Annotated in this window: 53 protein-coding genes (1 of these 53 running past the window's edge); 34 read left to right on the forward strand and 19 right to left on the reverse strand. The window is 72.9% G+C overall.

Features of this window, described 5'->3' with window-relative positions; translation table 11 throughout:
- Positions 1-305 precede the first annotated feature (305 nt).
- The 5 genes from ACIQG9_RS03560 to ACIQG9_RS03580 all read right to left on the reverse strand — a co-directional run bounded on the left by ACIQG9_RS03560 (position 306) and on the right by ACIQG9_RS03580 (position 5067).
- Positions 306-959, reverse strand: a complete 654-nt coding sequence (locus ACIQG9_RS03560; RefSeq protein ID WP_400398058.1) for an O-methyltransferase — start codon at positions 957-959, stop codon at positions 306-308.
- A 9-nt stretch (positions 960-968) separates the two neighbouring features.
- Positions 969-1625: a Maf family protein gene (locus tag ACIQG9_RS03565; protein ID WP_400398059.1), complete on the reverse strand. Its 657-nt coding sequence runs from the start codon at positions 1623-1625 to the stop codon at positions 969-971.
- Positions 1626-1635: 10 nt separating this feature from the next.
- The gene (gene mycP, locus ACIQG9_RS03570; protein ID WP_400398781.1) at positions 1636-2775 is read right to left on the reverse strand and encodes a type VII secretion-associated serine protease mycosin; all 1140 of its coding nucleotides are present in this window, start codon (positions 2773-2775) and stop codon (positions 1636-1638) included.
- Positions 2776-4147: 1372 nt separating this feature from the next.
- On the reverse strand, positions 4148-4615 hold the full coding sequence (locus tag ACIQG9_RS03575) for a hypothetical protein (protein ID WP_400398061.1): 468 nt from the start codon (positions 4613-4615) through the stop codon (positions 4148-4150).
- Positions 4616-4854: 239 nt separating this feature from the next.
- On the reverse strand, positions 4855-5067 hold the full coding sequence (locus ACIQG9_RS03580) for an acyl-CoA carboxylase subunit epsilon (protein ID WP_400398063.1): 213 nt from the start codon (positions 5065-5067) through the stop codon (positions 4855-4857).
- A gap of 91 nt (positions 5068-5158) precedes the next feature.
- Between ACIQG9_RS03580 and ACIQG9_RS03585 the strand changes: the two genes are divergently transcribed.
- From ACIQG9_RS03585 to ACIQG9_RS03605, 5 genes are all read left to right on the forward strand, one after another.
- Complete coding sequence (locus ACIQG9_RS03585) at positions 5159-7135, forward strand: protein kinase (RefSeq protein WP_400398065.1); 1977 nt, start codon at positions 5159-5161, stop codon at positions 7133-7135.
- Between the two features lie 87 nt (positions 7136-7222).
- Complete coding sequence (locus ACIQG9_RS03590) at positions 7223-7438, forward strand: hypothetical protein (protein WP_400398067.1); 216 nt, start codon at positions 7223-7225, stop codon at positions 7436-7438.
- Entirely contained in the window at positions 7413-8156 is a 744-nt protein-coding gene (locus ACIQG9_RS03595; protein ID WP_400398069.1) for a M50 family metallopeptidase, read from the forward strand. The genes ACIQG9_RS03590 and ACIQG9_RS03595 overlap by 26 nt, the downstream gene beginning before the upstream one ends.
- 216 nt (positions 8157-8372) lie before the next feature.
- Entirely contained in the window at positions 8373-8864 is a 492-nt protein-coding gene (locus ACIQG9_RS03600; RefSeq protein WP_400398071.1) for an RNA polymerase sigma factor, read from the forward strand.
- Positions 8864-9751: a hypothetical protein gene (locus tag ACIQG9_RS03605; RefSeq protein WP_400398073.1), complete on the forward strand. Its 888-nt coding sequence runs from the start codon at positions 8864-8866 to the stop codon at positions 9749-9751. Before ACIQG9_RS03600 ends, ACIQG9_RS03605 begins: the two co-directional genes overlap by 1 nt.
- 59 nt (positions 9752-9810) lie before the next feature.
- Here ACIQG9_RS03605 and ACIQG9_RS03610 read toward each other — a convergent pair whose 3' ends face one another.
- The gene (locus tag ACIQG9_RS03610) at positions 9811-11394 is read right to left on the reverse strand and encodes an acyl-CoA carboxylase subunit beta (protein ID WP_400398075.1); all 1584 of its coding nucleotides are present in this window, start codon (positions 11392-11394) and stop codon (positions 9811-9813) included.
- Positions 11395-11506: 112 nt separating this feature from the next.
- Between ACIQG9_RS03610 and ACIQG9_RS03615 the strand changes: the two genes are divergently transcribed.
- Both ACIQG9_RS03615 and ACIQG9_RS03620 read left to right on the forward strand, forming a co-directional pair.
- Positions 11507-12382: a biotin--[acetyl-CoA-carboxylase] ligase gene (locus ACIQG9_RS03615; protein WP_400398077.1), complete on the forward strand. Its 876-nt coding sequence runs from the start codon at positions 11507-11509 to the stop codon at positions 12380-12382.
- 128 nt (positions 12383-12510) lie between these two features.
- Positions 12511-13083: a PH domain-containing protein gene (locus ACIQG9_RS03620; protein ID WP_400398078.1), complete on the forward strand. Its 573-nt coding sequence runs from the start codon at positions 12511-12513 to the stop codon at positions 13081-13083.
- Positions 13084-13165: 82 nt separating this feature from the next.
- Here the strand turns inward: ACIQG9_RS03620 and ACIQG9_RS03625 are convergent, their stop codons facing one another.
- Both ACIQG9_RS03625 and ACIQG9_RS03630 read right to left on the reverse strand, forming a co-directional pair.
- Positions 13166-13891, reverse strand: a complete 726-nt coding sequence (locus ACIQG9_RS03625; protein WP_400398080.1) for a GtrA family protein — start codon at positions 13889-13891, stop codon at positions 13166-13168.
- 62 nt (positions 13892-13953) lie between these two features.
- Positions 13954-14490, reverse strand: coding sequence for a GtrA family protein (locus ACIQG9_RS03630; protein WP_400398782.1), 537 nt, complete (start codon positions 14488-14490; stop codon positions 13954-13956).
- 461 nt (positions 14491-14951) lie between these two features.
- On the opposite strand from ACIQG9_RS03630, the gene ACIQG9_RS03635 reads away from it, so the two are divergent.
- The 4 genes from ACIQG9_RS03635 (at position 14952) to ACIQG9_RS03650 (ending at position 19816) form a co-directional block, all read left to right on the forward strand.
- On the forward strand, positions 14952-16796 hold the full coding sequence (locus ACIQG9_RS03635; protein ID WP_400398081.1) for a phosphoenolpyruvate carboxykinase (GTP): 1845 nt from the start codon (positions 14952-14954) through the stop codon (positions 16794-16796).
- A 37-nt stretch (positions 16797-16833) separates the two neighbouring features.
- The gene (locus ACIQG9_RS03640) at positions 16834-17688 is read left to right on the forward strand and encodes a hypothetical protein (protein WP_400398083.1); all 855 of its coding nucleotides are present in this window, start codon (positions 16834-16836) and stop codon (positions 17686-17688) included.
- Positions 17689-17832: 144 nt separating this feature from the next.
- On the forward strand, positions 17833-19014 hold the full coding sequence (locus ACIQG9_RS03645; protein ID WP_400398085.1) for a geranylgeranyl reductase family protein: 1182 nt from the start codon (positions 17833-17835) through the stop codon (positions 19012-19014).
- 31 nt (positions 19015-19045) lie between these two features.
- Positions 19046-19816: an isoprenyl transferase gene (locus tag ACIQG9_RS03650; RefSeq protein ID WP_400398087.1), complete on the forward strand. Its 771-nt coding sequence runs from the start codon at positions 19046-19048 to the stop codon at positions 19814-19816.
- Between the two features lie 92 nt (positions 19817-19908).
- On the opposite strand, the gene otsB is transcribed toward ACIQG9_RS03650, so the two are convergent.
- From otsB to ACIQG9_RS03665, 3 genes are all read right to left on the reverse strand, one after another.
- On the reverse strand, positions 19909-20733 hold the full coding sequence (gene otsB / locus ACIQG9_RS03655; RefSeq protein ID WP_400398089.1) for a trehalose-phosphatase: 825 nt from the start codon (positions 20731-20733) through the stop codon (positions 19909-19911).
- A 90-nt stretch (positions 20734-20823) separates the two neighbouring features.
- Positions 20824-21177 (reverse strand): hypothetical protein, encoded by a 354-nt coding sequence (locus tag ACIQG9_RS03660; RefSeq protein WP_400398091.1) that lies wholly within the window; start codon positions 21175-21177, stop codon positions 20824-20826.
- Between the two features lie 161 nt (positions 21178-21338).
- Positions 21339-21779, reverse strand: coding sequence for an XRE family transcriptional regulator (locus ACIQG9_RS03665; RefSeq protein ID WP_400398093.1), 441 nt, complete (start codon positions 21777-21779; stop codon positions 21339-21341).
- A gap of 265 nt (positions 21780-22044) precedes the next feature.
- Here ACIQG9_RS03665 and ACIQG9_RS03670 point away from each other — a divergent pair, with 265 nt between their 5' ends.
- The 6 genes from ACIQG9_RS03670 (at position 22045) to ACIQG9_RS03695 (ending at position 27421) form a co-directional block, all read left to right on the forward strand.
- Positions 22045-22389, forward strand: a complete 345-nt coding sequence (locus tag ACIQG9_RS03670) for a hypothetical protein (RefSeq protein WP_400398095.1) — start codon at positions 22045-22047, stop codon at positions 22387-22389.
- Positions 22390-22420: 31 nt separating this feature from the next.
- Positions 22421-22816 (forward strand): hypothetical protein, encoded by a 396-nt coding sequence (locus tag ACIQG9_RS03675; protein ID WP_400398097.1) that lies wholly within the window; start codon positions 22421-22423, stop codon positions 22814-22816.
- A gap of 356 nt (positions 22817-23172) precedes the next feature.
- Positions 23173-24588 carry a PhoH family protein gene (locus ACIQG9_RS03680; protein ID WP_400398099.1) on the forward strand — a complete coding sequence of 472 codons (1416 nt, stop codon included), beginning with the start codon at positions 23173-23175 and terminating at the stop codon, positions 24586-24588.
- A gap of 284 nt (positions 24589-24872) precedes the next feature.
- Positions 24873-25562 (forward strand): lytic transglycosylase domain-containing protein, encoded by a 690-nt coding sequence (locus ACIQG9_RS03685; RefSeq protein WP_400398101.1) that lies wholly within the window; start codon positions 24873-24875, stop codon positions 25560-25562.
- Positions 25563-25682: 120 nt separating this feature from the next.
- Positions 25683-26336 carry a rhomboid family intramembrane serine protease gene (locus ACIQG9_RS03690; RefSeq protein WP_400398103.1) on the forward strand — a complete coding sequence of 218 codons (654 nt, stop codon included), beginning with the start codon at positions 25683-25685 and terminating at the stop codon, positions 26334-26336.
- 116 nt (positions 26337-26452) lie between these two features.
- Entirely contained in the window at positions 26453-27421 is a 969-nt protein-coding gene (locus ACIQG9_RS03695) for an NAD(P)/FAD-dependent oxidoreductase (protein WP_400398104.1), read from the forward strand.
- A 30-nt stretch (positions 27422-27451) separates the two neighbouring features.
- Here ACIQG9_RS03695 and ACIQG9_RS03700 read toward each other — a convergent pair whose 3' ends face one another.
- Positions 27452-28429, reverse strand: a complete 978-nt coding sequence (locus ACIQG9_RS03700; protein WP_400398106.1) for a DMT family transporter — start codon at positions 28427-28429, stop codon at positions 27452-27454.
- On the reverse strand, positions 28426-29457 hold the full coding sequence (glpX, locus tag ACIQG9_RS03705) for a class II fructose-bisphosphatase (RefSeq protein ID WP_400398107.1): 1032 nt from the start codon (positions 29455-29457) through the stop codon (positions 28426-28428). The genes ACIQG9_RS03700 and glpX overlap by 4 nt, the downstream gene beginning before the upstream one ends.
- A 157-nt stretch (positions 29458-29614) precedes the next feature.
- On the opposite strand from glpX, the gene ACIQG9_RS03710 reads away from it, so the two are divergent.
- From ACIQG9_RS03710 to ACIQG9_RS03720, 3 genes are all read left to right on the forward strand, one after another.
- Positions 29615-30298, forward strand: a complete 684-nt coding sequence (locus ACIQG9_RS03710; protein ID WP_400398109.1) for a DUF4245 family protein — start codon at positions 29615-29617, stop codon at positions 30296-30298.
- Positions 30299-30489: 191 nt separating this feature from the next.
- Positions 30490-31305: a hypothetical protein gene (locus ACIQG9_RS03715; RefSeq protein WP_400398111.1), complete on the forward strand. Its 816-nt coding sequence runs from the start codon at positions 30490-30492 to the stop codon at positions 31303-31305.
- 212 nt (positions 31306-31517) lie between these two features.
- Entirely contained in the window at positions 31518-32363 is an 846-nt protein-coding gene (locus ACIQG9_RS03720) for a hypothetical protein (RefSeq protein ID WP_400398112.1), read from the forward strand.
- A 122-nt stretch (positions 32364-32485) separates the two neighbouring features.
- Here ACIQG9_RS03720 and ACIQG9_RS03725 read toward each other — a convergent pair whose 3' ends face one another.
- Together ACIQG9_RS03725 and xseA are read right to left on the reverse strand one after the other, a co-directional pair.
- Positions 32486-32698 carry an exodeoxyribonuclease VII small subunit gene (locus ACIQG9_RS03725; RefSeq protein WP_400398114.1) on the reverse strand — a complete coding sequence of 71 codons (213 nt, stop codon included), beginning with the start codon at positions 32696-32698 and terminating at the stop codon, positions 32486-32488.
- Between the two features lie 24 nt (positions 32699-32722).
- Positions 32723-33937: an exodeoxyribonuclease VII large subunit gene (xseA, locus tag ACIQG9_RS03730; RefSeq protein WP_400398115.1), complete on the reverse strand. Its 1215-nt coding sequence runs from the start codon at positions 33935-33937 to the stop codon at positions 32723-32725.
- A 212-nt stretch (positions 33938-34149) separates the two neighbouring features.
- On the opposite strand from xseA, the gene ACIQG9_RS03735 reads away from it, so the two are divergent.
- Together ACIQG9_RS03735 and ACIQG9_RS03740 are read left to right on the forward strand one after the other, a co-directional pair.
- On the forward strand, positions 34150-35136 hold the full coding sequence (locus ACIQG9_RS03735) for a 4-hydroxy-3-methylbut-2-enyl diphosphate reductase (protein WP_400398117.1): 987 nt from the start codon (positions 34150-34152) through the stop codon (positions 35134-35136).
- Between the two features lie 118 nt (positions 35137-35254).
- Entirely contained in the window at positions 35255-35710 is a 456-nt protein-coding gene (locus ACIQG9_RS03740) for a hypothetical protein (RefSeq protein WP_400398119.1), read from the forward strand.
- A 125-nt stretch (positions 35711-35835) separates the two neighbouring features.
- On the opposite strand, the gene ACIQG9_RS03745 is transcribed toward ACIQG9_RS03740, so the two are convergent.
- Positions 35836-36987, reverse strand: a complete 1152-nt coding sequence (locus tag ACIQG9_RS03745) for a DNA recombination protein RmuC (protein ID WP_400398121.1) — start codon at positions 36985-36987, stop codon at positions 35836-35838.
- 54 nt (positions 36988-37041) lie between these two features.
- Here ACIQG9_RS03745 and ACIQG9_RS03750 point away from each other — a divergent pair, with 54 nt between their 5' ends.
- Positions 37042-37833: a hypothetical protein gene (locus ACIQG9_RS03750; protein WP_400398123.1), complete on the forward strand. Its 792-nt coding sequence runs from the start codon at positions 37042-37044 to the stop codon at positions 37831-37833.
- Between the two features lie 122 nt (positions 37834-37955).
- Here ACIQG9_RS03750 and ppc read toward each other — a convergent pair whose 3' ends face one another.
- Positions 37956-40742, reverse strand: coding sequence for a phosphoenolpyruvate carboxylase (gene ppc / locus ACIQG9_RS03755; RefSeq protein ID WP_400398124.1), 2787 nt, complete (start codon positions 40740-40742; stop codon positions 37956-37958).
- A 259-nt stretch (positions 40743-41001) separates the two neighbouring features.
- Between ppc and ACIQG9_RS03760 the strand changes: the two genes are divergently transcribed.
- The 5 genes from ACIQG9_RS03760 (at position 41002) to ACIQG9_RS03780 (ending at position 50051) form a co-directional block, all read left to right on the forward strand.
- A complete protein-coding gene (locus ACIQG9_RS03760) occupies positions 41002-42042 on the forward strand; it encodes a S66 peptidase family protein (protein ID WP_400398126.1) in 1041 nt (346 codons plus the stop codon).
- A gap of 137 nt (positions 42043-42179) precedes the next feature.
- Positions 42180-45815, forward strand: coding sequence for a transcription-repair coupling factor (mfd, locus tag ACIQG9_RS03765; RefSeq protein WP_400398783.1), 3636 nt, complete (start codon positions 42180-42182; stop codon positions 45813-45815).
- A gap of 343 nt (positions 45816-46158) precedes the next feature.
- Positions 46159-46944, forward strand: coding sequence for a hypothetical protein (locus tag ACIQG9_RS03770; RefSeq protein ID WP_400398128.1), 786 nt, complete (start codon positions 46159-46161; stop codon positions 46942-46944).
- Complete coding sequence (locus ACIQG9_RS03775; RefSeq protein WP_400398784.1) at positions 46941-47930, forward strand: nucleoside triphosphate pyrophosphohydrolase; 990 nt, start codon at positions 46941-46943, stop codon at positions 47928-47930. Before ACIQG9_RS03770 ends, ACIQG9_RS03775 begins: the two co-directional genes overlap by 4 nt.
- Before the next feature lie 501 nt (positions 47931-48431).
- The gene (locus ACIQG9_RS03780; RefSeq protein WP_400398130.1) at positions 48432-50051 is read left to right on the forward strand and encodes a DUF885 domain-containing protein; all 1620 of its coding nucleotides are present in this window, start codon (positions 48432-48434) and stop codon (positions 50049-50051) included.
- Between the two features lie 6 nt (positions 50052-50057).
- Here ACIQG9_RS03780 and ACIQG9_RS03785 read toward each other — a convergent pair whose 3' ends face one another.
- Together ACIQG9_RS03785 and ACIQG9_RS03790 are read right to left on the reverse strand one after the other, a co-directional pair.
- The gene (locus ACIQG9_RS03785) at positions 50058-50966 is read right to left on the reverse strand and encodes an NAD(+) diphosphatase (RefSeq protein ID WP_400398131.1); all 909 of its coding nucleotides are present in this window, start codon (positions 50964-50966) and stop codon (positions 50058-50060) included.
- A complete protein-coding gene (locus tag ACIQG9_RS03790) occupies positions 50963-51655 on the reverse strand; it encodes a hypothetical protein (protein ID WP_400398133.1) in 693 nt (230 codons plus the stop codon). The genes ACIQG9_RS03785 and ACIQG9_RS03790 overlap by 4 nt, the downstream gene beginning before the upstream one ends.
- Positions 51656-51877: 222 nt before the next feature.
- Here ACIQG9_RS03790 and eno point away from each other — a divergent pair, with 222 nt between their 5' ends.
- The 6 genes in view from eno to ACIQG9_RS03820 are tightly spaced (at most 57 nt apart) and all read left to right on the forward strand, a layout consistent with a single transcriptional unit that may run on beyond the window.
- The gene (gene eno / locus ACIQG9_RS03795; protein WP_400398134.1) at positions 51878-53161 is read left to right on the forward strand and encodes a phosphopyruvate hydratase; all 1284 of its coding nucleotides are present in this window, start codon (positions 51878-51880) and stop codon (positions 53159-53161) included.
- A gap of 30 nt (positions 53162-53191) precedes the next feature.
- Positions 53192-53815 (forward strand): septum formation initiator family protein, encoded by a 624-nt coding sequence (locus tag ACIQG9_RS03800; protein WP_400398136.1) that lies wholly within the window; start codon positions 53192-53194, stop codon positions 53813-53815.
- Between the two features lie 34 nt (positions 53816-53849).
- Positions 53850-54407 (forward strand): DUF501 domain-containing protein, encoded by a 558-nt coding sequence (locus ACIQG9_RS03805; RefSeq protein ID WP_400398785.1) that lies wholly within the window; start codon positions 53850-53852, stop codon positions 54405-54407.
- A 1-nt stretch (position 54408) separates the two neighbouring features.
- Positions 54409-54921 (forward strand): amino-acid N-acetyltransferase, encoded by a 513-nt coding sequence (locus ACIQG9_RS03810; RefSeq protein ID WP_400398138.1) that lies wholly within the window; start codon positions 54409-54411, stop codon positions 54919-54921.
- Between the two features lie 57 nt (positions 54922-54978).
- On the forward strand, positions 54979-56379 hold the full coding sequence (locus ACIQG9_RS03815; RefSeq protein ID WP_400398139.1) for a hypothetical protein: 1401 nt from the start codon (positions 54979-54981) through the stop codon (positions 56377-56379).
- 8 nt (positions 56380-56387) lie between these two features.
- A protein-coding gene (locus ACIQG9_RS03820; RefSeq protein WP_400398786.1) for an exopolyphosphatase crosses the window boundary here: on the forward strand, positions 56388-57155 show its 5' portion. It continues 174 nt past the right edge of the window; 768 of the gene's 942 nt are visible here — the first part of the coding sequence; the start codon lies at positions 56388-56390; its stop codon lies off the right edge, out of view.

The raw sequence follows: 57155 nt of genomic DNA on the forward strand, positions 1-57155 counted from the left end.
TCCGGGCCGACTGGACCGCGAGGTGCCGCGTTGCGTCGGGTGTCCGTTGATCCACTCCGGGCCGACTGGACCGCGAGGTGCCGCGTTGCGTCGGGTGTCCGTTGATCCACTTCGGGCCGACTGGACCGCGAGGTGCCGCGTTGCGTCGGGTGTCCGTTGATCCACTTCGGGCCGACTGGACCGCGAGGTGCCGCGTTGCGTCGGGTGCCCGTTGATCCACTTCGTTTCGCCGATCTGGCGGGGTCCTGCCGGCTCCGATACCGCCATCCCGGCGAAACGAAGTGGATCTCAGGTGGCGTGGGGCTTCAGCGCACTCGGGCGAGGGTGACGCCGTCGGCGAGGGGGAGCATCACCGTGTCGACGCGGACGTCGGCCAGCACCTCGTCGTTGAACGCGGCGACCGCCCGGTCGTCGGCGTTCTGCGGGGCGAGCACCCGGCCGCCACGCAGGGTGTTGTCCACGGCGATGACCGCGCCGGGCCGCATCCGGGACACCAGCTCCGCCCAGTACACCGGGTAGCCGGTCTTGTCGGCGTCGATGAAGGCGAAGTCCAGGTGACGCTCCTGGGGCAGCTCCCGCAGCGTGTCACCGGCCGGGCCGATGCGCAGCTCGATCCGGTCGGCCACCTCGGCGCGCCGCCAGTACGACCGGGCGATCCCGGTGAACTCCTCGGAGATGTCGAAGCAGGTGAGCCGGCCGTCCTCGGGCAGGCCCCGGGCGATCGCCAGCGACGACAGCCCGGTGAACGTGCCCACCTCGACGGCCTGCCGCACTCCCAGCAGCCGGACCAGGAAGGTGAGGAAGGCGGCCTGCTCCGGGGCAATCTGCATCTGGGCGTGCCCCGGCAGGACGGCCAGCGTCTCCTCGGCCAGGTCACGCACGATCTCGTCCGGCGGGGAGCCGTGGGCGACCAGATAGGCGTGCAGTTCCGGCGTCAGCGGCAACGACTTGTTACTCATGATCGGACGCTAGCCGAGATGCTCGATCTCCTGGGCGCCCGGCGCGATCTTCGTCCACAATTCGGTGATGCTCAACCCGCGTTCCCGCAGGAGTTGGCGCAGCAGTGGCAGCGACAGACCGACCACCGTCCCCGGGTCGCCCTCGATGCCGGTGAGGAACGCCCCGCCGAGCCCGTCGATCGTGAACGCCCCGGCCACCGCCAACGGCTCGCCCGTCGCCACGTACGCGGCGATCTCCTCGTCGCGAATGTCGGCGAAGTGCACAACGGTCGAGGCCACCGCCTCCGCCCGGGATCCGTGGCTGAGGTCCACCAGGCAGTGCCCGGTGTGCAGCACCCCGCTACGCCCGCGCATCCGCCCCCACCGCCGGGTGGCGTCCGCCGCGTCCGCCGGCTTGCCCAGGATCTCGCCGTCGAACGCGAGCACCGAGTCGCAGCCCAGCACCAGCATCCGCTCGTCCGGAGTGGCGCGCAGCCGGTCGGACACCGCCTGGGCCTTCAAGCGGGCCAGTTCCAGACACAGGTCCTCGGCCCGGTCCGCGATCACCTGGGACTCGTCCACCCCGCTCACCAGCACGTCGGGTTCGATCCCGGCGGCTTGGAGGAGCTTGCGACGGGCAGGACTCTGCGAGGCGAGCACGAGCCGGAGTGGCATGGAATTCGACACGTCGCCGACGCTACCGGCTGATCCGGGGCGGTGGGTCGTCGGCACGTCGACGTCGACGCCACAACAGATATCCACCCCCGGCCGCCACGATCACGCCCAACGTGGCGAGACCCCGGACGGTGGCGTTGCGGTCGCCGTCACCGCCGGCCGGCTGCGCGGCGACACCGGTGGCCCCGGGGCTCGACGGGGCGGTGGCGGTGGCCGACTCGAAACCGATGGGTGGGACGTCGGCGGTGAGCGCGGCTACCAGGTCGATGACGCCATAGCCGTACTCGTCGTCCCGGCCGGGCGGCCCCTTGTCGACTGCGGTGGCCGTGAGCCGGTGGACGACCTCGGAGGCGGGGAGATCGGGGTACTTGGAGCGGATCAGCGCGACCGCACCGGCGACGATCGCGGTAGCGTCGGAGGTGCCGGTACCCTTGCGGTATTTGCCGTTGATGCTGGTGCTGTAAATGTCGACGGCGGGAGCGACTACATCAATCTCTGGGCCCGAAACTGAAATTGATGCATGCGTGCCATCCGGATCAATTCCACCGACTGCTAGTACTCGCGGCTCGCTAGCTGGGTATCCAACAACTGATTCGCTTGGCTTGTTTCCTGCGCCGGCCACGACGACGATGTTTGCGTTGAGTGCCGCCCTTACAGCCTGCTGGAGTCGGACGCTCGCCCCTGCGATTGAGGAGACGCTGATGACGTCAGCGTGGTGTGCGGTCGCATATTCGATGCCGGCAGCCAGGTCATCAGTAGCGCCATCCTTGTGGGGTGGTGAATCAAAGATTGGCAGAATTTTGGCTTGTGGTGCGACCCCGAGAGCGCCTGAATTCCCTATCTGGCCGTGGGCGGCAATTAATCCCGCCATGCCAGTGCCATGCCCGTCGCTGTCTTGCCGGCCATCGCCGCTTCCGCCAGGGATGATGTCTGTTCCGGGTAGTAGATTGAGTCGCAGGTCAGGGTGTGGGTCTACTCCACTGTCTGGCACTGCGACCGTGATGCCTTCTCCTTGGCTGATGCGATGAGCCGCCAAAATGTTGAGATATCTCAGGTGCCATTGCTCATCACGACGTTGGTCAGCGATAGCCGGATTTTGCGAAGTGAGAAGTAATGCTGAGGTGGTTGTGATAGTAAGCGCGACTTTGGTCAATTGCTGCATCATCTGCCGAGGCCGATTGCCGGACCTGGGTCGATGGGGCCTTCCTCGTCTGGTGGAAGGACAATCGGCTTCACGCCTTCGTCGGTCTCCCATGGATGATCTGCATCCCATTGACGCGAGCTTGTTTCGCTGGTATCGCGGCGATACGTTTGGCCGCCAAGACCATTTTGGCCCAGGCCTCCTCCCATCCCTGGTGCGCCTCCAATCGGTGATGAGCCATGCATGCCGCCAGATTGGGAGCCACGTCCAATGCCGGGGCGCGTGCCGGCTGCACCGGTTGGGGCGGTGCCCGCAGACCCGCCGCCGATTACGCCTCCGATTGGATTGACTCGTCGTGGTGAAGCACCTCCATTTTGCTGCCCTAGTCCCATTCCCGGCCCGCCGCCAATAATTCCACCGGGAGGAAGTGGGCGGGGTGGAGTAGCATGCGGGCTCCCGGTCCCACCTACGGTGGAAGGTCTGTCAAACGTGCGAGGAGAGCCCGGGACGGGCCGCACCTGCGACTGGCCGAGCGGAGGCAAGTTTGGCGGAAAGCTTACGCCACCAGATGGTGAGGATGGTGGACCAAAGCCTGTCGGGGTGGGGGTAACCGGAGTAGGGCTAGTTACGGCGCTGACGCCACCCAGAATTGGGCCGGTGTTGGGCGCAGATGGGGACGGAGTGGGCTGGACGATTGGGGCTGGGCGTTTAGTTGTCGGCTCATCCGCCGAAACTGCAATAGGTATTGGCACGACCGGCGGTATAAGGGGTGAAGCCTCACCTCCGACACTAGGCGGTTGTACTGGGTCATCGACTTTAGGTGCCGGTCGAGGAGGTGGTTTTTGGAGCATGACTTGGGCTTGTTGGAGTTCCCCGCTGAGCCCGAACATGATCCCGCGCGCCCGTACGTTGAGTTGTTCCAGGTCCGCGTCGGTCACCGGCGGGTCCACCACCCGGCTGCCGGCCGCTGCCTTGGGGTCGGCGAGCGTCGCCTCGTAACCCCGCTTCTGCTGGAGCTTGGCGGAGTACTCGTCGTGTAGCCGCTTCAGCTCGGGTCGGGTGCTGTCGAGGGCGCGGGCGGCGGCGGCGAGGGCGTCGTGGTTGGCGGCGGCCGTGTCGTGGGTGCGTTGCACCTTGCCGATCAGCTCGTCCAGCTCGCCGAGGTACGCCCGGGCGGCGGTGTTGGTCGCCGGCGGCCATGCCTCGGCGAGACCGTTGCGGTATTCCTGGAGCCGCCGCAGGTGGGTCTGGGCGAGGTCGCAGACCTTCCGCCAGCCGGCGACGTGCTTCCAGTGCCCCTTCGTCTCCTGGTCCTGAAGGCAGGCCCACATGCTGAGTACGTCCATCAGTTGCCAGTCGGTGAGGCCGGACGTGCGGCCACCGCCCCGTTCGATCACGGCAGCACCACCGGCCCCGGGTTCTCCGGACTGTTGGGATCGGGCCGTGCCCACGACGAGCGGCCCGGCACTGTGGACGGGCCGGCCTGCGGATTGGTGAGCGCCCGCTCGACGTCGGCCAGCCGGGCGTTGGCGAAGGCGTCGGTGCCCCGGTAGTCGGCGGCGACCCGGCCGGCGGCGGCGGCGAGCTGGCTGGTGGCCCCGGCCAGGCCGTGCACCATGTCGGAGGTGGCCTGTTGGATCTCCCAGTGGGCCTGGAGGAACTGCACCAGTTCGACGAACGCGTCACAGGGATTGGGCACGGCGGTCGTCATGTCGTCGGCGATGTACGGCAGGTGCGGCGCGTAGTTCCGTTCGACCTCGGCCTGGAGCCGGTCGGCGAACTCCCGCAACTGTCGGATGTCGGCCTCGATGCCGCCGTAGTCGCGCAGCCAGGTAGCTGGGCGGCCCTCCTCAGGGATCACTGGCCCCTCCCTACCGTCACCAAACCGTCTCCCTGAGTGAGGTTAATGGCTCCGCGCCGATCCCGGCAGCCCCCGACCGCTCCACCGGTGGCCCCGCGCCCGGGATCCATTGGATCGTCCACACGCCCTCGGCGTCGCCCGCTGGGCGGAACACGCCGGGCGGGCGATGCCGGGCGGAACGCGCGGGGCCGTCCGGCGATCTGACCGGGGCGGGCTCGGCACGTCGTACCCCGGCGGGGTCAGCGGGGTAGGCCGGAGGCGCGCCATGCGCCGGGGCCGGCCACCGGGGCCGCGCCGGCCGGCCGGGTGCTGCGTGTCCACGCGGATGTCGTCAGTGGTGTGGGCGCGGCGGCCGGCCGGGACCGGACGACGATCGCGCCGACCAGCGCGGCCAGCTCATCGGCGGTGGGAGCACCTCGGACGACCCGGAACAGCGGCTCTTCGGCTGACATGCCGTCAGCGTACGCGTCGAGAACTTGACCCACGTCGCACAGTGGCGTGCCGGCGGTGTGAGCATTGTCGGGGCCGGGTACGGTCTCACCGATGTCTGACGCGCCTTCCCAACTCGTCGCTGACCGCTACCGGCTCATCTCGCCGCTCGGTCAGGGCGGCATGGGTCGGGTCTGGAAGGCGCGCGACGAGGTCCTGCACCGGGACGTGGCCATCAAGGAACTCGTCCCGCCGCCCAGCCTCACCGACGACGAGCGCCGCGAGATGCGGGAGCGGTCGCTGCGTGAGGCCCGGGCCATCGCCCGGCTCAACCACGCCAACGTGGTCCGCATCTTCGACGTGCTCCGCACCGACGGCGACCCGTGGATCGTCATGGAGTACGTGGCGTCGAGGTCGTTGCAGGACACTCTCGCCGAGGACGGGCCGGTGCCGCCGGCCCGGGCGGTGGAGATCGGCCTCGGCGTGCTGGGCGCGTTGAAGGCCGCGCACAAGGCCGGCGTGATGCACCGTGACATCAAGCCGGGCAACGTGCTGCTCGGCGACGACGGCCGGGTGGTGCTGACCGATTTCGGACTGGCCACCATTCCCGGCGACCCGAACGTGACCCGGACGGGCATGGTGCTCGGCTCGCCCGCGTACATCGCGCCGGAGCGGGCCAGGGACGGCACCGCCGGTCCGGAGGCGGACCTCTGGTCGCTGGGGGCGACGCTCTACGCGGCGGTGGAGGGCAAGTCCCCGTACGCCCGGCCGTCGGCGATCGGCACCCTGGCCGCGCTGGCCACCGAGCCGTTGCCGCCGCCGCGGAACGCCGGCCCGCTGAAGCCGGTCCTCCAGGGCCTGCTGCGGAAGGACCCGTCCGAGCGGATCACCGCCGAGGCGGCGGAGCGCCTGCTGCGCAAGGCCGGCGGCAAGCGCGCCAAGGGGATCTCGCTGCTCGACGGGGTACGCCGGCCGGGGCCGAACGGCCCCCGCGAGCCACGCTCCCCGCTGGTGCCGGCACCGCGCCCGGCCGAGGAGCAGGCCGGTCCGTCGCGTACCGACGCCGCCGGGGCCGCCGCCCCGGAGACGGCGTACGACAGCGCCGAGGCGAGGCAGGCCGCGACCGGGACCGCCGCCACGGCGGCCGGGACCGGAACCGCCGCCGGGACGGTGGTGTCCCAGGACGCCACCGCGAAGGTGCCGGTCGAGGCGGACGCCGGGCCGACCACGAAGGTCACCCCGCCGGTCGACACCGACGCCGCGCCGACCAGCAAGGTCGACCCGGCCGCCGACGCCGGGCCCACCCGCCGGGTGGACCCGCCGGAGCCGCCGGCCACCCCCACCGCCGTGATGTCCGCGCCGGTCGGCCCGCCCGCCGGCCGGGCACCCGTCCCCGGGTACGACGGGACGAAGCCCGACCACAAGCGGCGGAACCTGCTGATCGGCGCCCTGGTGGTGGTGCTGCTGGTCGGGCTGGCCCTGCTCGTCCCGCTGCTGGGCAGCTCCGACGACCCGGAGGGCGGCGACACCCCGCAGGCCGGGTCGACGAGCGGTGCCGCGACCTCCGCCGCGCCGACGTCGGCCGCGCCCGCGCCGACCAGCGCCGCGCCCAGCCCGACCCCGTCGGCCACCCCGTCCACCGACCCGAACGCGCTGCCGGCGGGCTGGGAGATGTACCAGGGGCCGACGTTCAGCGTGCCGGTCCCGAAGGGCTGGCGACGCAGCGTCAGCTCCGACTCGGTGACCATTCGGGAGCCGGGCGGGGTGCGTGAGCTGTTCATCCAGTGGACATCCACGCCGCTCAAGGACGCGGTGGCCGACTGGAAGCGCAAAGAACCGGCCCGGAAGAACTACGTCAACAACTACAGGTACCTCGACATCAAGGCATGCGGCGGCTACCGCACCTGTGCGGACTGGGACTGGTTGGAGAGCCGGGACAACACCCGGATCCACGTGCGTAACCGGGGCTTCGTCACCGCCACGAACCGGGGCTACGCCATCCGGTGGGAGGTGGCGGAGAAGGACTGGAACGCCAACCTCGACAACTTCGCCCTGATCACCTCGCGCTTCAAGCCGGACCGGCAGAACTGACCGGGGATTCCTGCCCGGCCGAAACCGTTTCGCATGAGCTTCCGTCGTACGGGGTATCTGTCCTTCGACGACGGAAGGAGGTACGACATGGGTTACCGACGCAGGGACGCCCGGCCCCGGCTGGCGCTGTGGATGCTCGTCGCCCTCGGCGACGTCGTCCTGCTGGTGCTGAGCGCCGGCCCGGCCGCGCTGGTGGCGCTGGTCGCCGTCGTGACGGTCGCCGTCGCGGGGGTCATGGCGGTTCGACGTACAGGGCGGCCGGGTAGGCTCCCCGCCCATGGTGTCGATCGACGGGCTGGGTGACCTCTGGGACCGGCTCCTCAGCGCCCAGCCCGACCCGCCGCCGCTGCTGGTACTGCTCACCGCAGCCGTCGCGCTGCTGGTCGTGGCCACCCGCGCCCCGTGGCGGGTCGCCCGCAACGCGGTGACCATCGCCCATGAGGGCGGCCACGCGCTGGCCGCGTTGCTGACCGGGCGGCGGCTGCACGGTATCCGGCTGCACTCGGACACCTCCGGCCTCACTCTCAGCGCCGGCCGGCCCACCGGCCCCGGCATGATCCTCACCCTGCTCACCGGCTACGTCGCGCCCTCGCTGGTCGGTCTCGGCGGTGCCGGGCTGCTCGGCGGCAACCGGATCACCCTGCTGCTCTGGGTGGCGGTGGCGCTGCTGCTCGCCATGCTGGTGCTGGTCCGCAACGTCTTCGGTGTGCTCTCGCTGCTGGTCACCGGCGGCGTGGTGCTCGTCGTCTCCTGGTACGCCACCCCGCAGGTGCAGGCCGCCTTCGCCTGGACGTCGGTCTGGTTCCTGCTGCTCGGCGGCGTCCGGCCGGTCTTCGAGCTGCAACGGCTGCGCCGGCGGGGCCGGCTGCCCGAGTCCGACGCCGACCAGTTGGCCCGGCTGACGCCCTTCCCCGCGTTCTTCTGGGTGGTGGTCTTCGGGCTGGTCAACCTCGTCGCCCTCGCCGTCGGCGCGACCCTGCTCGCCGGCCCGCTGCTGGCCGGGGCCGGCATCCCGCACTGAGCCGCCGGCCCCCGCTGTGGCATACCGGCGTCCAGACCTGCTGTGGGCAGGCGTACGCCACCGGGGCTCACCCGCGCACCCCGACCTCCCGGTGGTCGAAGCGACCGTCGGTCGAGCCGACCTGTGGTCGAGCCGACCAGAATGGTCGGCCGACCAAGCAACCCACCGTGGCTCGGCGCGCGTGTCACCTGCGACCGCCACGGGGGAGGTACCAGGGTGCCGGACGTCGACGGGTTCGACGAGTTCTACCGGGGCAGCCGACAACGGCTGCTCGGCTTCGTCTACGCGCTGACCGGCAACCTGGCCGAGGCCCAGGACGCCGTGCAGGAGGCGTACATCCGGGCCTGGCAGCGTTGGTCGGCGGTGAGCGGGTACGACGATCCGGAAGCCTGGGTGCGGGTGGTGGCCTCCCGGATCGCGGTCAGCCGCTGGCGCAGCCTGCGCAGCCGGGCCCGTGCCTACCTGCGGCACGGGGCGACCGACAGCGTGCCCGGCCCCGGCACCGACACCATCGAGGTGGTCGCCGCGCTGCGCCAGCTCCCCGAGGAACAGCGCACCGCGCTCGCGCTCTACTACCTGCTCGGCATGCCCGTCGCCGAGGTGGCCCGGGAGACCGAGGCCCCCGTCGGCACGGTCAAGGCCCGGCTCTCCCGGGGGCGCGTCGCGCTCGCCGGCCTGCTCGCCGTCTCTGACCTGGAGGATGCGTGATGGGTGAGGACCTGAGCTTCGTCGACCGGCTGCACCGGGACCTGCGCGAGGTCCGCTGGCCCGAGCCGGCCGAGATTCGCGCCCGGGCCCGCCGTCGCAGCCGGCGTACCGCCGTGTTGGCGACCGCCGCGACGCTCGCCCTGGTGTCCGGCTCCGCCGCGGCGGTCGCCGGCCGGCCCACCGCGCCGCTGCCCGTGGTGCCCGTGGCCCCGGTCGCGGCGCTGACCCGGGCGGAGATCCCGGTGGGCGCGCTGCTCGCGCCGGCGGACGTGCCCACGAGCACGGGGGTACGGCTCGGCGAGACGGGACTGGCCGAGACCGTCCGGGTCGACCCGCTGCTCGAGTCGTGCGGGCGTGAGCGCGGGGTCTCCGCGCGCCTGCCGGTGTCCCGCTCCTCCCGGTCGCAGACCCTGCTGCACCCGGCGGCCGGAAACCGGGCACCGGCCGTCCCGGCGCTGAGTCAGGACGTCTACCGCCTCGAACCGCCCGGGGGCCGGTGGCTCTTCGGTGAGATCGACCGGCTGCTCAACGCCTGCGCGGAGTGGCGCCTCAGCCGGTCCACCCTGACCGGCCAGGAGGTCCAGGCGGACGAGGTGCACCGCTGGGAACTGCCGGTGCGGGACTTCGCCGGCGACCAGTCGATGCTGCTGCGGCACGTGTCGCAGCAGCCCGGGAAACGACCCGACGAGCGCCGGACCGGTGCGGTGCCGCAGATCGAGACCACCCTGGTGGTCCGGGTCGGTGACCTGGTCACCGTGGTCGAGCCCGCCCCGGACACCGTCGCCGACCAGATCGACGGCGGCCCGGGGATGAGCTTCGCCGACCTGACGGCGCTGGGTCGGACCGCCGCGAAGCGGATGTGTCCGACGGCCAACCCGCCCTGCTGACCGGGCGGCCATCCGGGTCGGCACACCGGACGGTGCGCCGGCCCGACCGGGCGGGCGCGCTACAGCGGGATGTTGCCGTGCTTCTTCGGCGGCAGGGTCTCCCGCTTGGTACGTAGCACCCGCAGCGCCCGGACGAGCTGGGTCCGGGTCTCGTGTGGCGGGATCACCGAGTCGACGTACCCGCGTTCGGCGGCGACGTACGGGTTGGCCAGGGTGTCCTCGTACTCGGCGATCTTCTCGGCCCGGACGGCGGCCGGGTCCTCGGCGTTCGCCAGCTCCTGCCGGTAGAGGATGTTCACCGCGCCCTGCGCGCCCATCACCGCGATCTGCGCGGTCGGCCAGGCGAAGTTCAGGTCCGCGCCGAGGTGCTTGGAGCCCATCACGTCGTACGCGCCGCCGTACGCCTTGCGGGTGATCACGGTGACCTTCGGGACGGTGGCCTCGGCGTACGCGTAGATGAGCTTCGCGCCGCGCCGGATGATGCCGTCCCACTCCTGGCCGGTGCCGGGCAGGAAGCCGGGGACGTCCACGAAGGTCAGCAGCGGGATGTTGAACGCGTCGCAGGTCCGCACGAAGCGGGCCGCCTTCTCCGACGCGGCGATGTCCAGGGTGCCGGCGAAGTGCATCGGCTGGTTGGCGACCACGCCCACCGGGCGGCCCTCGATCCGGCCGTAGCCGACCACCAGGTTCTGCGCGTAGAGCGGCTGGACCTCCAGGAACTCGCCGTCGTCGAGGACGTGCTCGATCACCCGGTGCATGTCGTACGGCTGGTTGGCCGAGTCGGGGATCAGGGTGTCCAGCTCCCGGTCGGAGTCGGAGACGGCGAGGTCGGCCGGGGCGTCGAGGACCACCGGCTCGTCGAGGTTGTTCGACGGCAGGTACGACAGCAGCGCCTTGACGTAGTCGATCGCGTCGTCCTCGTCGGCGGCCAGGTAGTGCGCGTTGCCGCTGCGCGTGTTGTGGGTGCGTGCGCCGCCCAGCTCCTCCATCGCCACGTCCTCGCCGGTGACCGTCTTGATGACGTCCGGGCCGGTGATGAACATGTGCGAGGTCTGGTCGACCATCACGGTGAAGTCGGTGACCGCCGGGGAGTAGACCGCGCCGCCCGCGCACGGGCCCATGATCAGGGAGATCTGCGGGATGACCCCGCTGGCCCGGACGTTGCGGAAGAAGATCTCGCCGTAGAGGCCGAGCGAGGTGACGCCCTCCTGGATCCGGGCGCCGCCGGAGTCGTTGATGCCGACCACCGGGCAGCCGATCTTCATGGCCAGGTCCATCAGCTTGACGATCTTCTCGCCGAAGACCTCACCGAGGGAGCCGCCGAAGACCGTGAAGTCCTGGGCGAAGACGCAGACCTGCCGGCCGTCGACGGTGCCGTAGCCGGTGATCACCCCGTCGCCGTAGGGGCGGGTCCGGTCCAGGCCGAAGTTGGTGGACCGGTGCCGGGCCAGCCCGTCCAGCTCGACGAAGGAGTCGTCGTCGAGCAGCAGCTCGATCCGCTCCCGGGCGGTCTTCTTGCCCCTCGCGTGCTGCTTCTCCACGGCGCGCGCCGAACCGGCGTGCACCGCCTCGTCGACCCGTCGCTCCAGGTCCGCCAGCTTGCCCGCAGTGCTGTGGATGTTGATCCCGGTCTCGGTAGTCACCCAGGGAATATAACGATGGTTCAGCTCCGTGCCGCTGTGCAGTACACCTCAGTACGCTCCGTCGTCCCGGCCACCGACCTGCCGGTGCTGGCCCGGACCGTAGGCTGGCGGGATGCCGGGCTCGCCGTACACCGATCTGGACCGTCCGCCGCTGTCGGCGGCGCGGTTGTCCCGCGCGTTGACCGCGCCGCTGGGCCCGTGGCGCCGGCTGGACCTGCGGGTCGAGACCGGCTCGACCAACGCGGACGCGGTCGCCGCCGCCCAGGCCGGCGAGCCGGAGGGGCTGGTGGTCGTCGCCGAGCGGCAGACCGTCGGCCGGGGCCGGCGGGGCCGGGTCTGGCAGTCGCCGCCCCGGGCCGGCATCGCGGCCAGCGTCCTGCTGCGGCCCGGTGAGGCCGTCGCCGAGCGCGACTGGCCGCCGGCCCCACCGACCAGGTACGGCTGGCTGCCGCTGCTCGCCGGTGTCGCGCTGGTCGAGGCGGTCACCGGGCTGGCGGAGCTGGACGCCGGCCTGAAGTGGCCGAACGACCTGCTGGTCGGCGACGCCAAGTGCGCCGGCATCCTGGCCGAGGCGGTGCCCGCCGCCGCCCCGGGGCAGCCGCCCGCGGTCGTGCTCGGCATCGGGCTCAACGTGACGCTCCGCGCCGACGAACTGCCGGCGAACCCGACCGGCCTGCCGGCCACCTCGCTGCAACTGGCCGGTGCGGCGGCCACCGACCGGGATCCGCTGCTGCGGGCCCTGCTCCGCGCCCTCGCCGACTGGTACGACCGGTGGCGTCTCGCGGGTGGCGACGCCGACGTGTCCGGCCTGCGCGAGGCGTACCTGGCCTCGTGCGCCACGGTGGGCCGGCAGGTTCGGGTGCTGCTGCCGGGGGGTGCCGAGCTGACCGGCCTGGCGACCGGCGTGGACGCCGACGGCCACCTGGTGGTGGACACCGCCACCGGACCGCAGCACCTGCCGGCCGGCGACATCCTCCACCTCCGTTGACCTGCTCCCGCCCGGGAGCGGGCAGGGTCGGTTCGTGCGTGGGGTGCACGGCCGGCCGCGCGGCTGATTCGGTGGGTCGCGCCGACCGGTTACGGTCAGCGCGTCCGATTGTCGGCTAGGAGGTTCCCGTGGCGTTCCCCGAAGACGTGCTCACCGAGGACGAGCACGTCGTCCTGCACCTGCACCCGCACTGGAAGGCGCTGCTGCGGCCGATCCTGGTGCTGGTCCTCGGCGTCGCGGCGGTGGTGGCGGGCTGGCTCCTGCTGCCCGACGGCGACGGCGGCACGATCGCGCTGTACGTCATCGCCGCACTCGTCCTGGTCCTGGCGTTCTGGCTGGGGCTGTGGCCGTTCCTGATCTGGCGCACCACCCACTACCTGTTCACCAACGAGCGGGTGCTGCTCCAGGAGGGTGTCTTCTCCCGGCACCGTCGGGACCTCCCGCTGGCCCGGATCAACGACCACTCGATGAGCCAGCGCTTCATCGAGCGGCTGCTCGGCTGCGGCACGCTCACCATCGAGTCGGCCGGTGAACGTGGCCAGTCGGTGCTCGCCGACGTCCCCCGGGTCGACAAGGTGCAGACCACCCTCTACGAGTTGGTCGAGGCGCAGCACGACAAGCACAGCCTGGGCGACGGTGAGATGCGCGAGATCCTGGCCGACATGCGTGACGGCAAGCCTCTCCGCGACCCCACCACCTGACCCCGTCAGCATCGACCCCGCCGCCCGCGACCACCGGCCCGCGCACCGGCCGGTGGCCGTGGGCGGCGGGCGTCGGGGCGGGTCAGGGGCGCGGGCCCCGGTGGGTGCCGGCGTGCAGTTCGGCGGCCAGATCCGTGTCCAGGTCCCCGGTGACCGCCCGGCCCAGCCCGGTGGTGCCCAGGGCGGCGCTGCGGCCCTGCGGCTGCTTGAAGACCGGCTCGGCGGCCGGGGTCGCGGCCGGGCGCTGCTCCGGCTGGGCCTGGGCCTCCTCCAGCTCGCTGACCGACTCGGCCAGCTCGGCCACCGGGTCCAGCTCGGCCATGGTGTCCCACTCGTCCCGGTTGATCGAGTGCCAGGACTCCTCGGCGTGCTGCGGGACCGGCTGGAAGACGAACGTCCGGTAGGACCAGAACCGGAACAGGGTGGCCAGCAGGACGCCGCCGGTCTTCGCCACGTTGAGGGCGAGCAGGCTGTTGACGCCCAGGCCGTACTTGGCGGCGGCCAGGACGCCCAGCTCGATCACCAGGCCGGCGCCGTTGAACAGGAAGAACAGGGCGTATTCGCGCCTGAGTGCCGATTTCGGTCGATCCCGGTACGTCCAGTGTCGATTCATCAGATACGACGTGATCGTTGCCACGATGGTGGCGATGACCGTCGCCTTGAGCTGACCGTCGACAAATACCGTGAGTGCCAGAAGGTTGAACACCGCGTAATTGATGACGGTGTTGAGGCCCCCGACGATGCCGAATTTGAGCGCCTCGCGGATGAACTTCTGCCAGCGCTCGGGCAGCAGACGGACAAGACGCATGCGCAACACCTTAGGGCAGAGGACGGGGCCGGCAGGGTCCGGCTGGACGGGTGGGCGGGAGGTCACGCCCCGGGCGACCGGTCACGGGTCGCCTCCGGAGCACGGGGATTTCCCGCTTCCACGAAGACGAACCGTCGGTACGACCAGAAGCGGAACAGCGTCCCGAGGCCGGTGCCGACCACGTAGCTGGCGACGTTGTCGGCCAGCGGGGTCCGGAAGACGGCCGGCCAGACACTACCCAGCCCGTAGCGGCTGGCCGCCAGGCAGCCCACCGCGATACCCAGGCCGACGGTGTTGAAGAAGAAGAACAGCGCGTACTCCCGGGCCGGGTTGGAGCGCACCCGGTGCCGCCACGTCCAGAACCGGTTGCCCAGGAACGCGACGGTCGCCGCGATCACCGTGGAGACGGCCCGGGCCGTCACCGGCTCCACGCCGCGCGCCAGGGTCAGGTAGTTGAAGAGCGCGAAGTCGATGAGGAAGGCGATCCCGCCCACGGTGGCGAACTTGCTCAACTCGCGGATGAGGTGACCGAAACGGTCCAGCAGCGAGCGGACCAGACCCGGGCGGGTCGGCGGGTTACCTGACTGGTCCCCGGTCATCGTCGCGGCCACCCCGCGAGCGTACCGGTTGCCGGCCCCTCGGACGGGGACCAACGACGAGCCGCCCCGAGGGGGTACCGGCGACCGGGCCGGGCCTGCCGTCGCCCCGCCGTCGGTGAGTGCAGCGTAACTCTTTGTGGGCGAATGGCGGACCGCTTCACGGAATCGTCGTGGCCGACACCCGACGTCCGGTTCCTCCGTTCGTCGTCGCCCGTTCTCGTGGCCGACGACAGTTCGTCGAAGGATTTGCGTGAAACTGCGCGTGAAAGCGGGTATCAGCTCGTGATGCCGCAGCCGGGCCGCACCTTGTGCAGTTGTTCACAACCAGTCCCACTGACTCGCGGGTCCGCCCGGTTTACGCTGAGCGCAATCCCAGGTTTCCACGAAGGCGACGCGGCAGGCGTCCGCCGAGACTCGTGCATCCCATACATCGGTCAGCGTCGACCACAAGGAGATGAGTCATGGTTGCTCCGGCTACTGTGCGGGGTATCGATCAGGCCCCGACGACCCACCCCAAGCTGCTCGCCTGGGTCCGAGAAGTCGCGGAACTGACCACCCCCGACCGGGTGGTCTGGGTGGATGGTTCCGATGAGGAGTGGCGCCGCCTCACCGACGAACTGGTCGAGAGCGGCACCCTGATCCGCCTCAACCCGGAGAAGAAGCCGAACTCGTTCTACGCCCGCACCGACCCCACCGACGTCGCCCGGGTCGAGGAGCGCACCTTCATCTGTTCGGTGGACGAGGCGGACGCCGGCCCCACCAACAACTGGATGGCGCCGTCCGAGATGAAGCGGACGATGACCGATCTCTACCGTGGCGCGATGCGGGGCCGGACGATGTACGTCATCCCCTTCGTGATGGGCCCGGTCGAGGCCGAGAGCCCGATGTTCGGTGTCGAGATCACCGACAGCCCGTACGTGGTCGCCTCGATGCGGATCATGACCCGGATGGGCGCCACCATCCTGGCGGCGATGGGCGACGACGCCGACTTCGTGCACGCGCTGCACTCGGTCGGCGCCCCGCTCGCCCCCGGCCAGCAGGACGTCGCGTGGCCGGCCAACGAGACGAAGTACATCTCGCACTTCCCGGAGACCCGGGAGATCTGGTCCTACGGCTCCGGCTACGGCGGCAACTCGCTGCTCGGCAAGAAGTGCTACTCGCTGCGGATCGCCAGCGTGATGGGGCGCGACGAGGGCTGGCTCGCCGAGCACATGCTGATCCTGAAGATCACCTCGCCGGAGGGCCGGGTCTACCACGTCGCGGGCGCCTTCCCGTCCGCCTGCGGCAAGACCAACCTGGCCATGGTGGAGCCGACCATCCCGGGCTGGAAGGTCGAGACCATCGGCGACGACATCGCCTGGATGCGGTTCGGCTCCGACGGCCGCCTCTACGCGGTCAACCCGGAGTACGGCCTCTTCGGGGTCGCGCCGGGCACCGACTGGAAGACCAACGCCAACGCGATGCGGACGCTGGACCGTGGCAACTCCGTCTTCACCAACGTGGGTCTCACCGACGACGGTGACATCTGGTGGGAGGGCATGGGCGAGCCGCCGGCGCACCTGATCGACTGGAAGGGCAACGACTGGACGCCGGAGAGCGACAGCCTCTCCTCCCACGCGAACAGCCGGTTCTGCACCCCGATCACCCAGTGCCCGATCCTCGCCGAGGAGTACTACGACCCGAACGGCGTGCCGATCGACGCGATCCTCTTCGGTGGTCGCCGCCGGGACACCATCCCGCTGGTCACCGAGGCCCGGGACTGGGTGCACGGCGTCTACATGGGCGCCACGCTCTCCTCGGAGACCACCGCCGCCGCCTCCGGCGCGGTCGGCGTGGTGCGCCGGGACCCGATGGCGATGCTGCCCTTCATCGGCTACCACGCGGGCGACTACTTCAACCACTGGATCGAGATGGGCAAGGGCGTCGACGGCGACGCCGCCAAGCTGCCCAAGATCTACTACGTGAACTGGTTCCGCAAGGACGCCGAGGGCAACTTCCTCTGGCCCGGCTTCGGCGAGAACTCGCGGGTGCTCAAGTGGGTCGTCGAGCGGATCGAGGGCACCGGCGCGGCCGTCGAGACCCCGATCGGCATGGTCCCGACCCAGGACGCGCTGGACGTCGAGGGTCTGGACATGACCCCGGAGGACGTCCGGATCGCCCTGAAGGTCGACCCGGAGGAGTGGCGCAACGAGCTGCCGCTGGTCACCGAGTGGTTCGAGAAGTTCGGCGACAAGCTCCCCGGCGTCCTCTGGGCCGAGCTGGACGCGCTGCGGGCCCGGCTCGACGCCGCGCAGCCGCAGCGGTAGGTGTGAGTCGCGCCCGTACCGGGCAACAACGGATCCCATGAGGCCGGCCGCCGTGACCCCCGAGGTCCGGCGGCCGTCCGCCGTCCGGGCACTCACCACGCTGCTCGCGCTGACCGCGGCGGCCACCGTCGCGGTCGAGCTGCTCAACTGGTGGTACGCCCCGGAGCAGGAGTTCGGGCTGGCGGTACGCACCGGCTGGGCGATGCTGCGCTCGCTCGGCTTCCTGGTGCTGATCGGGCAGGTCAACCGGGGTCGGACCGGGGCGAAGCCGTTCGGGCTGATCCTCGCCGTGACCACCGTCTTCGCGGTGGGTCGGCTGGTGGTGCCCCGACAGGGCGTCCCGCCCCTGCCCGGACTGCTCGGCTTCGCCGTGCTCACCGCGCTCTGCGTCGGGATCGTGGTGCTGCTCTACCGCTCCGACGCGGTCGCCGGGCACCTGGTCCGGCACCGGAAGGGGCTGGTGGTCGAGGGCGGCACGATCTCCTGGCGGGAGGTCGCCCCCAGGCGGCCCCTGGTCACCGGCTGGCTGCTCACCAGCCGGGTCGCCGCCTTCACGTACAGCCCACTGACGCTGGTGCCCGCGCTGGTCGCCGGGGGCGCCGTGCTCGACGGGCGGCTGGCCGCCGTACCGGCGGTGCTGCTCTGGTTCCTCGCCGGCATCGCGGTCAGCTACCTCGCGCTCTTCTGCACCGCCTTCCTGCTGCGCGGCCGGTCCTGGGCCCGCCGGCTGCTGGTGGCGATCACCCTCGGCGTGCTCGCCGTCAACCTGCCGCTCTGCTGGTGGCTGCTCGGCGTGGACGGGCTGGTCCGCGACGGCGGCCCACTGCTCGCCGCCGCCACCCTTGCCCTATACGGCCTCCACCGCACCCCACCCCCCACCCCCACCCCCTGACTAACGGCGGTGATCAAGAGGTTTCGGTCACCTGGAGGGGTGTGCTGGACGCAAACCTCTTGATCACCAGCGGGGAGCGCGGAGCGCGGCGGGGTGGGGAGCGCGGAGCGCGGCGGGGGTGGGGAGAGGGTGGGGTGCGGGAGGATGGGGTGGGTGGGGGTGGCGGCGGATCGGGGAGTGCTGGTGGCGGAGGAGTTCGACGTGATCGTGGTGGGCGCGGGTCCGGCCGGGTCGGCCGCCGCGCTGGCCGCCCGGCGGGCCGGGGCCGGGGTGCTGCTGCTGGACCGGGCCGACTTCCCCCGGGACAAGGCGTGCGGGGACGGCATCGCCGCGCACGCGCTCGACGTCCTCGCCGGGTTGGGCGTCACCGACGCCGTCGCCGGCTATCCGCCGCTGCCCGCGCTGCGCCTGGTCGGCCCGGGCGGAGGGGCGGTGGCCCGGGCGCTGCCCCGGCCCGCGTACACGGTGCCCCGCCAGGTGTTCGACGCCCGGCTGGTCGCGGCGGCGGTCGGGGCCGGGGCGGAGCTGCGCCGGCACGCGGTCCGCCGGATCGAGGTCCGCGCCGACCGGGTGGTGCTGGACGGCGAGTTGTCCGCCCGTGCGGTCGTCGGCGCGGACGGTGCCGGATCGGTGGTACGCCGCCTGCTCGGCCACCCGCCGAACCCGGACCGCCACCTGGCGCTCGCCATCCGTGGCTACGCCCCGGCCCGGCCCGGCCCGCCCGAGCAGCTCATCGTCACCTCGGCGGCGCGCTGGCCCGCGTACGCCTGGTCCTTCCCGATCGGTGACGGCCGGGCGAACGTCGGGTACGGGGAGGTGCTGCGCGGCGAGCCGCTCACCCGGGTGCACCTGCTCGACCGGCTCGCCGCGCTGCTGCCGGGGACCGATCCGGCGGCGGTGACCGGGCTGCGTGCCCACCACCTGCCGCTGTCGACCCGGCGGCCGGCACCCGGCCGGGGGCGGACGGTGCTGGCCGGCGACGCGCTCTCCCTGATCAATCCGTTCACCGGGGAGGGGATCTTCTACGCGCTGCTCTCCGGGGCGCTGGCCGGTACGGCCGCCGCGACGACGCCGGACCGGGCCGCCGCCCGGTACGCCGCCGCGCTGCGGCACCGGCTCGGCACCCACCTGCGGCACAGCTCGACCGCCGCCTGGCTGGGCCGGTACCGGCGGATGGTCGACGCGGTGGTCCGGGTCGCCGGCCGGGACGACCGGGTCTACCGGACCGTGGTGGAGCTGGGGCTCGGCGACGGCCGGTTGGACGCCCGGACCCTGGCGATGATCGGCATCGGTCTCTCGACCCCGGATGCCGCACCGAGGCACTGATCTCCGGCGCGGGTCGCTACCCTGCAAGGTGATGACTCTGCGGAAACTCCTCTACTCCGTCTACGAGCGCCGGCTGACGGCCAGGCTCGCGGGTCGGCCGGTGCCCCGGCACGTCGGCGTGATGTGCGACGGCAACCGCAGGTGGGCGCGGGAGATGGGCTTCGTCGACCCGAACGACGGGCACCGGATGGGCGCCGAGCGGATCAAGGAGCTGCTGCGCTGGTGCGACGCCGCCGGTGTGGGCCACGTCACGCTCTGGCTGCTCTCCACCGACAATCTCTCCCGGCCCGCCGAGGAGTTGGATCCGCTGCTCCAGATCATCGAGGACCTGAGCACCGAGCTGGCCGAGGAGGGCAACCCCTGGCGGCTGCGGATGGTCGGCGCGCTCGACGTGCTGCCGGCCCAGCACGCCCAGGCGCTCAAGGCCGCCGAGGAGCGCACCCGGGAGCGCACCGGCGGCGCGCAGGTCAACATCGCGGTCGGGTACGGCGGGCGGCGCGAGATCGCCGACGCGGTGCGGTCCCTGTTGCAGGAGCACGCGGCCAAGGGCGGCACCATCGAGGAGTTGGCCGGCTCGCTGGACGTCGACCACATCTCCGAGCACCTGTACACCAAGGGCCTGCCCGACCCGGATCTGATCATCCGGACCAGCGGTGAGCAGCGACTCTCCGGCTTCATGCTCTGGCAGTCGGCCCACTCGGAGTTCTACTTCTGCGAACTCAACTGGCCCGACTTCCGCCGCGTCGACTTCCTCCGCGCCCTCCGCTCGTACGCCACCCGGCAACGCCGCTACGGCGCCTGAACCCGACTGGCCCCTGCACCGCTGGCCCCTGCCGGGTCTGCTTCGCACCCTGCGGCCGGGGCGCGGAGCCGCAGGGTCGGCGTGCGGCCGGGTCAGGTCAGGTGGTGGACGGCTCGGGTGAGGAAGTCGCCGAGGGCGGCGGGGGAGTCGATGGTGAGGTCGGCGGCCTCGGCGACCTCGTGACCGGTCTCCGGGTTGGCGACCGCCACACAGACGCCGAGGAATCCGGGGTCGTCGGCGGCCCGGGCGCGCAGCGCCGCGAAAGCCTTGATGTCGGAGACGTCGTCACCGAAGTACCAGGCCCCGCCGACGTGCCGGACCACCTCGCCGATGACCAGGCCCTTGTCCCGGTCGACCGGCGGCTTGAGCTCCAGCACCATCCGGCCGGCCTGCACCTTGAGCCCCAGCCGCTCGGCCTGGGCCCGGCCCCACCGCTCGACCGTGCCGCCGAGCTGCGGGGCGGTACGCCAGTGCAGCGCGACGCTCAGCCGCTTGAACTCCACCAGCGTCCCGGCGGGCAGTTCGGCCCGGGCCAGGTCGGCCAGCTCGGCCATGGTGGGCACCCAGGGCAGGGCGGCGGGCTCGGTCACCGTCTCGCCGCCGGAGTGGCTGTGCTCCAGCCCGTACAGGCCGTAGAGATCGACCCCGGCGAGCCCACCGAGGTGGTCGCGGAGGAAGTCGACCGGCCGGGCGGAGACGATCGCCACCCGCTGCACGACCGGGGCGAGGGCCTCCAGCGCGGTGAGCACCTTCGGCGCGGGACGCACCGCGGTGGGATCGTCGTCGACCGGCGCGAGGGTGCCGTCGAAGTCGAAGAAGAGCACGGTGTCGGCGGCCCGCTCGGCGGTGGCACGCCAGGCGTGCTCCGCGTCCAACGGGGTCTTCGGCTGCTGGTTGCCCAGATTCAACGGCGGCACGCGCGAAAGCGTACCCCGGGGTTGGCGGCCTATTCGTGGCTGCGGGATGACACCTTGACACCACCGGGGTACGCCGTCCACGCGGCGTGCTCAGCGTTCGGCGGCTCCCCTCCCGCGCCGTCCGAACGGCACCACGGCTGCCTCCTGGCCGTGGCTGAGCAGGTAACCCTCGACGAATCCGGTGTTCCGGTCGCCGGTGTTCGCCTCGATCTCGTTGAGCCGCGCCACCAGGAAGTCGGTGAGCGCGCTGACCCGGTCGTTGAGCCGGTCGTGCAGTTCGGCGACCACCGCCAGGACGACGGCGGTGCCGGTGGCGGTGAGCGCGAAGACGTTGACGACCAGGGGAATCTGTTCGCCGTCGGCCACGCCGATCACCAGGTTGGCGGTCACGCACGCTGTCAGGGACACCGCCGCGACCACGACTGCCCACCATTTCAGGGTCATGGACAGACCCTCCTTCTGTCCCGCAGGGCTGAGTTCGGCCTTGTCCCGTCCCCCCGCCGACGACGAGCCCAAGCAGTACGAATACGGACGCTAGCCTGCCCGTTCCGGCCCCGGAGCGAAACGATCCGGTCCCGTCGGCCGTTCTTTCGCCATCTGAGGAACTACCCGGCCTGTTCTTCACCATTTCGGACATCGACCGGGAGAGTGGGGCGATATGCGAGGTATCGAATGGTTTCCCGGATGTGGAACTTCTCCGCGTCCGAGACGGCCGGGTCGACCAGTCGGCGCAGCAGCGCCTCCACGTCGGGGTCCATCGGCGGCGTGCTCGCGCCGCCCCGGGGGGTCGCCGTACGGTCCCAGCCGAGCGCGGCGAAGGCGGTGGAGGGGTTGAGCCCCAGCCCCTCGCAGAAGGCCGCCACCCGTTCGACCTCCGGGTCGCTGGCCCAGTCGCCCCGGATCCACCGGTTGATCGTCTGGCGGGAGACGCCGGTGCGGCGGGAGACCTCGCTGCCGGTCCAGGCCCGCATCGCCCGGGCGTCGTCGAGCGCCCGGCGAACGAAGGTGGCAAATGCGATCTTCCGTGCGGGGGCGGTCTCGGTCACCCCGTGACGGTACGACCGCAGCGCCCGTGCGGGCTGCCCGGGCGCGCGTTTGTCACGTATGCGAGACAATCTCACCGTGCCGCCGGTGGCGGGCTCCCGGGGGCCGGATGAGGGGTTTCACCTGGGCATAATAGTCCGACTTGGGTACGCGGGTAACCGGACGAAAAGCTGATACTGTCACGTTCATGGGACAATCTACGGTGTGTCACGTGCATGAGACGATCAGTGCTCACATGCGTCACGTCCCCGGCGCGAGGGGGGTGTGGTGACCGAACTCGCGACCCGCGCCCAGGCATTCGGCCTGATCGCGGAGGGGGTTGCCGCGGGACTGAGCGCGCCCTGGCGGCTCTACCTCGCCCGGGGTTGCCGCTACCTGTCACTGAGCGTCGGCGACCGGGACGAGTGGAACGCCTGGCGTACCCATCTCGGCTGCCCGGAGATGAGCGTCCGGGTCTACGACGCCGGCGGCGAGATCCGGCGGTCCTCGATGGCCGAGGTGGTGCTGGACGGCTGCCGGATCAGCGTCGAACTGGTCGAAGAGGTCAGCACCGACGACCTGGAACGGCTGCTCGTGGCCGACCCGAGCCCGGCCGAGCCGGAGGAGCGGTGACCCGGCCGGGGCGGCGCGCCGGAGCCGCCGGATGAGTCCCTTCCTCCTGGTCGTCCTCGTCCTCGTCCTCGGCGCGACCAGCTACGCGGCGGGCCGGCTGCACGGCCAGCTCAGCTACCGGATCGGTTACCGATTCGGGTACCGGCAGGGCTACTTCGACGGCGACCGGGGCGCCTGGAACCGGCGCCGCCGCGACGCCCAGGCGGTGCTCGCCTCGGCACTCGCCGTGCCGGTCGGCGGCACCCCGCCCGGCGCCGGGGTGGTGGTCGCCCCGACGTCGCCGGTGACCGGGCCGTCCGGCACCGGGCCGCCGCACCCCCCGGCGGTCCGCCAGGGCACCACCTACACCGGCTCCTCGTTCACCGCCCCGGACGCCCCGGAAGCCGGTCGGCATCCGACCGGCACCCTCGTCCGGCGGCCGGGTTGAACCAGCCCGGAGCCGGCACCGACCCGGTGCGTCGTCCGCGGCGGACGCGCACCGGCGGGATCGCGTCAGACCGGTGACGCGGGTCCCACCGGCCGGGATGCGCGCAGGGGGCATGCATCCCGGCCGGTCCGCCGCACCGACCGCCGGCTGCCCCGCCCGGGGGAGATCGCCGTCTGCCCCCTAGCCGAGGGGCCCCGGCGCGGCTAGCGTCTAGGCATGGCACGGGGTTCTCCCGGGCCAGCCGGCCCGCCCGGATCTGCGACCTCGCGCACGGGGTTCCGCATCCGACCCCGTGTCCCCGGGCACCGGAGGAGGCGGAACGCGGATGGCGGATGCCCGTCCGTCGGAGCAGGCCTGTGACGACTCGCCGTACGCCCGCCGGTGTCGACCAGACCCCGGACGCGACTGCCACGAACCGCCGAGCCACCCGGAGCCGCCGTACGACGGCCGTCGCCGGGTCCGGACCCGAGGAGCCCCGACCAGCCGGCCAGGTGTTCGTCCTGGACACGTCGGTGCTGCTCTCCGACCCGGCGGCCTTTCACCGCTTCGCCGAGCACGAGGTGGTCCTGCCGCTGGTGGTCATCTCGGAGTTGGAGGGCAAGCGACACCACCCGGAGTTGGGCTGGTTCGCCCGCCAGTCCCTGCGCATGCTGGACGAGCTCCGGGTCCGGCACGGACGGCTGGACCAGCCGGTGCCGGCCAACGAGGTCGGTGGCACGCTCACGGTGGAGTTGAACCACTCGGACGACGGCGTCCTCCCACCGGGCTTCCGCAACGAGTCCAACGACGCCCGGATCCTCTCCGTGGCGTTGAACCTCGCCGCCGAGGGGCGGGCGGTGACCCTGGTCAGCAAGGACATGCCGCTGCGGGTCAAGGCCGCCTCCGTCGGCCTGCGTGCCGACGAGTACCGGCACGGGCAGGCCAGCGACCCGACCTGGACCGGGATGGCCGAGCTGGAGCTCGGCGCGGAGGAGATCGGTCGGCTCTACGCCGGGGACACCCTCGACCTGGACGCCGCCGCCGGGCTGCCCTGCCACACCGGCCTGGTGCTGCACTCGGCGAGCGGCTCGGCCCTGGGCCGGGTGCTGCCCGACAAGACGGTCCGGCTGGTCCGGGGCGACCGGGAGGCGTTCGGCGTGCACGGCCGGTCGGCCGAGCAGCGGGTCGCGCTGGACCTGCTGCTGGACGAGTCGATCGGGATCGTGTCGCTGGGTGGCCGGGCCGGCACCGGGAAGTCCGCCCTGGCGCTCTGCGCGGGGCTGGAGGCGGTGATGGAGCGCCGCCGGCACAAGAAGGTGGTCGTCTTCCGCCCGCTGTACGCCGTCGGCGGCCAGGAGTTGGGCTACCTGCCCGGCTCGGAGTCGGAGAAGATGTCGCCCTGGGCGCAGGCCGTCTTCGACACGCTCGGCTCGGTGGTGCACGAGAACGTGCTGGAGGAGGTCACCTCGCGGGGGATCCTGGAGGTACTCCCGCTGACCCACATCCGGGGCCGCAGCCTGCACGACGCCTTCGTCATCGTCGACGAGGCGCAGTCCCTGGAGCGGGGCGTGCTGCTCACCGTGCTGTCCCGGATCGGGCAGGGCTCGCGGGTGGTGCTCACCCACGACGTCGCGCAGCGGGACAACCTCCGGGTGGGCCGGCACGACGGCGTGACGGCGGTGATCGAGGCGCTGAAGGGTCATCCGCTCTTCGCACACGTCACGCTGAACCGTTCCGAGCGGTCCCCGATCGCGGCGATGGTGACGGATCTGTTGGAGGACATTCCGATCTGATCTCTTCTGGGGGTCGTTTCACCCCTCTGCGTCCGCATTCATTTTGTGGCGCAGATCACAAAAGGGTCTGTTGGTTTCCCATGCGCCTCACCGTGCGCAATGGTGTCCAACGAGCGCCCACGCCCCGGCGAGATCGTTGGTGATCGTTCGTCCCACCCCCGGACGGGCATCCGCGCGGCCGGTGCGTCGGTGGCGACCGGCTCATGGTCGGGGCGCTCGTGGCACGACCGCGCCCGGTGAGGCCGGCCCGTGCCGCGTCCTTGCCCCCGACGAAGGGACACTTCGTGAGTCGGCTGTGGAGCCGGTTCGGCGCCCGTACGGCCGCTGTCGCACTGCTCTCCGTGGGCGTTGCCGGCGGTTTCTACCTGGGCGAAGACCGGGAAACCCAGCAACAGGGCCTGACCGCGCAGGTCGGCCTCCAGGTCGACCAGGCCGAGTACGACTACCAGCGCGAGTTGCAGGCCGATCACCGGCGGGCGTCCGCCAAGCAGCGCGCCGCGGAGTACCAGGCGAAGCTGCGGGCCGCCGCGGCGGCCAAGGAGGCCGCCGAGCGGGCTAAGGAGGCCGAGGCCGCGGCGGCGTCGCGGAAGAAGGCCCGCGAGGCGGAGAAGGAGGCCGAGGCGGCGGCGAGCAAGCCGTTCGCCGGCCCGATCCCGGCCTCCTGCAACGAGTACGGCGGCAACCGGAAGATCGGCTGTGCGCTGCTGCTCCAGGAGGGCTTCAAGATCGACCAGATGCCCTGCCTGGACAAGCTCTGGACCAAGGAGAGCGGCTGGAACGCCAAGGCCAGCAACTCCTCGTCCGGGGCGTACGGGATCCCGCAGGCGGTGCCGGGCAGCAAGATGGGCTCGGTCGCCGACGACTGGCGGACCAACCCGGCGACCCAGATCAAGTGGGGCCTCGGCTACATCGAGGGCCGGTACGACAACCCGTGCGGTGCCTGGGCGAAGAGCCAGAGCAGCGGCTGGTACTGATCGTCACGACCGAAGACGACGGCGGGGCGGGTGGGCGACCATCCGCCCCGCCCTCGTCGTACCCGGGTCGGACGCCCTTCAGGGTGGCGGTTCCCGGCGAATGCTGATAGCCATGGTGGGGTGACCCTGCACCCGACGGGCGGCGACCCCACCCGGTTCGGCACCGAGGCGTTCTACGCGTCGCTCGGCCGGGCCTTCGTCGCCATGTGCGCGGTGGTGCCGTTCCTCTTCCTCATCGAGGTCCTCGACCAGGGCCTCGACCTCGGCCTCGACCTGGCGGCCGGGATCATCCCGCACCGCGTGCAGGGCCTGGACGGGGTCTTCTTCTCGCCGTTCCTGCACCACGGCTTCGACCACCTCTACAGCAACAGCATCCCGCTGATCCTGCTCGGCACCTTCGTGCTGGCCGCGGGGGTCCGCCGGTTCCTCTGGTCCACCCTGGTCATCATCCTGGTCAGCGGGCTCGGCGTCTGGTTCACCGGCGCACCCAACTCGGTGGTGGTCGGGGCGAGCGGAGTCATCTTCGGCTACCTCGGCATGCTGCTCACCCGGGGCATCGTCGAACGGAGCTGGTGGAACCTGGCGGTGGTGCTGCTGGTGGGCCTGCTCTACGGCTGGCAACTGCTCGGCATCCTCCCCACCGACGAGCGGATCTCCTGGCAGGGGCACCTGTTCGGGCTGCTCGGCGGGGTGGTCGCCGCGATCCTGTTCCGGCGCCGTCCGGCCGACCCGTACGGGCGGTACCGGTCGGAGTCGACGCTGACCATGCCCTGAGCGGCGGCGACCCGCCGACACGTGCCGGAGCGGGACATGCTTGCCCGGGCCCCTCGGCGGGCCTACCGTCGGCATCAGCACGCGTTGATCCGCCAGCGGAAAGCGACGGTACGCCCATGCGCGAGGTCGATGTCGCCGTGATCGGAGCCGGCCCGGTCGGCCTCTTCGCCGCGTACTACGCCGGTTTCCGGGGGCTGTCGGTGGCGGTGGTCGACGCGCTGCCCGAGCCGGGTGGGCAGATCACCGCCATGTACCCGGAGAAGCTGATCCTCGACGTCGCCGGCTTCCCGGCGGTCAAGGGCCGGGACCTGGTGGCCAACCTGGTCGCCCAGGCCGCGCCGTACCACCCGGAGTATCTGCTCGGTACCCGCGCCGAGAAGCTCGCCCACCCCGACGGCCGCCCGGTGCTGGGTCTGGCCGGTGGCGAGCAGTTGCGCTGCGGCGCGGTGGTGGTCACCGGCGGGTTGGGCAGCTTCACCCCCCGCCCGCTGCCGGTGGCGGAGAGCTTCGTCGGGTCCGGGATCGTCTACTTCGTGCCGGAGCCGGCCGGGCTGGCCGGCCGGGACGTGCTGATCGTGGGCGGCGGCGACTCCGCGTTCGACTGGGCGGCGACCCTGCACCCGCTGGCCCGTTCGGTGACCCTGGTGCACCGCCGGGAGAAGTTCCGGGCCCACGCCGGGACGGTGGCCCGGGTGCTGTCGCTGCCGGTGCGGGTCGTGGTCAACGCCGAGGTGACCCGGCTGCACGGGGACGACACGGTGACCGCCGCCGAGATCACCGTACGCGGTGGGGCGGCCGAGACGCTGCCGGTCGACACGGTGGTCGCCGCCCTCGGTTTCACCGCCGACCTGGGCCCGCTCGCCGAGTGGGGGCTGCGGCTGGACCGCCGGCACATCGTGGTCGACAGCGCGATGGCGACCAACCTGCCCCGGGTCTTCGCCGCCGGCGACATCACCGAGTACCCGGGCAAGGTACGGCTGATCGCCACCGGCTTCGGCGAGGCGGCCACCGCGGTCAACAACGCCGCGGTCGCCATCGACCCGACGGCCCACCTCTTCCCCGGCCACTCCTCCGACGCCGGCTGACCCCCGACCCCGACCGGGCGGAACGCCGGGTCAGCGCCCGCGCCGGGGTGCCGGACCGAGGGCCGCGACCAGCACCGCGACCAGCGTGAGCGCCGCGCCGGCCAGGGTGGCCACCCCCGGGTGCGACGCCTCGGTCGGCAGCACCAGGTCCAGCAGGACGGCCCCGACCACCTGGCCGGCGATGGTGGCGAGCCCCAGCAGCAGCACCCCGGTGAAGCGGACGATCGCCGCCGCGATCGCGATGAACACGATGCCGATCGGGCCGCCCAGGTAGAGCCACGGCTCGGTCGGGAGGGCGCCGGTCGGGCGGCCCCGGACGGCCGCGTCCACGGCGAAGGTGGCCAGCAGAGCCGCCGTGCCGACGGTGAAGTTGACCAGGGTGGCGGTGAGCGCGCTGCCCGCCGCCGCCCGGACCCGGCCGTTGACCGCCTGCTGCCAGGCGATGCCGACCCCGGCCAGCAGCGGCAGCAGGGCCAGCGCCAGGGCAGCCGGGTCGCCGAGCCGGTCGGCCACCGCCAGCAGTACGGCCAGCACGGTCAGCACCGCGCCGGCCAGCCGGGCGGCGGTGACCGGCTGCCGGCCGGTCGGGCCGAGCCCGGCCCGGTCCACGGCCAGGCTGCTCGCCGACTGACCGGCGACCACCGCCACGGTGAACACCGCCACGCCGAGGGTGCCGATGGTGAGCCCCTGGGTGGCGACCAGGAACGCCCCGCACACCCCGCCCAGGCACTGCCAGGGCCGCAGCGAGCCGTCGCGCAGCGCCCGGCGCAGGTCGGCCAGCCCGCGCCGGCCACCGGGGAGGGCGGGGACCAGCACCAGCAGCACCAGCAGGCCCAGCCCGAACGAGACCACCGCGGCGGCGATCCCGTCGGCCAGCCGTACGCCCAACTCGCCGTTGATCCGGGACTGCACGGCCACGCCGAGGCCCGCGGCGGTCGCCAGACCGACGCCGATGATCCGCCGGGCCGCCGGGAGGGTGGGGGTGGACGCCGTCCCGGTCGCGGTCACTCCTGTTCCGCCAGCGGCCTGCCGTCGAAGTCCACCGCCGAGTAGAGGGCCAGCTTCTCCAGCCGGTGGTACGAGTCGATCACCCGGATCGTGCCGCTCTTGGACCGCATCACGATCGACTGGGTGTACGCCCCACCGGCCCGGTAGCGCACCCCGCGTAGCAGGTCGCCCGACGTCACCCCGGTCGCCACGAAGAAGCAGTTGTCCCCGGTGACCAGGTCGTCGGTGCCGAGCACCCGGTCCAGGTCGTGCCCGGCGGCGAGCGCCTTCGCCCGCTCCTCGTCGTCGCGCGGCCAGAGCTTGGCCTGCATCGCGCCACCCATGCACTTGAGCGCGCAGGCGGAGATGATGCCCTCCGGGGTGCCGCCGATGCCCATCAGCACGTCGACGTCGGACTCGCCCCGGGCGGCGGCGATCGAGCCGGCGATGTCGCCGTCGGAGATGAACCGGATCCCCGCCCCGGTACGCCGGATCTGGGCGACCAGGTCGTCGTGGCGGGCGCGGTCCAGCACGCAGACCGTCACCTCGGAGACGTCGGTGCCCTTGACCTTGGCGATCCGCCGGATGTTCTCGGCCGCCCCGGCGTTGATGTCCACCACGTCGGCGTACGTCGGGCCGACGGCGAGCTTCTCCATGTAGAAGACCGCGCTCGGGTCGAACATCGCGCCGCGCTCGGAGACCGCCAGCACCGCGAGCGCGTTGGGCATGCCCTTGCTCATCAGCGTGGTGCCGTCGACCGGGTCCACCGCGACGTCCACCTCGGGGCCGGTGCCGTCGCCGACCTCCTCGCCGTTGAAGAGCATCGGCGCGTTGTCCTTCTCACCCTCGCCGATCACCACGATCCCGCGCATCGGGATCGAGTTGATCAGCTTGCGCATCGCGTCGACGGCTGCCCCGTCGCCGCCCTCCTTGTCGCCCCGGCCGACCCACCGGCCGGCGGCCATGGCGGCGGCCTCGGTCACCCGGACCAGATCGAGGGCAAGGTTGCGGTCGAGATCCTGCGGGATCCGCGTCCTGGTGTTCGTCATGACGGCTCCTCCTCGCGACGTTGCGGGGTGGACCGGCAGAAAGCTGTGGTCGCCACTGCCGGCTTTGTCGCTGATCCTCACACGATGACAGGTCCGGCGCCGGGGCGGGGCGATGGTGGGCGGGATCTCCCCCTCGTCCGGCTGCGAGAATGGGCCGGTGGAACCCGCACAGCCTGCCGACCGCGTACCCGCCGACCCGACCCCGCCGGACGGCCAGCCGCCGGTGACCCCGGCCCGGCCCGCCGACCCGGCGACCGGAGCCGCACCCGCCGAGCCGGCGGACGTCCCGCCGGCCGGCCGGCCGGCGACCGGCTCCGGTCGCCCGGGGCGGTCCCGCTCCGAGCGGTCACCGAAGGACATGGCGCTCTCGCTGCTGGTGCTGCTGGTCCCGATCGCCCTGCTGCTCGCCTTCTACCGAGGCTTCCTCGGCGGCGAGCAGCCGACCACCGTCGACGCGGCCCCCGCCTACGAGCAGGCCCGCGCGGCGAGCGTCTTCCCGGTCAGCGAGCCGGCCGGGCTCGGTTCCGGCTGGCGTACGGTCAGCGCCAGCTTCCGCACCGTGGCCGACGGCGCGAACCTGCGGGTGGGATACCTCACTCCGGAGGGGCGGGGCGCGCAACTGGTGCAGAGCAGCGTCCCGCCGGAGCGGCTGCTCCCCGCCGAGTTGACCGCCGAGGGGCAGCCGCAGGGGCCGGCCGACCTGGGCGGGGCGAACTGGCAGCGGTACACCGGCCGGGGCAACGAGCAGGCCCTGGTGCTGCTCGAACCGGGCCGTACGGTGATCGTCGTGGGGGACGCCCGGGACAACGAGCTGCGCGAGCTGGCCGGCTCGCTGCGCTGAACCGAGCCGGCGCCCCGGCGGCCACGCCGACCCGGGGGTACGGCGGTCGGACGCCCGCCCCGGACCGGGTCGCGGAGCGGCGCCCCCGGCGGAAAGGGGGCCCCCGAGCCGGTTGATCTTCGCTAGGCTGCCCCGGCCCACTCCCCGGTACGCCTCCCGCGTCCGGGCAGCTTTTCCGGAAAGAGAACAACGTGAACATTCGACGGTGGAGCGTCGGCGTCCTCGCCGCCGCCCTCTTCGTCCCCGGCCTGGCCGCCTGCAAGTCGGACTCCGCCGACTCCGGCGCCGCCGACAAGGCCGCCGCCCCGGCTGTCCCCGCCGACCCGAAGGAGGCCCTGCTGGCCTCGACCAAGGAGATCGGCAAGGGCAACTTCACCTTCACCATCACCGGCGGGGAGGTCAACGGCGGAGGCACCGTGCACATGCCCTCCAAGAGCGCCGAGGTCAAGATGGACACCGGCGGGGCCATGGAGGGCCTGTCGATGAAGATGCACCTCGTCTACATCGACACCGATAGCTGGGTCAAGATGGAGTTCGGCGGCGAGATGGCCGACAGCATCCCCGGCTTCAAGGCGATGAAGGACAAGTACCAGCACCTGGACCGGACGAAGATCAAGGGCGCCAAGGACCTGGAGTTCGACTTCGCCGACGTGGACCCCGCCGGCAGCGAGGCGTTGACCAAGGCGGTCACCGACGTCAAGAAGACCGGCGAGGGCACGTACGCCGGCACCCTGGACGTCAGCAAGGCCAGCGCCTCGGACCTGCTCGACGAAGACATGATCAAGGGTCTGGGCGACAAGGCCACCGCGGTGCCGTTCACCGCGAAGCTCGACCCGCAGGGCCGGCTCACCGAGTTCGCCGTCGAGATGCCGGCCGGCAAGGACACCGAGGCCGAGCAGTTGAAGGTCGTGTACGCCGACTACGGCACCGCCGTCGCCGTGCAGCAGCCGCCGGCGGCGCAGGTCGTCGAGGCGTCCGACCAGGTCTACGAGATGTTCAAGGACTGATCCGGCAGCGGTGGGGCGGTGGCCGCCGTCCCACCGTACGTCGGCTCGCCGGTCGGGGGATTGCGCAAGGCGACGTCAGGGAACAGAAGGGACGCGACCCCGCGTCCGGTGCGGCCGGACGGGACTCGCGCGCCGCGCGACCGACGTCACGCCCGCGGCGCCACGCCCCCGGCACCCGCCGGGGGCAGGACGACCCGACTGGAGAGCCTGACGTGACCATTCGACGTTTCAGCGCGGCGGTCTTCGCCGCCACGCTGCTCACCCCCGGCCTGGCCGCGTGCGACAACTCCGGGAGCGGCGAGGCAGGGGTCTCCGCATCCCCGACGGTCACCGGCAGTGCCGCCCCGGGCGGCGCCTCGCCCGGCGACTCCGCCGCCAAGCAGGCCCTGCTGAACTCCACCAACGAGATCCGCAACGGCAACTTCCGGTTCACCATGTCCGGCGTCGGGTCCGCCGCCGAGGGGCAGGTGCACGAGCCCAGCCAGAGCGCCGAGATGAAGCTGACCATCGGTGACGCGTCCTCGGACCTGATGATGAACCTGGACCTGATCCACGCCAAGCCGGACAGCTGGGTGAAGCTGGACCTCGGCGGCAAGTCGGCCGGCAGCATCCCCGGCGTGCAGAAGCTCAACCTGGGCAAGTACCAGCACCTCGACCAGACCCGGATCAAGGGCAACAAGGCGCTCGGCTTCGACTTCGACAAGGTCGACCCGGCCGGCAGCGCGGTGCTGACCCAGGGCATCACCGAGGTACGGCAGACCGGCGCGGGCAGCTACGCCGGCACCCTGGACGTGTCGAAGGCCGCCGAGGCCGGCTCGGTCGACCCGACCGTGATCACCGCGCTGGGCCCCGAGGCGAAGTCGGTGCCGTTCACCGCGAAGCTGGACCCGCAGGGTCGGCTCAGCGAGCTGGTGGTCCAGATCCCGGCCGCCGGCCAGAACGCCGCCCAGGACATCAAGATCACCTATTCGGACTACGGCAACGCCGCAGCCGCCCAGCAGCCCCCGGCCGCCCAGGTGGTCGAGGCGCCGCAGGAGTTCTACAACCTGTTCGACTGAGCGCCGACCGGCGGCGGGGCGCGCTGGCCGCCCCGCCGCCGCGTCCTGCCGGGCCGCGTCCTGCCGGGCCGTGTCCTGCCGGGCCGTGTCCTGCCGGGCCGGGTGGAGCCGCCCGGTGGGCGTCAGGAGTCGGCGGACTGCCGGGCGGCGTCGATCCGGGCCCGTGCGCCGTCCAGCCAGCGCTGGCAGACCTCGGCCAGCTTCTCGCCGCGCTCCCAGAGCGCCAGCGACTCCTCCAGCGAGGTGCCGCCCGCCTCCAGCTTCTCGACCACCTGGGCCAGCTCGGCGCGGGCCTGCTCGTAGCTGAGCCGCTGGTCGTTCTTCACGTCAGTCATCGTCGCCATCCTTGTGCGGAGTCGTCAGCCGTCGACGGTCGCGGCCAGTTCGCCCTCGGCGAGGCGGACCCGCAGCGGATCGCCCTTGGCCACCTCGCCGGCCGCCCTCACCACGTGCCCGTCGGCCCGCTGCACGATCGCGTAGCCCCGGTCCAGGGTGGCGGCCGGGGAGAGGGCGCGCAGCCGGGCCAGGGTGTGCCGGAGGTCGTCGGTGCCGGCGCCCAGCCGGTGCTCCAGGCAGCGGGCGGCCCGGTCCCGCAGCGCGGCCACCTCGGTGAACCGCTGGTCGACCATCACCTGCGGGCGGGCCAGCACCGGGCGGGACCGGAGCAGGGCCAGCCGGTGCGCCTCCCGGTCGACCAGGTTGCGGACCGCCCGCTCCAACCGGGACCGGGCCTGGCCGATCAGCCGGACCTCGTCGGTCAGGTCGGGGACGACCCGCTTGGCCGCGTCCGTCGGGGTGGAGGCGCGGACGTCGGCGACGTAGTCGACCAGCGGGGTGTCCGTCTCGTGGCCGATCGCGCTGACCACCGGCGTACGGCAGGCGAAGACCGCCCGGCACAGCGCCTCGTCGGAGAAGGGGAGCAGGTCCTCGATGCCGCCGCCGCCCCGGGCCAGGATGATCACGTCGATGTTCTCGTCGGCGTCGAGCACCCGCAGCGCGTCGACGATCTGCGGCACCGCGCTCGGCCCCTGCACCGCCACGTTGACCGTGCGGAACTCCACCGCCGGCCAGCGCCGCCGGGCGTTGGTCAGCACGTCCCGTTCGGCGGCCGAGGCCCGACCGGTGATCAGCCCGATCCGCTGCGGCAGGAACGGCGGGCGGCGCTTACGGGACCGGTCGAACAGCCCCTCGGCGGCGAGCAGCTTCTTGAGCTTCTCCAGCCGGGCCAGCAGCTCACCCAGACCGACCTGGCGGATCTCGTCGGCGCGCAGGCTCAGCGTGCCCCGGGCGGCGTAGAACTCCGGCTTGGCGTGCAGCACCACCCGGGCGCCCTCGCGCAGCTCCGGCGCGCCGGCGTCGAGGACGTCCCGGTTGGTGGTGACGGTGAGGCTGAGATCCGCCGACGGGTCGCGCAGGGTGAGGAAGACCGTGCTCGCCCCCGGACGGCGGCTGATCTGGGCCACCTGCCCGTCGACCCAGACCCAGCCCAGCCGGGCGATCCAGGCGCCGACCTTCTGGCTGACCACCCGGACCGGCCAGGGCTCCTCGGGGGTGCTGCGCGGGGCGTCGGTCACCCGCCCACCCTACGGTCAGGCTCCGACGACCTGCGGCAGCCCCGACAGCGTGTGCTGCTCGCCCGGCCCGGCGGTGGACACCGGTGGCCCGGGCCGCGCCGACGGTGACCATCGGCCCGATGGCGAAGACCGGACCAGGTCCGGCCCGTACCCCGGATGTGGTACGGGTCGCAGCCGCTGCCGTCGGCGGGGCCGGCACGTACGATGGGCGGGTGACCGAGGCTGAGGTGACCCCCAAGACCGGTAAGCGCGTGCTCCTGGCCAAGCCCCGTGGCTACTGCGCGGGGGTGGACCGGGCGGTGCAGACCGTCGAGGAGGCGCTCAAGCTCTACGGCGCCCCGATCTACGTCCGCAAGCAGATCGTGCACAACAAGCACGTGGTGCAGACCCTGGAGGGCCAGGGCGCGATCTTCGTGGAGGAGAACGAGGAGGTGCCGGAGGGCGCCACCGTCATCTTCTCCGCGCACGGTGTCGCCCCGGAGGTCTACGAGCAGGCGAAGGCCCGTTCGCTCAAGGCGATCGACGCGACCTGCCCGCTGGTGACCAAGGTGCACCAGGAGGCCAGGCGGTTCGCCGCCGAGGACTACGACATCCTGCTGATCGGCCACGAGGGGCACGAGGAGGTGGTCGGCACCGCCGGCGAGGCACCCGCCCACATCCAGTTGGTCGACGGCCCCGACGACGCCGACAAGATCACCGTGCGGGACCCGAACAAGGTCGTCTGGCTCTCCCAGACCACCCTGTCGGTCGACGAGACGCTGGCGACGGTGGCCCGGCTCAAGTCCCGGCTGCCGCTGCTCCAGTCCCCTCCCAGCGACGACATCTGCTACGCCACCTCCAACCGGCAGCACGTGGTCAAGGAGATCGCCCCCGACTGCGACGTGGTGATCGTCGTCGGCTCGCGCAACTCCTCCAACTCGGTACGCCTGGTCGAGGTGGCCCTGGACGCCGGGGCCCGCGCCGGCCACCTGGTCGACTTCGCCCACGAGATCGACGACGCCTGGCTGGCCGGTGCCGGCACGGTCGGTGTCACCTCCGGTGCCAGCGTGCCGGACGAGTTGGTCCAGGAGGTGCTGGCCCACCTGGCCGAGCGGGGCTTCGCCGACGTGGAGGAGATCACCACCGCCGACGAGCGGCTGACCTTCTCGCTGCCGCAGGAACTCAAGCGCGACATGAAGGCCGCCGCGGGCCGGGGCTGACCGGGTGCGGGTGGCCCGGCCCGGTGCCGACCCGCCGGTGGTCCGGCTGCCCGGTCCCACTCATCGGACCGATCCCACTCATCGGAACGGATCAGCGGGGCGGCGCGTCCGAGTGGGTATGAAGACTTCTCGGATGGCGTTCGCCGTGTTGGTCGCCTGCGCGGCGCTCACCGGGTGCGGCGGCCAGGGCGGTGACGGTGCCGCCGGCCCCTCGCCCACGGCGACCGGTCCGGCCAGCTCCCCGGCCGCGTCGGGCACCCCGTCCGCCCCGCCGACCACCGCGCTCCCGCCAGCCCCGCCGGCCAGTTCGATCCCGCCGCCCGGTGGTGCGAAGCCGCCGCCCGGTGGCCCACGGCTGCCACCGGGGCCGGGTGCCACCGAGCTGACCGGCACCGTGGAGTCGGGGGTCGAGCCGGGTTGCCTGCTGCTCGACGGTCACCAACTGATCGGCGGCCCCCGGGACGTGCTCGCCGTGGGGGCCAGGGTCAGTGTCACCGGCCGTGCCCAGCCGGACCTGGTGAGCACCTGCCAGCAGGGCATCCCCTTCGTGGTGGAGTCGGCCCGCCGCTCCTGACCCAACAGAGTCGGCCACCCTGAGCCTTCGCGATCTTGGAAGGGAATGGCCCCTGGGAGGGCCGTTTCCTACCAAGATCCCGTCGCCCGTCGCCCCCGCCCCCGCTCGTCGAGCGCCGTCGGCCCCTACGGCTTCTCGTCGGAAGGTTGCAGCTCCGGGGCCTGCGGCTGCCGGGGTGCCACCTCGACCTGGGCCGGCACCGCCAGCTCGTGGTCGGAGACGCCCAGCTCGGCCAGCTTGCGGGCGCTCACCAGCACCCGCGCCTCCAGCGAGCCGACCGCCCGGTTGTACGCGGTGACCGCCCCGCCGAGCGACGCGCCCAGCTTGCCGACGTGATCGCCCAGTGTGGACAGCCGGCCGTACAGCTCGCGGGCCAGCGAGTGCACCGCCACCGCGTTGCGGGCCAGCGCCTCCTGCCGCCACGAGTACGCCACCGTACGCAGCAGGGCGACCAGGGTGGCCGGCGTGGCCAGCACCACGTCGCGGGCGAACGCGTGCTCCAGCAGCGTCGGGTCGCGCTGCAACGCCACGTCCAGGAACGGGTCGGCCGGCACGAAGAGCACCACGAACTCGGGGTTGCTGTCGAACGCCGCCCAGTAGGTCTTCGCGGCCAGCGCGTCGACGTGCCCTCGCAGGTGCCGGGCGTGCCGGTCGAGGTGGGTGTCCCGGCCCCGCTCGTCGCGCGCCTCCATCGCCGTCAGGTAGGCGTCGAAGGGTGCCTTGGCGTCGACCACCACCGTCCGGCCGCCGTGCAGCCGGACCACCAGGTCGGGGCGTACGCCCTGGTGGTCGGTGGCGGCGCTGACCTGCTCGTTGAAGTCGCAGTGCTCCAGCATGCCGGCCGCCTCGACGATCCGGCGGAGCTGGTGCTCGCCCCACCGGCCGCGTACCTGCGGGGCGCGCAGCGCGGCCACCAACTGCTTGGTCTCGGTACGCAGCTCGCCGGAGACGGCGCTCATCGAGCGGACCTGCTCGCGCAGCTCGGCGTAGGCGTCCACCCGGTCGCGTTCCAGCTCGGCCACCCGGGTCTCGTAGCGGCGCAGGGTGTCGTGCAGCGGGGCCACCGCCCGGGAGACCGCCTCCTGGGACTGGGCGGTGGCCTCGTAGCTCAGCGCCCGCATCGACTGCTCCAGCCGGCCCTCGCCCTCCCGGGTCGCGCGTAGCGTCGCGTCCAGCCGGGCGATCTCGGTGGCCGACCGGGACCGGGCGGCGTACCAGCCGACCGCCCCGCCCGCCGCGAGGCAGACGACCACCACGGCCAGCGTCGAGAAGTCCATCACCAGAGCTTGCCAAACGAGTACGACTCGACGCCTACGGGTACGTTCGACGGCATGGAAATTCTGCTCGTGGCGATCCTGCTTGCCCTGCTGGCCGGCGGGTTCGTCTGGTGGCGGCGGGAGAAGGCCGCCCGGGAGGCGCGCAGCCTCGCCGACGTCCGCGCCGACGCCCAACGTTGGTACGAACGCCTCGGCGGCCAGGTGATGAACCTGCACGGGGACGAGCCGGCCGTCCGCCAGGCCCTGGTCGACGCCGGCGAGCGGTACAACGCCGCCGGCAGCCAGCTTGAGCAGGCCCGTTCGGTGCACCAGTTCCGGCTGGCCCGGGAGACCGCGCTGGAGGGGCTCGCCTACGCCCGGGCGGCCCGGGTGGCGCTCGGCCTGGACCCGGGGCCGGAGCTGCCCCCGCTGGCCGCCGCGGAGGGCACCGGCGAGATCACCCGGGAACGCCAGGTGGCCGTGCAGGGGCAGACGTTCAAGGCCGGTCCGCAGCCGGGCCGGGACACCCCGTACTACTACCCCGGTGGGCGCTACCAGGGGCGGCCGGTGCCGTCGGGCTGGTACTCGACCCCGTGGTGGAAGACCGCTCTCGGTGCGGGCGTCGGGGTGGTCGGCGGCATGCTGATCGCCGACGCGCTCTTCTCGCCGGCCTTCGCCGACCCGGGCTACGGCTACGAGGCCGGCTACCAGGAGGGCTTCGGCGACGGCACCGGCTTCGCCGGCGACCAGGGCGACGTCGGCGGCACCGACCAGGCGGCCGACTTCGGCGGTGGCGGCGACTTCGCTGGCGGGGACTTCGGCGGCGGGGACTTCGGTGGGGGCGACTTCGGCGGCGGGGACTGGTGAGCACCCGCCTGCGGTGATCGGCCCGTCGTCGTCGGCCCGGCCCCGAGCCGGCCGGCTGCCGTCGGTCCGGCACCGGTCGGGCCCCGGTCCGCGGTGACCGGGGCCTTCGTCGTACCGGTGGGTCAGCCGGTGTTGCGCATCCCGGCGGCGATGCCGTTGACCGTGGTCAGCAGGGCCCGTTCCAGGGCGGTGCCGTCGCTGGGGGCGCGGCGACCGCCCGGCGCGGTCGCCACCGCGCGTCCGGCGGCGCCGGAGTCCCGGTACTGCCGCAGCAGTGCCACCTGGAGGTGGTGCAGCGGCTCCAGGTAGGTGTCCCGCACCGCGAGGGTGCGCTGGAGCACCGGCGAGTTCTCCAGCAGGGCCGGCGACGAGGTGACCGCCAGCACCTCCTGCTTGGTCAGCTCGTACTCCTGCTCGATGGTGTCGAAGATCGGGTGCAGCTTCTTCGGGACCAGCGTCTCCACGTACCGGCGGGCGATGCTGAGGTCCGTCTTGGTGAGCATCATCTCGACGTTCGACAGGAACGTGCGGAAGAAGTGCCAGTTACGGTTCATCTCGGTCAGCACGTCCTCCAGCCCGGCCGCCCGGGCCGCCGCCAGCCCGGAGCCGACCCCGAACCAGCCGGGCACGATCTGCCGGGTCTGCGTCCAACCGAACACCCAGGGGATGGCCCGCAGCCCGCCCAGGCCGGCCCCGGTGTTCGGCCGCTTCGCCGGCCGGGAGCCGATGTTCAGCGCGCCCAGCAGCTCGGTCGGCGTGGACGCCCAGAAGTACGCCGGCAGGTCCGGGTCCTCCACCAGCCCCCGGTACGACCGGAAGGCAGACTCGGAGACCACGTCCATCGTGGCGTCCCAGCGTTCCAGCATCTCGGCCGGCTGCCGGGGCGCGGTGTGCAGCAGCGTCGCCTGGAGCACCGCCGCCACCGTCAGCTCCAGGTTCTCCCGGGCCAGCGCGGGCAGGGTGTACTTGTCGGAGATGACCTCGCCCTGCTCGGTCACCTTGATCGCGCCGTCCAGGGTGCCGTACGGCTGGGCCAGGATGGCGTCGTGGGTGGGGCCGCCGCCGCGCCCGACCGTGCCCCCCCGGCCGTGGAAGAGCCGCAGGTGCACGCCGTGCTGGGCGGCCACGTCCCGCAGCGCCCGCTGGGCCCGGTGGATGGACCACTGGCTGGTGGTGATGCCGGCCTCCTTGTTGGAGTCGGAGTAGCCCAGCATCACCTCCTGCACGTCGCCCCGGGCCGCCACCAGCGAACGGTAGGCCGGCAGCGACAACAGCTCGTCGAGGAGTTCGCCGCCGGAGTTCAGCTCCGCCGGCGTCTCCAGCAGCGGCACGAAGCCGATCCGGGCCCGGCCGCTGTGCACGTCGACCAGGCCGGCCTCCCGGGCCAGCACCACCGCGGCCAGGACGTCGTCCACGCCGAGGGTCATCGAGACGATGTACGACTCGATCACCTCGCCGCCGAACCGGTCCTGCGCCTCGCGGATCGTGCCGAACACGTCGAACGTCTTGCGCGCGCTCTCGGTCAACGGGGTGTCCAGGGTGGACAGCGGCCGGCGGCCGGTCAGCTCGTCGGCGAGCAGCTTGGTGCGCTCCGGCCGGCTCAGCGACGGGTAGTCGGAGACCTCGCCGACGGCCCCGTAGAGCTGGGTGAGCACCTCGTGGTGCTTCTCGGCGTGCTCCCGGACGTCCATGGTGGCCAGGTGCAGGCCGAACGCGGAGACGGTACGGATGGCCGAGGCGAGCCGGCCGACGGCGGTGAGCTGCCCGGAGTTGCGGGCCAGCGAGGCGCGCAGCAGATCCAGGTCGGCGATCAGCTCGGCGGAGCCCCGGTAGTCCCGGCCCGGCACGTGCGGGGTGTCCTGGCGCAGCCGCTCCCGGGTGTTGGCCAGCTTCGCCTTCACGCAGCGCGCCTTGAGCCGGTACGGCTCCTCGGCGTTGACCCGGCGGAACCGGGCGGCCACCTCGGGCAGCGCGTCCAGGTCGGCGGCGAGGCTGGCCGAGAGGTCCAGCGAGACGGCGCGCAGCCGGCGGGAGACGGAGACCTCGTTGATCAGGTGCTCCATCGCCGCCTCGGTGGCGGCGATGCCGTGCTCGTGCTGGATCCGCAGCACCTCCCGGGTGACGGTGGGGGTGACGAACGGGTTGCCGTCCCGGTCGCCGCCGATCCAGGTGCCGAAGGTCAGCGGGCGGGACGTCGGGGAGGTCTCCACGCCGAGGGTGCGCAGCGTGTCGGCGAGGTCGTCGAGCACCTGCGGGGCGGCCTCGGCGTACAGGTCGCGCAGGTAGTAGATGGCGTTGCGGGCCTCGTCGGTCGGGTCGGGCCGGTCGAGCCGCAGCTCGTCGGTCTGCCACATCAGGTCGAGCAGTTCGGCGAGGCGACGGTTGGCCGGGCCCTCGTCGCTCGCCCCGTAGAGGATGGCGTTCGCGGTCTCGGCGTCCAGTTCGTCGGCGATGGCGCGCAACTTGGACAGGATCGACCGGCGGGCCGCCTCGGTCGGGTGGGCGGTGAAGACGGGGCGTACCGCGAGCCGGCGGGCCGCGGCGGCGATCTCCTCGGCCGGCACCCCCCGCTCGGCGATCATCTTGGCCGCCTGGTCCAGCCACCCGCCCTGGATGGCCCGGCGGCGGCGCAGGTCCCGGGCCCGGTGCACCTGCTCGGTGATGTTGGCCAGGTGGAAGTAGGTGGAGAAGGCGCGGGCCAGTTTGGTGCCGGTGGTGACGTCCAGTCCGCCGAGCCGCTGCGCGGCGGCGGGGGCGTCGGAGCGGACCTGGGCGCGGATCTCCTCGACCAGGTCGAGCAGCGGTCGACCCTCCTGGCGGGCCAGCGTCTGGCCGAGCAGGGTGCCGAGGCGGCGGATGTCGGCCCGGAGGGCGGCGTCGGGCCCGTCGTGATCGTGCTGGTCGGTCACCGTGCGCTCCTTACGTGAGTACGAAGGACAGCGCTGTCCGACTCCCTGGATCGTATCCGCGTGGGCCGGTCGGTAAGGAGGGGGTCCGGTGTGTCACCTTCCCCACTGATCGGTGCGTCGAACCCGCCGCACCGTCCGGTTCGGCCCTGCCGGGCCGGGCGGCTCCGCCGCCGGTCACCCGGTGACCCGCGCACGGGGGCACCGCGGAGGGCCTGGAGAGAGCCGAAAACGGGTTGGTCGCGGTCGGTAGCGTCCGGGTATGACGCCGCCGAGTTATCCGCCCAAGCCGAGACCGGGCGACCGGGTCGCGGTCGTCTCGCCCTCCGCCGGGCTGTCGGGGCTCTTCCCGCACGTGCACGAACTGGGGCTGCGCCGGCTCCGGGAGGAGTTCGGGCTGGAACCGGTGGAGTACCCGACGACCCGGGCGCGGGGCGCCGACCCGCGCGACCGGGCCCGCGACCTCACCGCCGCCTTCGCCGACCCGACGATCACCGCCGTGCTTGCCACCGTCGGCGGGGATGACCTGATCACGGTCACCCCGCACCTGGACGACGCCGTGCTGCGGGCGAACCCGAAGCCGTACTTCGGCTACTCGGACAACACCAACGTCCTCAACCACCTGCACAGACTCGGCATCGTGGGGTACCACGGCGGGTCGGTGCTGGTGCACCTCGGCCGGCCCGGCCGGCCGCACCCGCTGACCTTCGACTCGCTGCGGGCCGCCCTGTTCACCGCCGACTGGTACGACCTGAGCCCGGCGGCGGAGTGGGGTGACCAGCCGAACGACTGGCGGGACCCGACCACGCTGGCCGTCGAGCCGGTGATGTTCCCCGGCGAAGGCTGGCGCTGGCGGGGCCCGGCCACGGTGGTCGAGGGGCGTACCTGGGGCGGCAACCTGGAGGTGCTGAACTGGCTGCTGGCCGCCGACCGGGTCGCGGCGAACGGCGACCTCGCCGGGTCGGTGCTGCTGGTGGAGACCTCGCAGGAGTTGCCGTCGGCGACCGAGGTCCACCGGATCCTGCGCAACCTGGGGGAGCGGGGGCTGCTGGCCGGTTTCCCGGCGGTGCTGGTCGGCCGGGCGAAGACCTGGGACTTCGGCCGGTCGCGGACGGCCGACCAGCGCCGGGGGTACGCGGCGGCGCAGCGCGCGGCGGTCGTCCGGGCGTTCGACGAGTACCACCCGGACGCGTTACTGGTCTTCGACGTCGATTTCGGGCACACCGACCCGCAGGTGGTCATTCCGTACGGAGGGTCGGTCCGGGTCGACGCGGTGACCCGGCGGATCAGCGTCCGCTACTGATCCCCGCTGGTGGGTGGGGACTCGTCGGCGGCTGTCCGGTCGATCGCCGCCGGGGAGAGATAGTGTCGACCCGGGTACCCCCCGTCCAGCCGGACGTGGGGTGATCGTCGTGTCATCCGCTGAAAGTGGTCATTACTGTGCTCACCGGCCTGTTCTCCGCCGCCCTGGCCGACCCCGGGCTGGCCCGCGCGCGTGACCTGGCCCGCTCCGGTGCCGCCCAGGTCGACGGTCTGGACCTCACCGCCCCGGCCGCGCTGCGCCCGTTCGCCGTCGCCGCCGTCGCGGCCGACGAGCCGGCCGGGGGCGCCGGCCGGCCGGTGCTGGCGGTGACCGCCACCAGCCGGGAGGCCGACGACCTGGCCTCGGCGCTGGGCAGCCTGCTCCCGGCCGGGCAGGTGGCGGTCTTCCCGTCCTGGGAGACGCTGCCGCACGAGCGGCTGTCGCCCCGCTCCGACACCGTGGGCCGGCGGCTGGCCGTGCTGCGCCGGCTCGCCCACCCGGACGCCGCCGACGCGCACGGCCGGACCGGGCCGCTGCGGGTGGTCGTGGCCCCCGTCCGGTCCCTGCTGCAACCCCAGCTCAGGGGCCTCGGCGAGCTGGAACCGGTGCAGCTCGCCGCCGGTGAGGAGGCCGACCTGGAGCAGGTCGCCCGCCGGCTGACCGACCTGGCGTACGCCCGGGTCGACCTGGTCACCAAGCGCGGCGAGTTCGCCGTGCGCGGCGGCATCCTGGACGTCTTCCCGCCCACCGACGAACACCCGTCCCGGGTCGAGTTCTGGGGCGACGAGGTGGAGGAGATCCGCACCTTCGCCGTCGCCGACCAGCGGACCATCGAGGGCGTACCGCAGCTCTGGGCGCCGCCGTGCCGGGAACTGCTGCTCACCCCGGCCGTCCGGCAGCGGGCCGCCGCGCTGGCCCAGGAGCACCCGGAGCTGGCCGAGATCCTCGACAGGCTGGCCGAGGGCATCCCGGTCGAGGGGATGGAGTCGCTGGTGCCGGCGCTGCTCGGCAGCGGCAGCCTGGAACTGCTGGTGGACACCATGCCGGCCGGCACCCACGTACTGCTCTGCGACCCGGAGCGGATCCGCACCCGGGCGCACGACCTGGTCCGTACCTCGGAGGAGTTCCTCCAGGCGAGCTGGGCCGCGGCCGCCGTCGGCGGCCAGGCCCCGGTCGACCTCGGCGCCGCCGCCTTCAAGACCCTGGCCGAGGTACGCTCCGCCGCCGCGACGCTGCGCCAGCCGTGGTGGACGCTGTCCCCGTTCGGCCTGGTCGAGGCGGACGCCACCCCGACCCGGCAACCCTGGGAGGACGCCCCCGGCGAGGCCGACGTCACCCCCGACGACGCGATCGCGGTCAGCCTGGCCGCGCAGCCGGCCCCGCTCTACCACGGTGAGACCGTCCGGCTGGTCGACGACCTGAAGCGGTGGACCGGCGAGGGCTGGTCGGTCGCGCTGGTCTTCGAGGGGCACGGCCCCGCCCAGCGGGCCGTCGAGGTGCTGCACGACGCCGACCTGGGTGCCCGGTTCATCGAGGAGGTGCCGGCCGCGCCGGTGCCCGGCGAGGTGCTGGTCACCTGCGGCTGCCTGACCGCCGGCTTCGTCGACGAGGCGTCCCGGTTCGTGCTGCTGACCGGCAACGACGTCACCGGCGGCCGGGGCACCTCGACCCGGGACATGCGCCGGATGCCCAGCCGGCGGCGCAACACCATCGACCCGCTGGAGCTCAAGGCCGGCGACTTCGTCGTGCACGAGCAGCACGGCATCGGCCGGTACGTCGAGCTGGTGCAGCGCACCGTCAACGGCGCGTCCCGCGAATACCTGGTCATCGAGTACGCGGCGAGCAAGCGCGGCCAGCCCGCCGACCGGCTCTTCGTCCCCACCGACCAGCTCGACCAGCTCTCCCGGTACGTCGGCGGCGAGCAGCCCACCCTGCACAAGATGGGCGGCTCGGACTGGCAGAAGTCCAAGGCCCGGGCCCGCAAGGCGGTCCGCGAGATCGCCGCGCAGCTCATCCAGCTCTACGCCGCCCGCAAGGCGTCCAAGGGTCACTCGTTCGGCCCGGACACCCCGTGGCAGCGGGAGCTGGAGGACGCCTTCCCCTGGCAGGAGACGCCGGACCAGCTCGCCGCGATCGAAGAGGTCAAGCGGGACATGGAGCAGACCGTCCCGATGGACCGGCTGATCTGCGGCGACGTCGGCTACGGCAAGACCGAGATCGCGGTCCGGGCGGCGTTCAAGGCGGTGCAGGACGGCAAGCAGGTGGCGGTGCTGGTGCCCACCACGCTGCTGGTGCAGCAGCACTACAACACGTTCGCCGAGCGGATGGGCCAGTTCCCGGTGACCATCCGGCAGCTCTCCCGGTTCCAGACGCCGAAGGAGACCGAGCGGACGCTGGAGATGGTGGCCGACGGCACCGTCGACATCGTGATCGGCACCCACCGGCTGCTCCAGACCGCGACCCGGTTCAAGTCCCTCGGCATGGTCGTCATCGACGAGGAGCAGCGGTTCGGGGTCGAGCACAAGGAGCACCTGAAGACCCTGCGCGCCTCGGTCGACGTGCTGAGCATGTCGGCCACCCCGATCCCCCGGACGCTGGAGATGGCGATCACCGGCATCCGGGAGATGTCGACCATCGCCACCCCGCCGGAGGAGCGGCATCCGGTGTTGACCTTCGTCGGGTCGTACGACGACCGGCAGGTGGCCGCCTCCATCCACCGCGAGTTGCTCCGCGACGGGCAGGTCTTCTACCTGCACAACCGGGTCGAGTCGATCGACCGGACGGCGCGCCGGCTGCGGGAGCTGGTGCCCGAGGCCCGGGTCGCGGTGGCGCACGGCCAGATGGGCGAGGACGCCCTGGAGAAGGTGATGGTCGGCTTCTGGGAGAAGGAGTTCGACGTCCTGGTCTGCACCACCATCGTGGAGTCCGGCATCGACATCCCGAACGCCAACACCCTGATCGTGGAGCGGGCCGACCTGCTCGGCCTGGCCCAGCTCCACCAGATCCGGGGCCGGGTCGGCCGGGGCCGGGAGCGGGCGTACGCGTACTTCCTCTACCCGCCGGAGAAGCCGCTCACCGAGCACGCGCACGAGCGGCTGGCCACCATCGCCCAGCACACCGAGCTGGGGGCCGGCATGTACGTGGCGATGAAGGACCTGGAGATCCGGGGCGCGGGCAACCTGCTCGGCGGCGAGCAGTCCGGCCACATCGAGGGGGTCGGTTTCGACCTGTATGTCCGGATGGTCGGTGAGGCGGTGTCGGCCTTCAAGGGCGAGCACCCCGAGGAGGAGACCGACGTCAAGATCGACCTCCCGGTGGACGCGCACCTGCCGCACGACTACGTCGGCGTGGAGCGGCTGCGCCTGGAGATGTACCGCAAGCTCGCCGAGGCCCGCGACGACGAACGGCTGCGCGAGGTGGTCGCCGAGATGACCGACCGGTACGGCGAGCCGCCCGCCCCGGTGCAGAACCTGGTCGCGGTGGCCCGGTTCCGGCTGCTGGCCCGCCGGTACGGCCTGGCCGACGTCTCGATGCAGGGCAAGCACCTGCGGTTCGGGCCGCTGCCGCTGCCCGACTCCAAGCAGTTGCGGCTCAAGCGCTACCACCCGGACTCGGTCTACAAGCAGGCCACCGACCAGGTCAGCGTGCCCCGGCCGAGCACCCGCCGGGTGGGCGGCGAGCCGCTGCGCGACCAGGCCCTGCTGGAGTGGTGCGCGCAGCTCCTGAAGGACGTCCTCGGCGAGCCCGCCCCCCTGGCCGGGGCGCGGACGTGACCGCATTCCGCGTGCCCTGGGCGTGGCCGTTCTCCGCGCGGTCGGGGTGCGGGCGTGACCGCTCCTCGCGTGGTCGGGGTGCGGGCGTGGCCGCTTCCCGCCCCCACCAGGGCGATCGTGAGGTTGTCGGGCTGTGGTGCCTGCCGTCGGCCAACCCGGACGCCTCGCGGCGCCCACTGCGCCGTCCCACTGCGCCGTCCCACTGCGCCGGCCGGCCGGCCCCGCCGCGACGCCCCGCCGCGGCGGGGCGCGCCCGTGCGCCCGGCACCGGACCGGGCGCGCGCCGGCCGGAGGCCGGTGGGGGGCGTCACCCGGGCTGGCGGGGCATGAGAGAGTGACCGGCATGCGTGCACGCCGTCTCATCGCCGCCGCCAGCGTCGCGGCACTCGGTGTCCTCTCCCTCGCCGCCTGCGGCAAGGCCTCGCCGGACGTGGCCGTATACATCGGCGACAGTCGCTACTCCGTCGCCCGGGTGGACGCCGTCTACGCTGACGCGCAGGCGAAGTACGCGGACGCGGTACGCCAGGGCGCGGCGCAGGCCGGCACGACCCCCACCGCCGAGCAGCTCCGCTCGGGGGTGACCCGGCAGGACGTGGTGAACCTGCTGGTCAGCATCGACCTCGGGAAGCGGATCGTGGCCGAGAAGGGCCTCCAGGTCCCCGACCAGATCACCCCGGAACAGCTCGCCCAGCAGCTCCAGATGCCGCCGCAGGCCGAGTTCGCCAAGCTCTGGGGTGAGTGGGCGGACCTGTTCGCCGTGCTCAGCCAGCAGTTGCCGCCGGCCGACCTGAGCGACGAGTCGGTGATGGCCGTCTACCACGCGATCGAGAAGACCGGCGGCATCCAGTCCGGTCTGTCGGTGGCCGAGGTGCGGCAGCTCTTCGGCGACGGCGGTTTCGTCCGCAGCGCGTCGGCGCTCAGCGCCGCGCTGGAGGCGCAGGCCGACAAGAGCGACGTCGAGGTCAACCCCCGGTACCGGCCGCTGGGCGTCCCGGCCTGGGTGAACAAGGGCCAGGAGCTGGTCTTCTACGCCCTGCCGTACATCGACGCCAGTGGCCCGGTGACGGACGTGTCGACCCCCGAGCCGGTCAGCACCCCCACCGGGCAGGAAGCGCCGGTGGCCCCCTGAGCCCGTACGCCCGGATCGTCCTGCTGGTCACCTCGCCCCGGCTGCCGGCCGGTCTGCTGACCGCCGCCGCCTGGGACGTGCTCCGCTCCGCGCCGGTGCTGACCGGCGCGGAGAGCGCCCAGGTCACGGCCGTACGCGCGGCGGGGGCCGAGGTCACCGTCGTCTCCGGCGGTGCCACCCAGGCGTTGCTGGACGCGGTGGCGGCACACGGTACGGCGGTCTGGCTGGCCGGACCGGCCGGTGACGAGGCGCTGGCCCGGGAGCTGGGCCTGCGGCTGGCCCGGGAGCCGGGGCTGGCCGAGCTGGAGCTGATGTACGGCTCGTGGGACCCGCCGGGCGCCCGGCTGCTCGACGCGGTCGAGGTGATGGACCGGCTCGCCTCCCCGGGTGGCGACCCCTGGAAGCGGGCGCAGACCCACCGGAGCCTCGCCGGTTTCCTGCTGGAGGAGTGCTACGAGGCGTACGACGCGATCAGCGCCGACGACACCGACGCGCTCCGCGAGGAGTTGGGCGACGTGCTGCTCCAGGTGCTGCTGCACGCCCGGCTCGCCGAGGATCTGCCCGAGGGCGAGCGGTGGAACGTCGACGACCTGGCCGGCGTCCTGGTCGACAAGATGGTCCGCCGCAACCCGCACGTCTTCGCCGGTGCCGAGGTGGGCACGCTGGCGGAGATCGAGGCGAGCTGGGAACGGATCAAGCGGGCCGAGAAGGCCCGTGACTCGGTGCTCGACGGCATCGCGCTGAGCCAGCCGGCGCTCGCCCTGGCCGCGAAGATCCTGGACCGGGCGGGCCGGATCGGCCTGACGGTTCCGCTCCCGCCCGTCGACACCCAGCCCGACCCCGAGTCACGTCTCGGCGCCGCCCTGCTCACCACAGTGGCCGAAGCCCGCCAGGCCGGCCTCGACCCCGAAGCCGCCCTCCGCCGCGCCACCCTCGCCCACGCCACCACCATCCGCACCGCCGAACCCCAAACCCCCACCCCCTGACCCAAACCCCGCCCCCACCCGGCCCCGCCCCGCCCCCACCCGCCCCCACCCGCCCCGCCCCGCCCCCACCCGGCCCCGCCCCGCCCCCACCCGCCCCCACCCGCCCCGCCCCGCCCCCACCCGGCCCCGCCCTGCCCCCACCCGCCCCGGCCCCACCCGCCATGGCCCTGGCCCTGGCGAGGTGATCAAGAGGTTTACGTCAGGGCCGCCGACCTTCCTTGACGCAAACTTCTTGATCACCGGGCCGAGCCGGGCCGAGCCCGGGCCGAGCCGGGCTCGACCGGACTGGGCTGGGACCAGGCCAGAGTCAGAATCAGGGCCAAGGCCAGGGCCAAGGCCAGGGCCAAGGCCAGGGCCAAGGCCAGGGCCAAGGCCAGGGCCAAGGCCAGGGCCAAGGCCAAGGCCAAGGCCAAGGCCAAGGCCAAGGCCAAGGCCAGGACCAAGGAGGGGGTGGGGGTCGGGGTGGGGTCGGGTGGGGCGGGGAGTCGGTAGGGTCGGCGCATGTCATCCTTCGTGCCTCTCGCCGAGCGGATCGTCGACGCCCTGTTGGAGAGCCGTCCCGGCCTCGCCACGTCCACCGGCGACCACCGGTACGACGACCGCCTGCCCGACCTCACGACCGACGCGGTCGGCGCGGACCAGGCGATGCTGAGGGAGGCCGCCGATGCCCTCGCCGAGCTGGACTCGGACTCCCTCGACGTCGAGGAGCAGGTCGACCACGCGCTGCTGAGCGCCCTGGTCGACCGGGAGCTGTTCGAGCTGAGTGAGATCCGCGCCCACGAGTGGGATCCGCTGCGGCACAATCCCGGCCCGCTGCTGCACGCGGTGCTTGCCCGCCCGTACGCCCCGGTCGAGGAGCGGCTGGCCCATCTCGCCGGCCGGCTGGCGGCCGTACCGGATGCGCTGGCGACCGCGCGGGCGGTGCTGCGTGACATGCCCCGGATCCACGCCGAGACGGCGGTCGGGCAGTTCACCGGCACCGCCGCGCTGATCCGCGACGAGGTGCCGGCGCTGCTCGCCCAGGCACCGGGGCTGTACGGCACGGTCGAGCCGGCGGCGACGGCGGCGATCGCCGCGTTGGACGAGTTCGTCGGCTGGCTGGGTACCGGGCTGGCCGCCGACGCCGGGCCGGGGCGCGACCCTCGGCTGGGCCGCCGCCGCTGGGAGGCCCGGCTCTGGCACACCCTCGACACCGAGTTGAGCGCCGCCGAGGTGCAGCGTCGCGCCTGGGCCAACCTGGACCGGATCACCGCCGAGATCCGCGAGGCGGCCGTCGAGCTGGTCGGCGGTCCGGCCGACGACGAGACGGTACGCCGGGCGCTGGACCTGCTCGCCGCCGAGCACCCCGACGACCATTCCATCGTGGACCTGGCCTCGGTCACCCTGGACGAGGCCAGCGACTTCGTCCGCGCCCACGATCTGGTCAGCCTGGTCGACGACCCGTGCGTGATCCAGGAGATGCCGGAGTTCGCCCGGGGCGTGGCGGTGGCGTACTGCGACTCACCCGGCCCGTTGGAGTCGGCGGACCTGCCCACCTTCTACTGCATCGCGCCCACCCCGGCCGACTGGCCGGCGCACCGGGTCGAGTCGTTCTACCGCGAGTACAACGATCACATGATCCGCAACCTGACGGTGCACGAGGCGATGCCGGGGCACTTCCTCCAGCTCGCCCACGCCCGCCGGTACGCCGGCCCCACCCGGGTCCGCGCGCTGACCGAGTCGGGGGTGTTCATCGAGGGCTGGGCGGTCTACACCGAGGAGCTGATGGCCGGTCTCGGCTTCGGCGGCCTGCCGGTGCGGTTGCAGCAGCTCAAGATGCAGCTCCGGATGACCATCAACGCCCTGCTCGACCAGCTCGTGCACGGCGAGGAGCTGCCCGAGTCGGAGGCGATGGCGCTGATGACCGGGCGTGGCTTCCAGGAGGAGGGTGAGGCGGCCGGCAAGTGGCGACGGGCGTTGCTCACCTCCACGCAGCTCTCCACGTACTTCGTCGGCTACAGCGAGCTGGCCGACATCGCCGGATCCCGGCCGGCCGGGGTGTCGGTGCGGGACTGGCACGACGCGATGCTCGCCCACGACTGCCCGCCACCGCGTCACCTGCGTACCCTGCTCGGCCTCTGAGTCAGGTCAGGCCCGGGTGCGGGCGGCGACGGCGTCGACCAGCCAGCGGGAGATCGAGTACGCCGGGGGCAGCGCCGCCGGCAGCGCGTCCAGCGGGAACCAGCGCGCCTGCACCAGCTCCTGCCCGTCCACCACGGGCTCGGCGGCGGGGTCGGCGACGGTGGCGGTGAACCCGGCGAGCAGCACCCCCGGCCCGGACAGCGCCCAGGGCTGGCTGCCGAAGTACTCGACCGTGCCCAGGGCGAGCCCGACCTCCTCGCCGACCTCCCGGTGGGCCGCCGCCTCCAGCGACTCGCCCGCCTCGACGAAGCCGGCGACCAGCGCCCACAGCTCGGTCGGGCCGTACGCGTGCCGGACCAGCAGCAGCTCGTCGGGGCCGCCGGCCGGTCCGGGGCGGGTGATCGCGGTGAGCACCGCCGGGGAGAGTCGCAGCGGCACGTACAGGTCGCATCCGGGGCAGCGCCGGGCCGTCTCGCCCGGCACGTCGGCCAGCGCCGTCCGGCAGGCTCCGCACCACCGGTGGGTACGCCGCCAGACGACCACCGCCAGCGCCCGCCCGGCGAGCTCGGCGAGCGGTTCGGGCAGCTCGGCGGCGAGCGCCCGCCAGCTCAGCCACTGCCCGGGTAGCCGTTCGGCCCCGGCCGGTTCGCCCGCCCACGCCGGTACGCCGTTCAGCGTGCCGACCGGCACCCAGCCGGCCTGCGGGGGCAGCTCACCGATCCGGGGCAGCCCGCCGTCCGGGGTGGTGAGGAGCCGGCGTCCGGCCACCGCCAGGGCCAGGTCGTCCGGCGCGGGCGGGACGGTCGCGGCCGAGCCGGGCAGGAACCCGGTGCCGATCCGGCCGGGCGGCGGGGCCACCGCGCCGGGACCGCCGACGTCTGTGCGGGCGGCGCGTCCGGGCGGTGGCGTGGTCACGCCGTCGCCGCTCGGCGGTCCGTCACCTCGGCGCCGGCCGGCAGGTCGAACGCCGTCGACGCCACGGTGTCGGTGTACCGGCTCAGGGTCACCTCGGCCGGCCGGTCGTCGAGGGTGCCGGTGAAGCTGCCGAGCACGCCCCCGCTGGTGACGCAGGCGGTGAAGTCCCCGGCGGAGCGCCGGACGTCGACGCAGGTGGCATGCTGCCCGGCGATCGTGGTGTCGGTCTGCCTCACCTGGGCCTGCGGGTCCAGGGCGGCCTCGGTGAGCACCCGGATCACCGCCGGCGGGGTGACCAGGCCGAGCTTGCGTGCCTCGGTGAAGAGCGGGACCGAGGCCTTGCCCGACATGAGCACCGGTGGGTGCATCGTGCAGGTGGTCCGCCCGGCGTCGGTCGCGCACCGGGTGATCGCCTGCTCGGAGACGGTGATCTTGCCGTCCGCCCAGGCGTACGCCGACTGGGCCGGCTGCTTCTGCTGGGCGATGCTGCTGGTCCGGCCGCCGGGGAGCTGGTACTCGGCGGTCCAGGTCTCGACCAGTGAGCCGTCCAGCCGGGCGGCGAGGTCGTTGACCAGATCGGCCCGGCCGAGGGCGCGTCCGGCGTCGTCCAGGGTCTGACAGCCGGTGACGGTGAGCGACGCGATGACCGACACGGCGAGCACGCGGAGGGTGGTCGAGACGGCGGGCATGGCGACCAGCGTGGTCGATCGGGTCCACCGGGCGCAAACCGGTTGCCGGTTGAGGGGTGAGAATCCGGGAATGTCCGTCTCGTCGCACCGATTAGGGGTGCTCTCCGTGTGCCCGGACGCGGTGTGCCCGGACGCCGCCCGATACGCTGCGTTCAACACCTGCCCCAGCCGCACCGTCGCGGCCCATACCGGATTCGCACACACGAACGAGGAGCGACATCAGTGGCAACCATCGAGGGAATCGTCGCCCGGGAGATTCTCGACTCGCGGGGCAACCCGACGGTCGAGGTCGAGGTAGGGCTCGACGACGGCACGATCGCCCGCGCCGCGGTGCCCTCCGGCGCCTCCACCGGCGCCTTCGAGGCGATCGAGCTGCGCGACGGTGACTCCGACCGCTACCAGGGCAAGGGCGTCGAGAACGCGGTCGCCAACATCGAGGACAAGATCGTCGACCAGCTCATCGGGTACGAGGCCAGCGAGCAGCGGCTGATCGACCAGAAGATGCTCGACCTCGACGGCACGGACAACAAGGCCGAGCTGGGCGCGAACGCCATCCTCGGCGTCTCGCTGGCGGTGGCCAAGGCGGCGGCCGGCAGCGCCGAGCTGAGCCTGTTCCGCTACCTGGGCGGCCCGAACGCCCACCTGCTGCCGGTGCCGATGATGAACATCCTCAACGGTGGGGCGCACGCCGACTCGAACGTCGACGTCCAGGAGTTCATGGTCGCCCCGATCGGGGCGCCGAGCTTCCGGGAGGCGCTGCGCTCCGGTGCCGAGGTCTACCACGCGCTGAAGTCGGTGCTGAAGAAGAAGGGCCTCTCCACCGGTCTGGGGGACGAGGGCGGCTTCGCGCCCGACCTGCCCAGCAACGCCGCCGCGCTGGACCTGATCGCCGAGGCGGTCGAGAAGGCCGGCTACCGGCTGGGCACCGACATCGTGTTCGCCCTCGACGTGGCCGCCACCGAGTTCTTCGACAACGGCACCTACACCTTCGAGAGCAGCCCGAAGAGCGCCGAGGAGATGAGCAACTACTACACCAAGCTCATCGGCGACTACCCGATCGTCTCCATCGAGGACCCGCTGGCCGAGGACGACTGGAGCGGCTGGGCCACCCTCACCGCCGCCGTCGGCGACCGGATCCAGATCGTCGGCGACGACCTGTTCGTGACCAACCCGCAGCGGATCGCCAGGGGCATCACCGAGAGGTCCGCCAACGCCGTCCTGGTCAAGGTCAACCAGATCGGTTCGCTGACCGAGACCCTGGACGCCGTGGACCTGGCCCACCGGGCCGGCTTCAAGTGCATGATGAGCCACCGGTCCGGCGAGACCGAGGACACCACCATCGCCGACCTGGCGGTCGCCACCGGCTGCGGCCAGATCAAGACCGGTGCCCCGGCCCGGTCCGACCGGGTGGCCAAGTACAACCAGCTCCTGCGGATCGAGGAGGAGCTGGCCGACGCGGCGCGGTACGCCGGCGTCGGAGCGTTCCCGCGTTACCGTTCGGCCTGACCGACCGGAGCCTCGGGGAGGGGTGTGACGATGCAGCAGCGCCGCACACCGGGTGGCCAGCGTCCCGCCCGTCGACCGACCGGTCGGCCGGGCGGGGCCCGGGGTGCCCGGACGTCGGTCCGCGACGGCGGGGTCCGTGCCGAGACACGGGCCACCACGGCCCGGTCGCGGGCCGCCGACGGCGTACGGTCGGCGAACCGCCCGGCGGCGGCCCGCCGGACGGCGGCCGGCGGCACCATCCGGCGACTGACCGCACCCCACCCCCGACGGTTCACCGGGCGGGCCACCGTGCTCTTCGCGGTGCTGCTCGCCCTCGCCCTGGCGTACACCTATCCGGTCCGGGTCTACCTGGACCAGCAGGTCGACATCGAGCGGATGGAGGCCAGCCAGGCCGCCCAGCGGGAGGAGATCGCCAACCTCTCCGCCGAGGCGGCGAAGTGGCGGGATCAGGAATACATCAAGATCAAGGCGCGGGAACGGTTCTACATGGTGACGCCGGGCGAGACGCCGGTGATCGTGCTGCACGACGAGGCCGGCGCGGCCCGGGACGCCAACGGCGGCCGGCCGCCGGCCCCGCCGAAACGCCCCGCCCCCTGGTACGACACCCTGTGGTCGAGCGTCCGGGCGGCGAACGGCGACACCCCGGACAAGTGAGCAGCACCCGCGTACCGAACGAGAGATGGGCACCGTGACTGTCGTACCACCGCAGGACCCGGCGGCGGGCTCCGTACCCCTGCCGGAGCGCCAGCCGGCCACCGAGGCCGACCTGGCCGCGGTGGCCGCGCAGCTCGGACGCCCGCCCCGGGGCACCCGGGCGGTGGCCCACCGCTGCCCGTGCGGCCTGCCCGACGTGGTGGAGACGACGCCCCGGCTGGCCGACGGCACCCCCTTCCCGACGTTGTTCTACCTGACCTGCCCCCGGGCCACCGCCGCGTGCAGCCGGCTGGAGTCGGCCGGGTTGATGAAGGAGATGGCCGAGCGGCTGGCCGAAGACCCGGAGCTGGCCGACCGGTACCGGGCCGCGCACGAGGACTACCTGGCCCGCCGGGACGCGATCGGCCAGGTGCCGGAGATCGCCGGCATCTCCGCCGGTGGGATGCCCGGCCGGGTGAAGTGCCTGCACGTGCACCTGGGGCACGCGCTCGGTGCCGGGCCGGGGGTGAACCCGTTCGGCGACGAGACCCTCGCCCTGGTGGAGAAGTGGTGGGCCGCCGGGCCGTGCGTGGACCTGCCGGCGGCGGAGTGAGATGACCGGCGCCGACGAGATCGTGGTCCGCCGGGCCCGCACCGGTGACGTGCGCGGGATCCGGCGGCTGGTCGACACCTACACCGACGACCGGCGGCTGCTCAGCAAGGCCACCGTCACCCTCTACGAGGACGTCCAGGAGTTCCGGGTCGCGGTCACCGGCGACGGCACGGTGGTCGGCTGCGGCGCGCTGCACGTGATGTGGGAGGACCTGGCCGAGATCCGCACCGTCGCGGTCGACCCGGCCTGCCGGGGCCGCAAGCTCGGCCACCGGATCGTCGGCGATCTCATCGACGCCGCCCGGGAGCTGGGCGTCGCCCGGATCTTCGTGCTCACCTTCGAGACGGCGTTCTTCGGGGCGTTCGGGTTCACCGAGATCGACGGCGCGCCGGTGCCGCAACCCGTCTACGAGCAGCTACTGCGCTCCTACGACGAGGGTGTCGCCGAGTTCCTCGACCTGGAGCGGGTCAAGCCGAACACGCTGGGCAACACCCGGATGCTGCTGCGGCTGTAGCGCGGTCCGCAGTGGACGGAGCCGGTCGCCCTTGACCCGCCCCGCCACCCTGGGCCGGTGACGATCGTGCGCCGGGTGGGCGTGGTGCTCGCCGCCCTGGTCAGTCTCCTCGCCCTCGTCGGGGTGGTCCGCCTCGTCGCCCCGGCCACCGGTGGCGGGTCCGGCGACCCGCCCGGGGTGGACCGGCAGCTCACCTTCCTCCGTACCGCGCTCGACGACGGGGCCGGCGAGGACGCCCAGACGATGTTCCCGGAGGGCTGGTTCTTCGCCCACGCGCTCTACGGTCTGGCCCGGGTGGAGACCGGCCTGCGGCAGCCGCCCGAGCGGCGGGGTGAGGCGCTGCGGGAGGCCCGCTGGGCGCTGGCCCGACTGGAGTCGCCGGCCGGAACGGCCCCGTTCAGCGTCGACCTGACCCCGGCGTACGGGGTCTTCCATGCCGGCTGGACGAACTGGCTGCGCGGCGGGGTGCTCGCCCTGCAACCCGCGGAGCGCCGCGATCCGACCGAGGTACGCCGCTTCGCCGCCGGCTCCGCCATCCTCGCCGCCGCGTTCGACGCCTCGGCCTCGCCCTACCTCGCCGCGTACCCGGGGCAGGCGTGGCCGGTCGACTCCACGGTCGCGGTGGCCTCGCTGCGGCTGCACGACCACCTGCTGGTGCCGCGCTTCGACCGGACGGCCCGCCGCTGGCTGGACGGGGTACGGCAGCGGCTGGACCCGCGCACCGGGCTGCTGCCGCACCGGGTGGACCCGGTCACCGGCCGCCCGGCCGAGGTGGCCCGGGGCACCTCGCAGAGTGTCATCCAGCGGTTCCTGCCGGAGATCGACCCGACCTTCGCCCGCGACCAGTACCTCCGCTTCCGCGACGAGTACGTGGTGTCGCCGCTGGGGCTCGGCCCGGCCGTCCGCGAGTATCCGCGCGGCCTGGACGGCCCGGCGGACGTCGACTCGGGGCCGCTACCGCTGGGGGTGAGCCTCTCCGCCACGGTGGTGACCCTCGGCGCGGCCCAGGTGCAGGGCGACGACGGGCTGGCCGGGGCGCTGGCCAACTACGGCGAGCTGGTCGGGGTGCCGCTGGACACCCCGCACACCCGGCGGTACGCCTTCGGCCTGCTCCCGGTCGGCGACGCCTTCCTGGCCTGGGCGAAGACCGCCCGCCCGTGGGTGTCCGCGCCACCGGGCCGGCCACCGGCGACGGTGTCACCCTGGTGGCGGCTGCCGCTGCTGTCCCTGCTGGTGTTGGCCGGAGCGCTGCCCTGGCTGCCGTGGGCCCTCCGCCGCCGGTTCCGGCGACGGCGGTCGCCGTCGGCCCCGGCCGGCGCGGTCGGCACCGGCGTTTCGTCGCCGCGCCCACCGGGGCGGTCGGCCGCCGCGCCGGTCCACCGGGGTGTCGCCCCGGTGCCACGGTCGGGCCGACCGCCCGGTTCGGCCCCGACGGCTGCCGTAGGGTTGCTGCCGTGACGACGCGTGTGGCCGCCATCGACTGCGGGACCAACTCCATCCGTCTGCTGGTCGCCGACCTGCCCGACCCGGCGGCGGGGCCGGAGGCCCCGCTGGTCGACCTGGCCCGGCGGATGGAGATCGTCCGGCTCGGCCAGGGCGTCGACCGGACCGGCCGGCTGGCCCCCGAGGCGATCGAGCGGACCCGGGTGGCGCTGGCCGGGTACGCCGCCGAGATCGAGAAGCTGGGTGCCGAGCGGGTCCGGATGTGCGCCACCTCGGCCTCCCGGGACGCCTCCAACGCGGGTGACTTCCGGGCCATGGTGGAGCAGACCCTCGGCGTCGCCCCGGAGGTGGTCACCGGCGACGAGGAGGCCCGGCTCTCCTTCACCGGGGCGGTCCGTGGCCTGTCCACCGACGCCGAGCCGCCGTACCTGGTGGTGGACATCGGGGGCGGCTCGACCGAGTTCGTGGTGGGCACCCGCGAGGGTGGTGTGCGGGCGGCGATCTCGGTGGACATCGGCTGCGTCCGGATGACCGAGCGGCACCTGCACGGCGACCCGCCGACCCCGGCCGAGGTCGCCGCCGCGCAGGCCGACATCGCCGCCGCCGTCGACCGGGCGCTGGCGGCCGTCCCCGGCCGGGAGGCCGCCACCCTGATCGGCCTCGCCGGGTCGGTCACCACCGTGGTCGCCATCGCCCAGGGCCTCCAGGCGTACGACCCGGAGCGCATCCACCACGCCCGGGTGCCGTACGACCGGGTGGCCGAGGTGACCGCCGACCTGCTGGCGCGGACC

This window comes from Micromonospora sp. NPDC092111 (genome assembly GCF_044755745.1).
GTDB lineage: Bacteria > Actinomycetota > Actinomycetes > Mycobacteriales > Micromonosporaceae > Micromonospora.

Bases quoted from the DNA above. Each gene is read 5' to 3' on its own strand.
- ACIQG9_RS03625 (WP_400398080.1), bottom strand. From the start codon at position 13,891: ATGCGTCTTGTCCGTCTGCTGCCCGAGCGCTGGCAGAAGTTCATCCGC.
- glpX (WP_400398107.1), bottom strand. From the start codon at position 29,457: ATGACGAACACCAGGACGCGGATCCCGCAGGATCTCGACCGCAACCTT.
- ACIQG9_RS03580 (WP_400398063.1), bottom strand. From the start codon at position 5,067: ATGTCAGCCGAAGAGCCGCTGTTCCGGGTCGTCCGAGGTGCTCCCACC.
- ACIQG9_RS03645 (WP_400398085.1), top strand. From the start codon at position 17,833: ATGGGGTGGGTGGGGGTGGCGGCGGATCGGGGAGTGCTGGTGGCGGAG.
- ACIQG9_RS03780 (WP_400398130.1), top strand. From the start codon at position 48,432: ATGTCATCCTTCGTGCCTCTCGCCGAGCGGATCGTCGACGCCCTGTTG.
- ACIQG9_RS03675 (WP_400398097.1), top strand. From the start codon at position 22,421: ATGAGTCCCTTCCTCCTGGTCGTCCTCGTCCTCGTCCTCGGCGCGACC.
- ACIQG9_RS03770 (WP_400398128.1), top strand. From the start codon at position 46,159: ATGCGTGCACGCCGTCTCATCGCCGCCGCCAGCGTCGCGGCACTCGGT.
- ACIQG9_RS03630 (WP_400398782.1), bottom strand. From the start codon at position 14,490: ATGACCGGGGACCAGTCAGGTAACCCGCCGACCCGCCCGGGTCTGGTC.
- ACIQG9_RS03810 (WP_400398138.1), top strand. From the start codon at position 54,409: ATGACCGGCGCCGACGAGATCGTGGTCCGCCGGGCCCGCACCGGTGAC.
- ACIQG9_RS03750 (WP_400398123.1), top strand. From the start codon at position 37,042: ATGGAAATTCTGCTCGTGGCGATCCTGCTTGCCCTGCTGGCCGGCGGG.
- ACIQG9_RS03595 (WP_400398069.1), top strand. From the start codon at position 7,413: ATGGTGTCGATCGACGGGCTGGGTGACCTCTGGGACCGGCTCCTCAGC.
- ACIQG9_RS03760 (WP_400398126.1), top strand. From the start codon at position 41,002: ATGACGCCGCCGAGTTATCCGCCCAAGCCGAGACCGGGCGACCGGGTC.
- ACIQG9_RS03590 (WP_400398067.1), top strand. From the start codon at position 7,223: ATGGGTTACCGACGCAGGGACGCCCGGCCCCGGCTGGCGCTGTGGATG.
- ACIQG9_RS03725 (WP_400398114.1), bottom strand. From the start codon at position 32,698: ATGACTGACGTGAAGAACGACCAGCGGCTCAGCTACGAGCAGGCCCGC.
- ACIQG9_RS03695 (WP_400398104.1), top strand. From the start codon at position 26,453: ATGCGCGAGGTCGATGTCGCCGTGATCGGAGCCGGCCCGGTCGGCCTC.
- ACIQG9_RS03800 (WP_400398136.1), top strand. From the start codon at position 53,192: ATGCAGCAGCGCCGCACACCGGGTGGCCAGCGTCCCGCCCGTCGACCG.
- ACIQG9_RS03615 (WP_400398077.1), top strand. From the start codon at position 11,507: ATGCCGGGCTCGCCGTACACCGATCTGGACCGTCCGCCGCTGTCGGCG.
- ACIQG9_RS03660 (WP_400398091.1), bottom strand. From the start codon at position 21,177: ATGACCCTGAAATGGTGGGCAGTCGTGGTCGCGGCGGTGTCCCTGACA.
- ACIQG9_RS03560 (WP_400398058.1), bottom strand. From the start codon at position 959: ATGAGTAACAAGTCGTTGCCGCTGACGCCGGAACTGCACGCCTATCTG.
- ACIQG9_RS03790 (WP_400398133.1), bottom strand. From the start codon at position 51,655: ATGCCCGCCGTCTCGACCACCCTCCGCGTGCTCGCCGTGTCGGTCATC.
- mycP (WP_400398781.1), bottom strand. From the start codon at position 2,775: ATGCAGCAATTGACCAAAGTCGCGCTTACTATCACAACCACCTCAGCA.
- ACIQG9_RS03640 (WP_400398083.1), top strand. From the start codon at position 16,834: ATGAGGCCGGCCGCCGTGACCCCCGAGGTCCGGCGGCCGTCCGCCGTC.
- ACIQG9_RS03635 (WP_400398081.1), top strand. From the start codon at position 14,952: ATGGTTGCTCCGGCTACTGTGCGGGGTATCGATCAGGCCCCGACGACC.
- ACIQG9_RS03585 (WP_400398065.1), top strand. From the start codon at position 5,159: ATGTCTGACGCGCCTTCCCAACTCGTCGCTGACCGCTACCGGCTCATC.
- ACIQG9_RS03605 (WP_400398073.1), top strand. From the start codon at position 8,864: ATGGGTGAGGACCTGAGCTTCGTCGACCGGCTGCACCGGGACCTGCGC.
- ACIQG9_RS03745 (WP_400398121.1), bottom strand. From the start codon at position 36,987: ATGGACTTCTCGACGCTGGCCGTGGTGGTCGTCTGCCTCGCGGCGGGC.
- ACIQG9_RS03740 (WP_400398119.1), top strand. From the start codon at position 35,255: ATGAAGACTTCTCGGATGGCGTTCGCCGTGTTGGTCGCCTGCGCGGCG.
- ACIQG9_RS03650 (WP_400398087.1), top strand. From the start codon at position 19,046: ATGACTCTGCGGAAACTCCTCTACTCCGTCTACGAGCGCCGGCTGACG.